The sequence below is a fragment of the Vibrio sp. 1288 genome (assembly GCF_033344475.1).
In genome coordinates this window covers 1-57,671 of the sequence record NZ_JAWPOX010000024.1, presented here as the reverse complement: position 1 = coordinate 57,671, position 57,671 = coordinate 1, and the positions used below count along the sequence as shown (strand labels likewise).

Genomic DNA, 57,671 nt, shown 5'->3' with positions numbered 1-57,671 from the left:
AACTTATTAAATGCGTTGGTGAATACCCACGCCATGGTGCCGTTTAGCCCAAGTGCGTTCCAAGGCATGCACGCCAGCTACGCGAAAGAGTGGATTCCGGCGGCATTGACTCAAAGTAGTCAATCGCAAGGCTATGTTCGTCGTGATTTTAATCGGGCATTAGACGACTATCTGTTAGGAGCGACGTTCCCACTTGAGCTCGACTTAGTAGAGTTGCAACGTTTCTGGCGCTTACCTGTGCAGTATTTTTTCAATCGTCGTTTAAAAGTAATCTTTGAACCGCCGCTACCGGTGATGGAAGACGACGAACCCTTTGTTTTAGGTGGTTTGGAAAGCTATCAAATGCGTGATGAGCTGTTAGAAACCTTGCTTGAAACGACATTGATGCAGCCAGAGAAAAAAACAGAGGTGCTTAAACACTTTATGAGTCAACAGCGCGCGCAAGGCAAACTGCCGGTGGGGGCGTTTGGTGATATCGAGTTTGAAACCAACCGAGTTCAGGCGGAAGAGCTGGTGGATAAACTGGCGTTTTTATCTGGTGCGCCTCAAGACGATTTGGAAATCGACCTGACGTTTGATTCCTTGTTTGAGCGAAATGAAGGCGAAGAGAAAAACGTTCGCCTAACAGGTTGGCTAACTCAATGCTACCAATCCGGTTTGATTCGCTATCGAAGCGGTAAGATTCGCTCGCAGGATTACCTTGCTGCGTGGATCGATCACCTTGCCATGTCGGCGTCGGGTCATGCTAAGAAAACCCACATCATTGGTTACGATCGTAAAGAAGGCGCGCTGCATTTGATCTACCCAGAAATTGCCGATGCTCAGTATGCCAAACAGCTACTGACTGAATTAGTTCGCTTACTCTTCGAAGGCATGACTAAGCCTTTGCCTTATTTCCCGAAAACGGCGTTGGCTTGTGTTGAAGCGGGCTTTAGTCGCGGTCAGTGGGTAGATGACGAAGAGAAATCTTTGAAGAAAATGGCTGACGCATTCAATGATGGCTTCATGAGCCCGGGCGAAGGCAATAATGCGTACATCTCTCGAATTTGGCCTGCTTGGAATGATGAGTTGGCCTCAGAAGTTCGTTTGCTGACAGCATTAGTTTTGCAAGGTGCGCGCTTAGCGGTTCAAGACGCTGATGACGTAAAAGCGTAATAAAGACAGTTGGATAAAGAGAAGGAAGAGTAGGGTGGCCGCCAGAAAATCATTATTTTTTGTAGGGCGTTCGCTGTACGGCCACAAGGTCAGAGGGACCATGATACTTTTGTTTAATTCACTTGAGTTGTGCCGCCAAAAGGTTTGGCTTATCTCGTGGGGCGCATACTAACGGTACGTCTTATGGATAACCGTGAGAAAGATCTCACAAAGCTCTAAATTATCCAACTTGTTAAACATATTAATAGAATTTTTAACTATAGATCACATTTATTAGGTGATACGTCCTAGTAAATAATCCGGAGAGATTCAGCGTTATGGATCAAATGTCAGGTGCAGAGTGTCCTCTACATACATTAGACCGCACAGAGCAACCTCAACCAACGCCACTAGAACCGATGACGTTTCCTCTGCATGGTGCGAGGTTAATCGAGGCATCAGCAGGTACAGGTAAAACCTTCACTATTGCAGGTTTATATCTGCGCCTTTTGCTTGGTCACGGCAGCGCGGAAACTCGACATCGCGTACCGCTTACGGTCGACCAAATTCTGGTCGTAACCTTTACCGAAGCGGCAACTGCGGAATTACGCGATCGTATCAGGGCAAGAATCCATGATGCGCGAATCGCGTTTGCGCGTGGACAGAGTTCCGATCCGGTGATCCAACCTTTGCTTAATGAGTTTGACGATCACAAGCAAGCCGCAGAAATTTTATTGCAGGCAGAGCGTCAGATGGACGAGGCGGCAGTCTACACCATTCACGGTTTTTGCCAACGTATGCTAACGCAAAATGCGTTTGAATCTGGCAGCCGATTTAATAACGAGTTTGTGACCGATGAAAGTCACCTAAAAGCGCAAGTTGTAGCCGATTACTGGCGCCGCAATTTCTACCCGTTGCCATTTACTTTGGCTGGAGAAATTCGCCAGCTATGGGGCTCTCCATCTGCGTTGTTGTCTGACATCAGCAATTACTTAACTGGTGCGCCGTTAAGCCTTTCTGTTCCGGCAATGAAAGGCAGTTTGGCTGATCTTCATACTGAAAATCTGAAAAAAATTGATGAATTAAAAGCACAGTGGCGAGAAAGCCAAGATGACTTCTTCACGCTGATTTCAGATTCAGATATTAACAAACGTAGCTATACCAAAAAGTCTCTGCCGACGTGGTTGGAGGCGGTAAACGCTTGGGCGGCAACGGAAACTACAGGTTACGATTATCCAGACAAGCTGGAGAAATTCGCGCAAAACGTCTTGTTGGAAAAAACACCGAAAGGCAGTGCGCCGCAGCATGCGGTATTTGAAGCCATTGAAACATTTCTTGCCAATCCAATCAGCTTAAAAGCGCCACTGCTTGCTCATGCGATTGAACATTGTCGTGTGATGCTGGCCAACGCGAAAAATCAAAAACAGTGGCTCTCTTTCGATGATTTGCTGACGCAACTTTCTGCTTCTATCGATACGGACGAAAGCGAGCTTTTAGCGGCGCGTATTCGTACTTTGTACCCTGTCGCAATGATTGACGAGTTCCAAGATACCGACCCGCTTCAATACAGTATTTTCAGCCGTATTTATCTGAACAACCCGGAATGTGGTTTGTTTATGATCGGTGACCCCAAGCAGGCGATTTATGGCTTTCGTGGCGCAGACATTTTCACCTATATCAAAGCGCGTAACCAAGTAAGTGCCCACTACACGTTAGGAACCAACTGGCGTTCTAGCGCAGATATGGTGCAGGCGGTAAACCAAGTATTTGCTTTGCCTGATAGTCCATTTATCTATGATTCGGACATTCCGTTTTTACCCGTCAACTACAGCCCGAACGCTGAAAAACGCATTTGGACTATGGGTGGCCAAAAGCAACCAGCGCTGACTTATTGGTTGCAAGAAGCGGACGATAAACCGCTCCCAAAAGGCGAGTATTTGACTCGAATGTCAGAGGCGACCGCAAGCCAAATCCAAACTATTTTGACGCAGGCTCAACAGGGGCAAGCGTGTCTGGTGAATGGCGAAAAACAGAAAGCGGTTCAAGCGGGCGATATCGCGGTATTGGTTCGAACAGGTAGCGAAGGTCGAATGATCAAACAAGCGTTGGCTGAACAAGGCATTGCCAGCGTGTACCTGTCTAACCGAGACAGTGTGTTTACCAGTTCAGTGGCGCAGGATTTACAGCGTTTGCTGCAAGCGGTGCTGACTCCAGAAAATGACCGTGCACTGCGTGCAAGTCTTGCCTCTGAGCTGTTTGCCCTCGACGCAGCAAGTTTGGATGCACTTAATAACGATGAAATTGTGTGGGAAAACGCCGTAAACGAATTCAAAGAATATCGCAAACTTTGGGTTCAACGTGGTGTGCTGCCGATGTTGCGCGCGGTGATCAGCAAACGTCATATTGTCGAGCGATTACTAGAAGAAGGTTCGAGTTCACAGGGTGAGAATGGTGAGCGAGTACTTACCGATTTAATGCACATCGGTGAACTGCTCCAACAAGCCAGTAATGAACTGGATAGCGATCACGGTCTGCTGCGTTGGCTCGCTCAGTCTATCAGTGATGCGGAAAACGGTTTGGGTGGCAGTGATGACCAAATCCAACGTTTAGAATCGGAACGTAACTTAGTGCAGATCGTGACTATTCACAAATCAAAAGGCTTGGAGTATGACCTCGTGTTTCTGCCGTTTGTGTTTAGCTATCGAGAAGCCAGTGAAGCCAAATATTACGATGCAGCTAATGACCGCACGGTACTGGATATCACTGGCAACGATGCGTCCATGAAGCAAGCGGATAAAGAGCGTTTGGCGGAAGACTTACGCTTGATATACGTGGCACTAACGCGAGCTGTGTATGCGTGTTTTATCGGTGCCTCACCTTTGCGCAATGGCCGTTCGACCAAAGAGCCAACTGGCGTACACCGCAGTGCGATTGGCTATTTGATTCAGAATGGTCAAGAAGGTGGCATTTACGATTTGCACCAAGGTTTAACAAAGCAACAAGACGAGCTTGATTGTGTCGTCGTGGCCGATCCGCCGCAGAAACTCGAAGAGAAGTACGTAGCGCCACAAGAAGAAGTACACGATCTTAGCGCGAAAGAGCTGCAAAACCCTATCGATAGAAACTGGCGCATCACCAGTTATTCTGGCTTGGTCAAGCAAGGCTCTCATCACGCCGAGCATGATGCCACGATTGAGATTACGGGTTTTGATATCGACTCATCTGAAGAGCAAGACGAAGCGGATTTGGTGGAGCCAGAGCGCTCTATTTTTACCTTCCCTCGTGGTGCGCGTCCGGGTACGTTCCTGCACAGCTTGTTTGAGGAAGTTGAATTTACTCAGCCAGCCACTACGGAAGAGAATACACAAATCATCCTTGGCTTGATGGAAAGCGAACAGCTCGATGAAGAGTGGCTACCTATTTTACAGCAATTGATTGATACCGTACTCGCAACGCCGTTGGATGGTAAGTCTTTGCTGCTGAATCAAAAAGCACCGTCGCAACGTTTGGTGGAGATGGAATTTTTGCTGCCGATTGAAGTTTTGTCTGCACCGGCGTTAAACCGAGTCATTCAACGTCACGATCCGTTGTCGGCGAAAGCGGGGGATTTAGGTTTCCAAACCGTGCAAGGCATGCTCAAAGGTTTTATCGACTTGGTGTTTGAACATCAAGGTAAATACTACGTGCTTGACTGGAAATCGAATCATCTTGGCGACGATGTGACGCACTATCATGGTGAGGCTCTGAAATCGGCGATGGCAGATCACCGCTACGATTTGCAGTACCAGATTTATGCGTTAGCCCTGCATCGTTTCCTACGCAGCCGATTGGCCAATTATGATTATGAACAGCACTTTGGTGGCGTGTATTACTTGTTCTTGCGCGGCATGGATGGGCAGAGTGACCACGGCATTTTTGCCGCGAAACCAACTTTCGAGTTCTTACAAGAGATGGATCGTTTGATTGATGGTCAAGTACTTGAAACGCGCTCAACTCAAGCCGGGCAGATGGAGCTACTTTAATGACGACAAATCACAATCTTCATTCTGGCCAAGATAGTCTATTGGTAGTGCTGGAACGCTTGGCGCACAAAGGCGCTATTCGTCAGCTCGACTACCAATTCGCCTGTTTTATTGATTCTCAAACGCATGATGAACAGTCGGATAGCCAAGCACTGGCGTTTATCGCTGGTGTTGTCAGTAGTGAGCTTGGCAAAGGACATATCTGCCTGTCTCTGTTCGATGCACAAGGGCAATCTACGGATTTAGCCAGTAAGCTAGGGCTGTTTGGTGAGTCGGCATTGGCGCTCAACACACAGCTACAAGTCATAGACTGGATAGAACTATTACAAAATTCCAGCTTGGTCGGCGCGCAAGGAGAAGCCTTGCCGTTGATGTTCGATGGCGAGCGTCTGTATCTGCACCGCTATTGGCATTATGAAGTGACTCTGGCGGAAAAGCTTAATCACTTGGGCGCCGCAGTTAACTTGCAACCACAAGAGTTTGCGCGATTATCCGAGTTGCTCAACCATTTATTTGCACGCCAATACCATTTTCTGTTTAACGCGTTAGGCAAAGCAGTAGAAGCGGGAAGCAGCAACCAAGTGTTGCGTCAACAATTGGTGTGTGACCACCTTGATGTGGTCGCAAGCGAATCGTTGGATTGGCACGCCATTGATTCCGTGCTTAGCAATGCGCGCAAGGTTCAGGATTTGCAGCAACTGGATGAGCTGGTGCCACTTTCTGCTTGTGTGAACTGGCAAAAAGTCGCGGCGGCGGTTGCGTTAACTCGTCGATTTGCTGTGATTTCTGGTGGTCCTGGTACGGGTAAAACGACGACAGTAACCAAATTGCTTGCTGCTTTAATTGAACAGGCGACGCACGAGAAAAATCTAACCATCAAGCTGGTGGCCCCAACGGGGAAAGCGGCGGCGCGATTAACCGAGTCCATTGGTAAAGCAGTGCAAGAACTGCCAGTTTCTCCGGAGCTAAAAGTCAAAATTCCGACTGAATCGAGTACCTTACATCGATTGCTTGGCGCGATTCCTAATAGCGCAGAATTTCGTCACAACAAGCAAAATCCACTGCATTTGGATATTTTAGTTATCGACGAAGCGTCGATGGTTGATTTACCAATGATGTACAAAGTGGTCGATGCCTTACCGAAGCATGCGCGGCTGATTTTGTTAGGTGATAAAGACCAACTTGCCTCAGTTGAAGCAGGGGCTGTGTTGGGTGATATCTGTTCGTTCCATGCATTGGGTTATGGCAAAGAGCAGGCGTCAGCCATCGCAAAACTGACAGGTTTCGATACTTTAGCCCATACGGGGAACAGTGCCTCCAGCATTGCCGATAGCTTATGTATGCTGCAAAAGAGCTACCGATTTGACGCTCGCTCAGGCATTGGTCAGTTGGCAAAAGCGGTTAACTCAGGTTCTGCTGCGAGCGTAGATAGCGTCTGGGCGCGTGACTTTTCCGATATCGAACATTTCGCACTAAGTAGTCAACATTACAACCAAATGATGCAGACGTTGGTGCAGGAATACGGTCGTTACCTCAAACGCATTGGACAACAGGAAACTGATCCTAAAACCGGAGAGCCAGAGTCGCTAACGCACAAAGCCAAAGCGGCGTTAGATACCTTCAACCAATGCCGACTGCTGTGCGCGATCCGTGAAGGTGACTTCGGTGTGGCTGGGCTAAACCAACGCATCGAGAAAGCGCTCGCGGCGCGCAAGTTCATTCAAGTTCAGGATGAAATTTGGTACCACGGCAGACCCGTCATGGTTACGCGTAATGATCACGGTTTAGGTTTGTATAACGGTGATATTGGTATTTGCATGCGAGATGACACTGAAGAAGAACCGCGTTTGAAAGTCTTTTTTGAGTTACCTGACGGCAGTGTGAAATCGGTCTTACCGAGCCGAGTACCTGAACATGAAACGGCTTACGCCATGACCATCCATAAATCGCAAGGCAGTGAATTTGATTACACCCTGATGATTTTGCCACCAGACTTTAGTCCGATATTAACCCGTGAGTTGATTTACACAGGCATTACCCGCGCGAAAAAGCGTTTAGCTCTTTACGCCGAACTCAACGTTCTGAAGCGAGGTATTAAGGTGAAAACGACTCGCGCGAGTGGGTTAGTACAGCGGCTTACTAACTGATTATGGACTTAGTTTACAGTCAGTTTTACCTTTGTTACATGTCAAACTTGGTGATGAGTTGTGTTTTAACAATTCTCTTTCTGAAAGAAAAGTCATTTCAATTGATGTTTTTGAATCTGAAACGTTAACATTATGCGCAATTGTGAGCATAAGGATTTGAATGGAATGAATACAACTTATTTTAACAGCGTTAATAGGTATAGCTACATATATAGTGTTAAGCCTGGTGATACTCTTACGAGAATTATATGGAAGTTTTATCATTTTAAGTTTGGAACAGATGGCTATAATTTTGCTGTTGCTCAAATAAAAAAAGACAACCCAAAAATTTCAGACCCTAATTCGATTAAATCTGGTCAATCTATTTACTTGAGAAAGTTGAACGTTTCAAACACCAAGCAATCTGAGTTTTCTTCTAAAATTGCCATTTCAGATCATGATCAAGCGCAATTTGAATCAACGATGAAATCTATGTCGCAAAACGAAAAGGAAGCATTTTGGGCTCTTTCTTGGCTTGATGACAATTGGGGGCCTGCGAGCGCAGGTATCGGTGCTACTTTTGCGTCCATGGGGGCTTTATTAGGAGATAGTGAAAAAGGAAATGTCGCAGAGCTAAAAAAGCTTGATGGTTTATATAGAGATTATAAATCAGGAAAGTTTTCGAAAGGGCAATATGATTACCGCAGGAAAAAACTATTAGAGAATGTAGCAAAAAACCTTGGACCAACTGAGAAGCTTCTCTTTAATGGTAAGAAAGCTCGAGAGGCTATGAGGATATCTCGAAACGGCGGGGTTATGACTACCGCGGCGCTTCAGAAGAATACTGATAGGTTAGCAAAGTTATCAAAAGTAGCAGCTAAAGGTGGCACTGTATTGACTGCAGTTAATATTGGTATTGCCTGCGATCAGATAGCTAGAGCAGACTCTAAGGCAAAGAAAAACGAAATATTGGTGGAAACTGCAGCAAGTACAGTTGTAGGTACTATGTCTGGTATTGCAATATCATTATTTGTTGTTGCTACACCCGTTGGTTGGGTGGGAGCTCTGGTATTGGGAGTTGCTTCATCTGTCGGAAGTTATTATTCAGGAAAACAAGCTGCAGCGGTATATAAAGAGCACTATTCTCACTTAGACGTAGTTGAATCGACAGGTGTAGGTAATATATGCAGTTATTAGATTGGTCCTTTCTAACCTTCTTTATCGCCGGAGGAGTCGCGTTTTTATGGTTCGTTATTATCGGAGCAATTTTTATATTTTTTATACCGCCAAAGGTGAAGCGGTTTGCTTTTAATCCGAAACATTATTCAGAAGTAGAGTTAGCCTTAGTCTCGGGTTTTCACTTTGGTGCTTTAGTACATGGTGTAGGCTTAGTTGCGGCGGTCGCTTTACCAACTTTAGCGAGGAGAAGGGGCTTTGCTGATATTCATCAAGTTTGCTCCGGTCTATTCATCGGAATTTGCCGTATTTATATAAGCGTTTTATTGCTTCTAGCTATGATCACTTTAGGCTCAATGGTGGTTTGGATGTCTATTACTTGAGAGCTGGAATAGAAGGTCGGTGAAGTTTGCAGTTATTAGAAGTTTCTTTTATTACATTTTTTGTTGCAGGTGCTTTGTTAGTTTTTTGGTACCTGATAGTAGGTATTTTGCTTATTGTTATCACGCCGCAAAAAGTAAAGCGCTATGCGTACACTAGTGAGCATTATACAGATATTGAGCTTGCTTTAGTTTCTGGATGTCACTTTGGGGCCTTAATACATGGATTAGCCCTTGTTGCCGCAGTTGCATTTCCTAAGTTGGCCAAAAAAAGAAAGCTAACAGATATTCGTAGAGTTTGCCCAAAGTGGTTCATAAGTATTGGGCTAGTGTACTGGACTATTTTAATCTTTATCGTAGTCACTATTTTTGCATCTTTGTTAGCTATGATTTTGTTTTGAATTGATTACGTACGTAAAAGAAGACCGAGCTTATGGCTCGGTCTTCTTTTATGCATGTTTTGCAAACGCATTGGTAAAAGACACGCTGCGTATTTTGTATTGCTGTTGATAAGCAAGAATAAAATCTCGGATAGCGTCATTTACAGGGAAAACACAGTGGACGTCTAGGCCTTCTAAAAACTGATTGTCAGCCATATCCCAGAAGCTTTGAAGCGAATTACAAATGATTGTTCTCATAACAGTGCTCGTCTCGGCTTATTTAAAGTCAGATTAACAACTGTCCTTGGTGTGCAATACGGAGCTAACTAGTTTTTCAATTGCCCAGTATTTTAGGGTGAAGGCTACATTACATCACCTAGATCCATTCGTATTGGTTAAAAACCAATCACTAGCGAGCAGAGTATAGCCAACCAAATGTATATTTAAAAGATAAAATTGGAACAAAAATCAAGCAATGGTTTGCGCATATCTAAGTTGGGTTTACATGATGACCCGCTAGTCCGGAGTAGGGGTTATGTGTGGCCTTACTCCTAAACAAACTCGTTCCTAAACAAGCTCGATGTGCAGGGTTGAGCGTTAATGAACTAAATCCTGCCCTTTGAGGTTAGTTGGTATAGTGGAACGTTAAGTTTCGCTCCCTGATTTAAGGTTAAGCTATAAATCTAACGCTAAGATTTTGGACTTACGCTGGAAGTTATATAACCCTTGTTTGGCTCCAGGCAAATAGTCGACACTGACTTCGTAAAAACCTTGCTCTCTAAACCAATGCAAACTGTGTGTCGTGAGGACAAAAATCTGATCAATGGTTTCGGATTTAGAACGATGTTTCATGTAGTTGAGCAGTAACAAACCTCGGTTTCCATCACGATAGTCAGGGTGAATCGCTACGCAAGCCATCTCAGCTTTACGCTCTTCTGGGTATGGGTAAAGGGCAGCACAGCCAATAATCAAGCCGTCTTTTTCGATGATGGTAAATTTTCCAATCTCTTGCTCTAGCTGCTCTCGAGAGCGCCTAACCAGTACACCTTGTTCTTCTAACGGGCGAATGAGGTCTAAGATACCGCCAATATCGTCAATATTAGCTTGCCTCACTTGTTCAGCACTCGCCATAACAACTTGGGTTCCGATGCCGTCGAAAGAGAACAACTCCTGAATTAAGGCGCCATCTACTTTATAACTGATCAAGTGGCTACGAGGTACTCCGGCACGGCAAGCGGCAATAGAGCCTTTAAGAAAGCGCAGTGTTCCTGTGTTGTAATCTAGATCAGGAGACGTATTTTCAGAGAGCGTTTTGATGACATGCTCCGCCTCAATTGGCAGTAATTCGGCGACAGCATTGCCGTTGTCATCAATGACACCTTGTTCGGAGCAAAAACCAATCAGCTTATCCGCACCCAGCTTTATCGCCAGTTGTGTCGCGACTTCTTCAGAAAGTAAGTTAAAACACTCGCCAGTCACAGAGCTAGCAATGGGGCCAAGTAGCACAATAGAGCCTTGGTCGAGCGTGCGATTAATCGCGTCGGTGTCAATGCGGCGAATGCGTCCACTATGGCAATAGTCCACACCATCATCAACGCCGAGTGGCTGAGCAATGATGTAGTTTCCGCTAACGACATTGAGCTGGGTGCCTGCCATCGGAGTGTTGTTGAGGCTCATTGATAGGCGCGCAGTAATCGCAAGTTGAAGTTGTCCGGCAGCTTGCATAACAACAGATAAAGCCGATTCATCCGTAATGCGGATATTTTTGTGGTAAGGCGTAGTGAGGTCTTGTTTTTCTAGCAGCTGATTAATTTGAGGACGTGCACCATACACCACCACGACTTTGATTCCGAGGCTGTGCATGAGTGCGATATCATTAATAATATTGCCAAAATTTTTGTGTGCGACGGCTTCTCCGCCCAGCATGATCACCATGGTTTTTCCGCGGTGAGCATTGACATAAGGTGTTGATTGACGGAATCCTTTTACGAGAGCAGTACTACGAATTTTCACTACAGCCATTCCTTTGTTTAATTATGTTAAAATAATGCCTTTTTATTCACTTGGTGGCAAGGTGAAATTTTGGAATAAAGCACAAACATATTGAGGTAGGTTCTTGGTCCCGTTAAGAGGGAAGGTTACAATGGTGGCGTCTTTCCTCAATACGTGAACCTCATGTCTTCTGCTGTTAATAAGAATGCTGCGATCACTGCTTCAAATCTGTCAAAAACGTCATCTAAATCAATGCTTCGTAAGTGGCTAGAGCGTTCTCTCATGCTTATAGCGATAGTTGGAACCGTTGTCGTGTGCATGCTGTATAGTGATTTGATTACTCGAACCATTAATCCGCCCATTCCCAAATCGACAATTTATGGTCGCTGGGTTGAGCAAGATGTTGCGCCTTATGCTCGTGAAGAATTTGTGTTGAGTGAGCGCGGTGTTACCGTAAATGGTTCTACAGTGGCGACCAGTTTTGAATTCGATGGGGATTCGTTTTCGTATCGAGTGGGTTCAAATGAGCGGCACTTCAATTTTGTGGGTAAGCAGCATGCAGAAATGAAGCTGGATGCCAATGCACATTATCTACCTGTATTCCGTTTAGAGGGGCGTGCAAGGATTGCGGTAAGATAGTCGTTTTTATTATTGTCTCTTAAGCTGACAGCTTTTTCGTCTGTGAGTCACATGGATGATCACAATTTCATCTCTCAATCAGTAAATCTTACTTTCAAACATAATCCGGACAATTCCGTAATTCTTCCGCTGCTATCATGTTGTATTAACTGAATGAATTCACAACGAGTAAACGGATTGGCTTAGCGTTGAAACATTTTGTCGTTGCTTTTCAATTGCACCGTATGCATTTGTTTGCCATCCTTTTGCTATTCTCTTTTACGGAAAAGACACGTGTTAAAAAAACTCCTTCCTATTATCTCTTTGAGCCTACTCTTTGGCTGTGCTCAACAAAATGATCGTGCTCAGCAGTATCTTGATGGTGAGTTTCCTCAGATCCTCAATCAAGTGGATGTGGTTGAGTCTAACAAACCACGCGATTTTACTGAATTTAACAAGCAAGCTGAGCAAGTGGTGATAAAGTCACCATCCATGGCGAAGATATACCAACCGCTATATCAACGATTAAGTGAGTGGGCGCAACAGAGTGGAGATACCAGTGCGTTGAGTGCGTTTGGCATTCAAGCCGCGCAATTGGGTGGTGGTGATAAAAAAGGTAATGTGCTGTTTACCGGATACTTTTCTCCCGTGATGGAGCTGCGTCATACACCAAACGACATTTTTAAGTACCCAGTTTATGGCAAGCCAAACTGCTCATCAGATTGTCCGACTCGTGCGGAGATCTACAACGGGGCATTAGATGGCCAAGGTTTAGTGCTAGGTTATGCGCCTAACCGTATTGACCCGTTTATGATGGAAGTGCAGGGCAGTGGCTATGTGCATTTTGAAGATGATGATACGTTGGAGTACTTCGCGTACGCAGGGAAAAATAATAAAGCTTACGTTAGTATTGGCCGCATTTTGATTGAACGTGGTGAAGTGCCGCGTGAAAAAATGTCTCTCAAAGCGATTAAAGAGTGGGTAATGGACAACGACGACGCAACAGTACGCGAGTTGTTGGAGCAAAACCCTTCTTACGTCTTCTTTGCGCCAAAAGCGGAAGCGCCAGTAACGGGATCGGCTGGTATTCCTTTGTTACCAATGGCCGCGGTCGCGGGTGACCGTTCTATCTTACCAATGGGCACACCAATCTTGGCGGAAGTACCATTGCTGAATGCGGATGGTACGTGGAGCGGTGCTCATCAACTGCGAATGCTGATCGTTTTAGACACTGGTGGTGCGGTAAAACAGAACCATTTGGATCTGTATCATGGCATTGGTGCGAGAGCAGGAACGGAAGCAGGGCACTACAAGCATTTTGGTCGAGTTTGGAAACTTGGGCTGGAAAACTCACCAACTCAAGCGCCTTGGGCTTTGCCGCCAGAAAAGCTACAATAGCGACCCAAGAAAGAGGAACCGCCTCTTATCTAGACATTTCATCAAAGAGTGCGTATAAATCGCACTCTTTGTTTTTCTATCGATCATCTGGACTTCAATATGCGTGAACTCGATACCCCAGCATCTGACAGCTACAATCAACGCTTTGGCGGCACTCGTCGTCTTTATGGCAACAGTGAAGTGGACATTCTTCGCGCTGCACACGTTTGTGTTATTGGTATTGGTGGCGTGGGTTCATGGGCGGTCGAAGCGCTGGCCCGTAGTGGGATCGGTGAGTTGACTCTGATTGATATGGATGATGTTTGTGTCACGAATATTAACCGCCAAATTCATGCGATGACGGGCACCGTTGGCCAAAGCAAAATTGAAGTTATGGCCGAGCGTGTCAAATTGATCAACCCAGAGTGTAAAGTCAATCTGATTGATGATTTCATCACGCCAGACAATCAACATGAGTACTTAAGCAAAGAGTTTGATTACGTGCTAGATGCGATTGACAGCGTAAAAGCGAAGGCGTCTTTGTTGGCGTATTGCCGCAGCAACAAGATCAAAGTGATCACCACGGGGGGCGCTGGTGGTCAGGTTGACCCAACGCAGATCATGGTCGCTGACTTAACGAAAACGATCCAAGATCCTCTAGCGAAGAAAATCAAAGACACCTTGCGTCGTCATCATAACTTCCCTAAGAATCCGGCTCGTAAGTTTGGTATTGATTGCGTGTTTTCAACCGAGCAGCTGAAGTACCCTCAAGCAGACGGTTCAGTGTGTGGTGTGAAGTCGACAGCGGAAGGTCCAAAACGTATGGATTGCGCTAGCGGTTTTGGTGCGGCGACTGTCGTAACTGCAACGTTTGGCTTTGTCGCGGTATCGCGAATCGTTGAGAAGTTGATTTCAAAATATAAGCAGTAAACTAGAAGAAGAGCGCATCATGACAGATTTTCCCGTTTCTCCATTTGGTACAGATATCACCAGCGAAGACATTGTAGCGACTATGCAGCAATTTAAAGGCTGGGAAGATCGTTACCGTCAGGTTATTCAGTGGGGTAAAAAGCTGCCAAAAATGCCAGAAGAGCTGAAATCAGAACAAGTTACCGTTTCGGGTTGTGAAAGCTTGGTGTGGTTAGTGAGCAAAGAGCAAGATGGCGTTTGGCATTTTTGTGCGGACTCCGATGCGCGTATCGTCCGTGGATTGATTGCCTTGGTAATGGCAGCTTATGACGGTAAAACGGCCGATCAAATTCAAGCGTTTGATATTGATGCTTATTTTGATCAACTGGGGCTTGTCTCCCATTTAAGCCCGTCACGTGGTAATGGCTTGAAAGCTATTGTAGAGCAGATTAAGCAAACCGCCGTGTAACGAGTCATTTTCCCAATTCTTAAAAAACGCCGAATAACCTAGCTGTTTGGCGTTTTTTGTTTCTGAGTTGAGACATTTTTTGCATATGGATAAAAAGTATGCAAATAGTCGACTATTTTAGTGTTAATTAACCTTTCTATTGATCCTGGTTCATTATATTGCCCACTTGGTTTTTATAAACTCAATTGTATTTAAAATTTGTCTATATTAGATAGTAGACATATGCCTCATTCGCTCCTGTTCCCCAATGCTGACACGCATTTGGAGGCGATTGGGATATTTAGGTACAAACGCTAGGAACCTCCCTATATGCAATTCACCTTGGAACATGCGCAAGACGTGTTATCCGGAATGCCAGACCCCACTTTTATTCTGAGTGAAGATGGTATCTATATTGATGTTTTTGGAGGAACAGATAAAAAAGCCTATCACGATGGAAGCAATTTGATAGGTAAGACACTTCACAGCGTACTTGAAAAAGATAAAGCCGACTGGTTTATCGAGCAGATCAGTCGATCACTGAAACAAGACAGTATTGTGACGATCGAGTACAAGATGTGCGCCGACAGCATTCAGGGAATAGATGCTAACAGTGGGCCAAGAGGCGACCTATACTACGAAGGCAAGATCTGCCCACTCGCTATAAAATACCGAGGTCGTCGCGTTGTCCTTATTCTTACACGCAATATCTCCAATCGCCACCGAGTTGAAACCCTTCTTCGCCATCAAAGCCAAATTGATGCTCTTACCAACATCTACAATCGACGTGTCTTTTTCGAAAAGCTCACAGAAGAGGTCATTAAAGCTCAAGAGCCGAACTATCACTCCGCGTTGTTATTGTTTGATTTGGACTTTTTTAAAGTCATCAATGATAAACGTGGTCATGATGCGGGGGATTATGTCTTAGAGACCTTAGCTGATTTGGTTTCTCACTTACTCGTCAAAGACGAAATTTTTGCAAGAGTCGGAGGGGAGGAGTTTGCGATTATTTTGCCAGAAACTTCTCTGTCGGCGGCGAAAGAGGTAGGAGAGGAAGTACGTTCCCACATTCAAAATTGTCAGTTCGAATTTGAAAAGATTGAAATTCCGGTCACGGTGAGTGTAGGCGTGGTGGAAATAGGCAGAAATGAAACCACCAAACGTTTGTATGCGCATGCAGATAAAGCGCTTTATGCTGCGAAAAGAAATGGCAGAAATTGCGTGGCGACTCTGGATAGGCAGATGGAGTAACCTTGTTGGTTACTCCAAATCAAACCGTTGGCGTTATAGCATGTCGACGGCTTTTTCTACGGCGGCGATGAGTCTTTCCACATCGTTCGTCGTGTTATAAATACCAAAAGAGACGCGTACCGTGCCTTTCACATTTAGCGCATCCATCAATGGGTGAGCGCAGTGGTGTCCTGCTCGTACCGCAATGCCTTGTTGATCGAGCAGCGTCGCAATATCTTGGTGATGAACGCCGTCCATGACGAACGTCAGTACCGAGGCATTCGGTTGATAGCCTAGAATATGGATGTCATCCAAAGCGCTTAGTGCTTGGTAGGCCTTATCCTGAAGCACATGGAGATGATCCTCTACTTCGTGATGGTTAAAACCTTGGTACCACTCAATGGCTTTCGCTAGAGCAATCGCGCCCGCAACGTTTGGTGTGCCCGCTTCAAATTTACCAGGAAGTGCAGAAAACGTCGTTTTTTCGAAAGAAACGCGTTCAACCATTTTACCGCCGCCGTGCCATGGTGGCATGGCTTCCAAAAGTTCAAGCTTGCCGTATAAAACCCCAATGCCTGCTGGTGCATAAAGTTTGTGACCTGAGAAAACGTAGAAATCGATATCTGATGCCGATAAATCAAGTTGCTCATGTACGATGCCTTGCGCGCCATCAACTACAACAACCGCGCCAACGTTGTGCGCCAGTTCAGTGATTTTTTCGATAGGTTGGCGTGTGCCTGTTACGTTGGTTATTTGTGCGCAAGCAACAATTTTACAGCGGTCAGACAGAAGCGCCTCAAATGCACTGATGTCGAACTGGCAATCTGATGTCATCGGAACTTTAATGACTTTAGCACCCGTTTGCTCTGCCACGATTTGCCAGGGCACGATGTTGGCGTGGTGCTCCATCTCGCTAATTAAGATCTCATCACCTGGTTGTAACGTGCTACTGGCGTAGGTTTGAGCAATTAAGTTCAGTGCTTCGGTTGCGCCCCGTGTCCAAATGATCTCTTTAGAGCTGTTTGCACCAATAAAGCTTGCCACTCGTTCTCGTGCCGCTTCAAATTGGCTGGTGGCATTAGCCGTTAAACTGTGGCTGCCACGGTGAACATTGGCATTTTGCGCACTGTAGTAATGACTGATGACATCAATCACACATTGCGGTTTTTGCGTTGTCGCTGCGCTATCTAGATACACTAAGGGCGTATCGTTGACGGATTGGTTTAGAGCAGGAAATTGCTCGCGTACAGCATTTACGTCAAACATTATTCTTCACCAAGCTTGTGGTAGTGCAGAGTAGGCAGAGGGATCATTGGTTCAGCAACTGACCATGCGTGTTTTTTACCTGAGAGTTGAATGATTACTTCCATCGCGAACTCTAAAGCTGTACCCGGACCTTGACTAGTGATCAGGTTGTGGTTGATATCAAAGGTCACGCGTTTGCTGCGCCACTTCTCTTCCGGGATATGTGACTGAAAGCTCGGGTGACAGGTCATCAGTGATTGTGAGAAAAGATCATGGTGTTGCAATACCAACGCCGGTGCTGCGCAGATAGCAGCGACCAATTTTCCCTCGTAGATGTGCTGCTTAAGGATTTCTATCATCACCGTGCTATCACGAAAAATTTCTGCACCACCAACACCACCAGAAAGCGCTATGGCGTCAAACTCATCATCAGCAATATCGACCAGTTTACAATCGGCTGTTAGTGTGACTCCGCGAGAAGCTTTCATCGTCAATGAGCCATCAAAAGCAGCACTCGCTACCGTAACGTCATAACCCGCGCGAACCATCATGTCGATAACGGTGACGGCTTCCATTTCTTCGGTGCCCGGAGCGATTGGCACTAAGATTTTCTTACTCATTGTTCTGTCCAGCTTTGTTCTATTTGTTTGATGCGTTGGTAAAGTTTTAAATTCTCAGGCGTATTGATGCGATGTTTCTCGGCAGCCTTTAACAAGTATCCGGTTATAAAATCAATTTCCGTTCGACGCTGATGGAATACGTCTTGTCTCATTGAAGAATAGTTCTCAGCTGTGGCGTTCACCACTTGCATTACCGTATCGAAAAGAGAGCGAAACTCGATAGCAATACCTTCTTTACTCATTACTTCAACCAGTTCTTGAGTGATGCTTTCGAGTTGTATCTTAAACTCGGGCTTCGCAAGTTCACCATTCTTACACTGGAGAATCGCAGTCAGTGGGTTAATCGCGCAGTTGATCGCTAACTTAGTCCATAACGCAGATTGGATGTGTGGATTCCAAATGGCCTCTGGAAGGGCATTATGCATAACATCTTTCAGAAAAGTGCACTGCATTCCTTTGTCATTATAACCACCCGCTTGCGTTGTTCCGTGACCGGTATGCAATACGTGTTGGTTATCTGGTTTGTATGCGCCGTGCGTTGTTGTTGCGAGCACTATCGGATTGTTTGGCACAACCTTCTCCAAGGCAGAGGCAGTACCCATACCATTGTGCATCAGCATGATAATCGTGTCTGTATTGATATGAGGGAGCAAAGGCTGAATGGCGTCTTCCACTTGCCAAGCTTTTACCGTGATCAAAATGAGATCCGCTTTATTTACGGAGGAAATATCTTGATTACTGAATACGGTTGCGGGTGTGTCATCCAACTGAAGTGATTGTTGTCTCTCTGAACTTCTTCCCCACAATGAAACATTGTGTCCGGCAAGCTGAAATTTTGTTGCCCAGAGTGAGCCCACCGCACCTGGACCGAGGATAAGGATATTCACCAAACGCTCTCATTAAAAAGGTTTGCTGCAAGGATAATGAGGGAAAAAAGGAAAGCAAATAAAAATGGCGCCGAAAGGCGCCATTTTTGAGCAAACTTAGTGGTTCAATTAGAACTTGTAAGTTACAGCTAGGTAGTGGCTTACACCAGTCGATTCTAGCTCAACACCTGGAGCGACTTGTAGACCGTCTTTTACGCCATATACTTCTTTGTATGCTTTCAGGCCGTAACCAACCGCGAAGCGATCTGAGTGCCAGTAAATGCCGTTGAACATTGCACCACCGTTTGACGCGGTAGTACCAAATTTGTTACCAGCATCATCATCCATACCGAATTGGTAATCAATGTAACCTTGGTAAGAAATGAATGAACCATTGTCGAAGAAGTAGAATGGTTTGAACCAGTTAGTCGAGATTTGGAAACCGTTCCAACCTTTGTTGTTGCCATCGTAAGTGCTGTACAGGTTTAGGCCGATTTTACCTAACCAAGGAACCATTACATCAGAACCTAAACCGATTTTCTGGTTGTTTACACCACCGTTGTTACCGCCCCATTCCATTAGAGATGCAATGTATAGCTCTTGAACTGGACCGAAAGATAGGTCTTTACCAGTTACGGCATCTAGAGACATACGTGGTGCAAATTTCATGAACATCTTGTCAGGAGCGCCGTTCTCAATTGACTTATCTTGGTTATCTTTAGTCGCTAGGTTAAATACGTCTACGTAACCGTATAGGTCGAAAATACCAGAGCGACCGCCAAATTCCATTTCTAGGTAATCGTGAGCGTTGTCGTCAGCGCCTTTAACTCGTGGCATTTCATCAATTGAGTACATGTAGTTGAACTGCATCCACTTGTAATCGTTTTTGTGGATATCGCCGTCAGAGTAATCTGCCGCCATAACTGGAGCTGAAGTAGCCGCTAGAAGGCTAAGAGCTAAAAGTGATTTACGCATAAGGGGACTCTCTATGTTTGTAATGATTCAGAACACGCAATCTATGCTGCGCTTTCCAATTGGCGGGAATAATAGCGATAAAAATCCCAAATGAAAGTGATAAAGGGTGCAAAATTGAACGTTTTTGGTGAGTTGTGTCACGAAATTATCTTTATTTACGGAACTTTTTGTTCGTTGCATTTGATTGCAATAAATATGTGACTTAGATCGTTTGCGTAAGCGATTTTATGACTTTTTAAGCCAGTCGATTAACCAACATAAATCGTTAGTGATCGGAGTGATAAGGGATTCGTATGTATCCGTGAATCAAAGAGGACGTTTGAATGAAAGAAGTCATGTTATTCCCACTCACTTCAGTTGTACTCCCTGAAGGTAAAATGAATCTGCGCATTTTTGAGCCACGATATAAGCGAATGGTAAAGGAATGCAGCCTACAAAATGTGGGTTTTGGAGTTTGCCTAGTAGGAAGTGAAGGTGACCCTAAAGACGTGGGTAACGTTTCATCTATCGGAACTTTGGTCAGGATCGTTGATTTTGAAACACTCAGTGATGGCCTTCTTGGTATTACAGTTGCTGGTGAGAAACGCTTTGTTGTTAAACGTGTTCGTGCAGATGCGGATGGCTTACGCCATGCAGAGGTTGAATGGTTAGATAATTGGCAACATCCAGACAACTCACCAGATTTCTTCTATTTAAGCCAGCAGTTATCCCATGTTTATGAAGAGTTTCCTCAACTTGGAAGCCTCTACCAGCATCGTTTTTACGATGACTCTGCTTGGGTTACTCAGCGTTGGCTTGAGTTACTACCCCTAGACTGCAATCTGTTCGAACAGCTAGTCGGCGCAGAGGACTGTATTCCTGCGTTGCAATTTCTGACAGAAGCCATAGAAGCCCCGACTAACAAAGAGGCAAGGATATGAAAGGATTTAACAAAGCTGCGCTAACTGTTGTTGCGGCGTTAGGACTGGCGGCGTGTGGCTCCGACAGTGACACTATCGAGTATTCCAATTTACAAGCAGTGCACGCGTCTTCTGATGCGCCGCTTGCAAATGTGTGGATCAACGATAAACCATCATTAACGAATGTTGATTATGGTGTGGGATCTGGCTACGTTAAATTGCGAGAGGGGATGAATTCGATTCAGGTCGATGTTCAGCTCCCAGGTAATGAAACCGCGACCGTAATACCTAAAACAGAACTAGATCTTGATTCCGACCTCAATTATAACGTGTTCGTTGTTGGCGATGCCGATGGTTCGCCAAACCCAGTTGAGCCTTTAGTTGTGACTCGCAGCGCCGATTCAATGGCTGATGCCAATAGTCTAGATGTTCAAGTTGTTCATGCAGCTTCAGGCGTTCCTGCTGTTGATCTTTATGTCACTGAGCCAGGTGTTGCTCTTGCTAGCGCGACTCCAATAACTAACCTTGCTTACAAAGCTTCTACCGACGTATTGAACATCCCAGCTGGTGAGTATCAAGTTCGACTTGCCGTAGGAGACAGCGTTGCTTTTGACTCCGGCACAGTACCTCTTGCGGCTAATTCCAACTTGACGATTGCCGCTATCGGCACAGGAGATTCGAATAGCACGTCACCTGTCAAACTCTTGGTGTTGGACGGTTCGGGCTCTTCTATAATTGAAGATATGGGCAGCCAAGCTGAAGTAAGAGTCGGACACCTTGTCGATGGAGCGCCAGTCGTCGATGTTAACGTTAACGGGGCGGCCTTCGCTCCTCTTGCCGACTTAGCGTTCAAAGAGATTCGTGGTTATTTGGATCTTGCTGCTGGCGCTTACGATATCGACGTTTACGTGGATGGCACAACAACCAATCCGATCATAGATGTTGACGGGTTAATGGTTGCAGGTGGAATGGATTACAGTGTTTATGCAGTCGGTGTTGTTAGCCCAGCGATTGATATCGAAGCTCTGGTTGTTGAAGATATGAGACGCGCTGTGGCGACTAGCGCGACATTGAATGTGACACACGCTGCGGCTAATCCTATAGCGGAAATGGTGGATATTTACCTCACTACGAGTGCAGGAATAGATGGAAGTGATCCAACTATTGCTAATTTTGCGTATAAAAATAGCGTACAAGGATTATATGTCGCTGAAGGTACATATTATGTAACGGTAACAGTGGCTGGTAACCCAAGTATTGTTGCGGTTGACTCAGCACCAGTCAATGTAATGAACGGTGTTGTGTACCAAGTCGTTGCCATTGATGATGGGATCAACGGTGGTTTCAACTTGTTGGTCGATGACGTGACCGATTAGGACGAATGGGAGGAGGAGACTCCTCCCACAAATTAAGGCCGATTATGATGAGTGATAGCCCGAAAAAACTGGGGCGCAGTGATTGGAACGATTACATGGATAAAGTGAAGGCTCGAGACAAAGACGCGTTCGCTTTTGTATTCCGTTTTTACGCACCCAAGCTGAAGCAATTCGCTTACAAACATGTTGGTAATGAGCAAGTTGCTATGGAGATGGTGCAAGAGACCATGGCGACAGTTTGGCAGAAAGCGCACCTCTATGATGGTGAAAAGAGCGCGTTATCGACTTGGATATATACCATAATCCGAAACCTTTGTTTTGATTTGCTGAGAAAACAGAAAGGTAAGGAATTACACATTCATTCTGATGACATTTGGCCGTCAGAGTATTATCCACCTGATCTTGTTGATCACTATTCACCAGAACAAGATATGTTGAAAGAACAGGTGGTTAAGTTTTTAGATATATTACCGAAAAACCAGAGAGATGTTTTACAAGCGGTATATCTTGAAGAGCTACCTCATCAACAGGTCGCGGAATTATTTGATATACCCCTCGGTACTGTAAAATCCAGGCTGAGGCTTGCAGTAGAAAAGCTAAGGCATTCAATGCATACGGAGCAACTATGAACAAACACCCAGATAACAGCTTGTTAGAAGCATACGCTTCGGGAAGCATTGATGCGGTTTCTGGTCTTGTGGTCGCAACCCATTTAGAAACATGCACCAAGTGCCGAGCTTATGTGAACCAAGTCGAAGCAAGTCAAGCGAACATCGTAAGTGACATACCTTCTGAGTATGTTTCTGAATTTGACGACATGTTTAATGACATCATCAATGCGGAGCCAGCGACTGATAATATCGTGATCCGCGACTCTGCTGCTGTTAATGTCGCAGGAAAAAGTTTCGCTCTTCCTAAAACTCTAGCGCGTTTCTCTGACCTCGTAGGGTCATGGAGAAGTTACGGAGGCAAGGTTTTTAGTGCTCAGATTGACCTAGGGGAAGACGCTCGTGTCAGCTTAATGTACATCGGGGAAGATGTGCAAATTCCTCAACATACGCACAAAGGCCTGGAGTCCACATTGATCCTGCATGGCGGATTTAGTGACGAGGATGGCCAATATGAAGAGGGCGATTTGATGATTAGAGACGCATCAGTGAAGCACAGCCCTTACACTAAGGCCGGAGAAGACTGCTTGTGTTTAACCGTATTGACTGAGCCGATGATCTTTACTCAAGGCGTGGCACGTATATTTAATATGTTTGGTAAAGGGTTATACCCATAGACCTCTTATCTTATATCTCGCAAAACAAAAACCACCGAATTCGGTGGTTTTTTATATGTTTCGTTAATTCTTGTGACGTGCTTTTTCCAATAGAGCATCAAAGTAATGTCGTAGCGAGTACAACATAATCAAGCTTGGCACGACCATGACAGCGGTAAGCACGAAGAATGTGCTCCAATCATTAAGATAATCCACTAGCTCGCCACTGAAAGAAGCAAGAGTCGTCCGTCCGAAGTTTCCTAGAGAAGCAAGCAACGCATACTGAGTTGCCGAAAATGCTTGTCCGGTTAGAATCGTCAAAAATGAAACAAAAGCGACAGTTGAGAAAGCAGTCGTAAAGTTATCGACAATAATCGTGGCTAAGTACAAGTGCTCGTTTGGGCCTACCGAAGCAATCCAAGCAAACATCAAGTTACTGGCAGACATAGCAATACCACCGATCATTAATCCACGTACAATACCAAACCTAACGTTGAACATGCTTCCGACAAAAGTAAAGAAGATGGTGGCTCCCCAACCAATCAGTTTGGAGTAATAGCCAATTTGTTCATTGCTAAAACCAATATCTTTGTAGAACGCGATCGACATCCTGCCCAAAAACGCTTCGCCAATTTTAAATAGGAAAACGAACAGCAACAGAGTAATCGCGACACGGACACCATTGCGATTAAAGAAATCAAGGAAAGGTTCCACAACAGTCACGGTAAACCAAGCTACGACTTTCGAACCAACCACTTCTTTGTGGCGTTGTTCAGCGGCAGACTGAAGTTGTTCGCGTTGAGTCTTAGGTTCACCGACTAAAATCGTAAAGACCATTAGAATGCCGACTATCACCGCCATCCCGTAATACACACCATTCCAACCGACACTGTCAGCATTAACAAACGCTAAATAACCCGGTAGTGAATAACCTGTCCACCAGCCAATGACCGCCATTGCAGAAGCTTGAGGCAGTTTAGACTCTTCTGACTTTGGGAAAGTATCAATACGAAAAGCATCAATTGCGATGTCTTGTGTTGCTGAAGCCGTTGCAATACACAAGGCGAGTAGTGACGCAAACACCAAGTTTTCCGCTGGATTAACACCGGCAATAAATAGGGTAGCGACGAGTACGATACTTTGACAAAAGAAAATCCAGCTACGTCTTTGCCCCAGCAGTCTAAAGAGGACTGGCAGCTTCACGCGGTCAACCAGAGGTGCCCACAGAAAGTTGATCGCATAGACCGCAAAAACGCTACCAAAATAGCCAATTGCGGAGAGGGTCAAGCCGGCATCTTTTAGCCAACCTGACATGTTTGAACCGATAAGAACCCACGGAAAGCCGCTAGAGCAGCCCAGCATGAAAACCCACATGAGTCGTTTATCGAGGTAACTTTTTACCGTTTCCAACCAAGTGATGGAAGGTAATGAAGACATAAATCAATCCAATAAAATGAAGCCGTTGAAAGAGAAAGCCCTTCGATTATTCAAAGGGCTTATCGTTTTGGCTATTTAAGTAGTGTAGCTTTGGTGATGACGATTTGCGTCTCTGGTACATCACGCATTCGGCCTACCGTCGTGGTCGGCTGCTGAGCCATTTTCTGGATAACGTCGAACCCCTCAGTAACCTCACCAAATACAGCATAACCTGGTGGTCGAGCGCCATAGTTGAGAAAGTCATTGTCGACTAAGTTGACGAAAAACTGACGAGTTGCAGAGTTTGGTGCATTGGTTCGTGCCATGGCGATGGTAGCACGGTCATTGTTTAGACCATTATTTCCTTCGTTTTTGATTGGCGCGTATGTTTTCACCATCTGCATATCTTGGTTAAAGCCGCCACCTTGTGCCATGAAGCCTGGGATAATACGATGAAAAATAGTACCCTCGTAGCTCCCATCTTCTACATATTTTAGAAAATTAGCGACAGTGATAGGTGCTTTCTCTTCGTTTAACTCAACCGTAAATGAACCAAGTGTCGTTTCAAACGCTACTTTTGGTCCAGCCCAAACGCTGCAGCTGAGTAGTGCTAAGGACAGAATCGCTTTGCGTAACATTAGAAACGCTCCTGCATGTATTGACGAAGCTCAGGGTCATTGGCAATCTCTTTAAGCGTCAATGTCACCACATCATTCAATGTCTCTTCAATATCGGCATCAGAAGCACTCAATGTGCCAGATCGCTTTGCTGTACCTGTATAAGTTTTGACTAGCTTGCCCTCAGGTGTCTCTGCTGTGATTTCCAGCACAACTTTAGCATCCATCTCATTTTCCATCACCGAATGCTTCACGTTGACCAACGCTTCTTGAACGCTCAATTCAATCGCGTTGTTGCTGTTTAGATCCGCATGGAAACCTTGAGATGAGAATTGCTTCTCTAATGCTTCTTCTAACGCAATACGTAAATTCTGTTTAGCATGAAGAGGAAGAATGTTCGAACGGCCGTTATCCACCAACGCCACGTACTGCGCTGCACGTACATCTTTGCTGGTCAAACTGTAAGTCTTGCCTTGAACAATTGGATTGGTGCTCAATGTGCTTTCTGGCATCAGGTTCAGCTGAGGTTGTTGAGGGGCTGAACACGCAGCAAGCAACGCAACCGAAGCCGCAAGTACCAATTTTCTCATTTTATTATTCCTTTTAACTATTTTGCTAAAGCTTATTTTGCGCTTAATTTAGCAGGATTTTTTGTAGCCTGTAAAATCACAAACTTATTGTTGGAAGCGATAAGTTTCACATTTTTATCGCCAAACAGACGTTTGAGTTTTGCGTCGTACCCGAGGTGACGATTTCCGATAACCAGTAAACGGCCATTTTCACTTAATACTTGTTTAGCATCGCAGAACATTTGCCAAGCAATATGATCGGTGATTGCCTGTTGTTGATGAAACGGTGGATTACACATAACCATAGAGCTGCTGCTGTGTTTAAAACCGTCCAAGCAATTGTTCGCTATGCACTGTATGTCTCTATTTTCACCAAGGTTGTCGCGTAGGTTCTGTTTTGCCGACTCAAGCGCCATAAAGCTTTCATCAACACATGTTAGCCGAGCATTTGGATTCAACTGACCAAATTTAACAGACAGAATACCATTGCCGCAGCCGAGGTCGATGACATTGTCTATCGAAGGGTCTTGAGGCAGGTGCTGCAGCATAAAGCGTGCACCTAAATCTAAACTTTCTCCTGAATAGACATTTGGCATGTTCTTGAGTTCGATATCTTCGCCATCAACGCGCCAAGTCGTGAAAGGCATTACTTCAATCGGAGGCTCAACTGTTGCTTGAGAAAACACCAATCTGTGTTTTTTCCAGGCCAAAGATGTTTTTGTTTCGCCTAAGTATTTTTCAAACAGTTTTAGCGTCGAAGTATGAATTTCTTTCGCTTTATTGACTGCAATGACGGGGCAGGAAGCCGGTAGTGCCTTTCTTAATTGGCTTAGTATCCACACTAGATGGCGGTTACTTTTGGGCAGTTGCAGCAAGACGAGATCAATATTGGCAGGAATGAGGTCCATCGTGGTGGCAAACGCTACTTTATTGCACTGGTTTTGCTCGAGATTTTGCTGTGCACCTTTATGTGAGATGAATGAATCACTCATTAGCGTTACATGGTGCTTTTCCGAAAACCAGCAGGAGAGGGCACCAAAGCTGTCATTAATCACGAGGATGTTTTGATTGTCTGGCAAAGCAAGCTCTTCAACATGATTAATAAGATACTCATCACCGGCATCCCACGCTTGTAGCGTTTCGTTACTACGTTTTGGGAAACGATGAAGTGTTAAGCTTCGCTCGTGAAGGTTCAGTTCGGTTTTCATAGCTAAATGTAAGTTGATTTAGAAATTAAGTGTTATTGTCGCAAATGATGACGTGTCGAGATACAAAAAGCTGTCAAATTTTACGAGTTCAGTGATGGCTGCTCTTTAGACATGTTCATGGAGTCAAGCGCTTTGAGACAATATGTCTACAAAGTGCGTCAATAGTGAGAGTGATGTTTGAGTGATGCATGTCTGCTTTACTTAGGTATATACTTATGGAATTCGCATCAATGAGGAACGAATATGATCCAAGAAATCATAGAGAAGAAACTACACAGTGAGCTGCAACCCAGCTATCTCAAAGTCATTAATGAGAGCTACATGCATAATGTGCCACCAGGCTCAGAGAGTCATTTCAAAGTGATTGTTGTGAGTGATTCGTTCGCGGGACAGCGTTTGATTGGGCGCCATCGTCAAGTTCATCAAATTTTGGCAGATGAACTGGACAACCACATTCATGCATTAGCTATTCATACATACACTGATGAAGAGTGGAAGCGTGAACAAGATGGCGCCCCTGATAGCCCGATGTGTATGGGTGGTGGTCACTAAAAACGCAAGATATAAAGGTGCAGAGAAAAGGTGGCTTAAGGCCATCTTTTTTCGTTTTACATTCTTTAGGGACGTTAACGTGGCACAAATTCTGGTTAAAAAATGTGTTAACAGTGTTTCAACAAATGAATGGAAATTGCAGAATATTTCAGGCGATGAATATCACTTTTCCATAAGATATGTATGGAATATGGCATTTGTGCGATGGGTCAAAGTTATGACTATTCTTTGACCTTTTAGACCTGATTCTACCGAAATAACCCCTCTATTCTAATGATTGATCATGGCATCAAGTTCCTAAAAAATGCTAGACTACGGCACCTGATAAATCTCGCGTATTCCTTGTGACGAGATTTTTAATAGGATGTTGCGATTTTGATGTTTAAAACAACATCAAAACCGGACACTGATGTCGTGTCTAAAAGTTACGCAATCAAAAGAATCTTTTTCCCGATAAAAGTAGTGCAAGTGCGTATGATTACAATAAAGAAGGGCTTGGATCTTCCTATCGCAGGAACTCCATCCCAGGTGATTAATGATGGTAAGACCATCAAAAAAGTCGCCTTGCTTGGCGAAGAGTACGTTGGCATGCGACCTACCATGCATGTCCGCGTTGGTGATGAAGTGAAAAAAGCGCAAGTTCTTTTTGAAGATAAAAAGAACCTAGGCGTGAAATTTACTGCACCAGCAGCCGGTAAAGTGATCGAAGTTAACCGTGGCGCTAAACGTGTCCTTCAATCTGTAGTGATTGAAGTGGCAGGTGAAGAGCAGGTGACATTTGATAAGTTCGAAGCCGCTCAACTTTCAGGTCTAGATCGTGAAGTGATCAAGACTCAGTTGGTTGACTCTGGCTTATGGACCGCTTTACGTACTCGTCCGTTTAGCAAGGTTCCTGCAATCGAGTCTTCTACTAAGGCTATTTTCGTAACTGCAATGGATACTAATCCACTAGCAGCTAAGCCTGAGTTGATCATTAATGAGCAACAAGAAGCATTCATTGCTGGTCTAGACATTCTTTCAGCCCTGACAGAAGGCAAGGTTTACGTATGTAAATCTGGCACTAGCTTGCCACGCTCTTCACAGTCTAACGTAGAAGAACACGTCTTCGATGGCCCTCACCCAGCAGGTCTTGCTGGCACCCACATGCATTTCCTATACCCAGTAAATGCAGAGAATGTGGCATGGAGCATCAACTACCAAGACGTTATCGCGTTCGGTAAGCTGTTCCTAACTGGTGAGCTATGCACAGATCGTGTTGTGTCTCTAGCTGGCCCAGTTGTGAATAACCCTCGTCTAGTTCGTACCGTAATGGGTGCAAGCTTAGATGACCTAACAGATAACGAGCTGATGCCTGGCGAAGTTCGTGTGATCTCTGGTTCAGTACTAACAGGTACACATGCAACTGGTCCACACGCATACCTTGGCCGTTACCATCAACAGGTTTCTGTATTACGTGAAGGCCGTGAAAAAGAACTATTTGGCTGGGCAATGCCTGGTAAGAATAAGTTCTCGGTAACTCGCTCTTTCCTTGGTCACGTATTCAAAGGTCAGTTGTTCAATATGACAACGACGACCAATGGTAGTGATCGTTCAATGGTTCCAATTGGCAACTACGAACGCGTAATGCCTCTAGATATGGAGCCTACTTTGCTGCTTCGTGATCTATGTGCCGGCGACACAGACAGTGCTCAAGCACTGGGTGCGCTTGAACTGGATGAAGAAGATCTAGCATTGTGTACCTTTGTATGTCCAGGTAAGTACGAGTACGGTACGTTACTCCGTGAATGCCTAGATACTATCGAGAAGGAAGGGTAATTTTCATGGCTCTTAAAAAGTTTCTTGAAGACATCGAGCATCATTTTGAGCCTGGTGGCAAACACGAAAAATGGTTTGCCCTGTACGAAGCTGTAGCAACAGTTTTTTACACGCCAGGTATCGTAACAAATAAAAGCTCGCACGTTCGTGATAGCGTTGACCTAAAACGTATCATGATCATGGTTTGGTTTGCGGTATTCCCAGCAATGTTCTGGGGTATGTACAACGCAGGTGGCCAAGCTATTGCAGCACTTAACCACATGTACGCTGGTGACCAACTAGCGACAGTTATCGCAGGTAACTGGCACTACTGGCTAACAGAAATGCTTGGCGGCACTATTGGTGCGGAAGCGGGTGTTGGCAGTAAGATGCTACTAGGTGCGACTTACTTCCTGCCAATCTACGCAACAGTATTTATTGTTGGTGGTTTCTGGGAAGTGTTGTTCTGTATGGTGCGTAAGCACGAAGTTAACGAAGGTTTCTTTGTAACTTCTATCTTATTCGCACTTATCGTTCCACCAACGCTACCTCTATGGCAAGCGGCGCTAGGTATCACATTTGGTGTTGTTGTAGCAAAAGAGATCTTCGGTGGTACAGGTCGTAACTTCCTTAACCCTGCACTTGCAGGTCGTGCATTTCTATTCTTCGCTTACCCAGCGCAAATTTCGGGTGACGTAGTATGGACTGCAGCTGACGGCTTCTCTGGTGCAACTGCTCTTAGCCAATGGGCTCAAGGTGGTAACGGTGCTCTAGTTAACACAGTAACTGGCGCTCCTATCACTTGGATGGATGCGTTCATCGGTAACATCCCTGGTTCAATTGGTGAAGTATCGACTCTAGCTCTAATGATCGGTGCAGCGATGATCGTTTACATGCGAATCGCTTCATGGCGCATCATTGCGGGTGTAATGATCGGTATGATCGCAGTATCGACTCTGTTTAACGTGATCGGTTCTGACACTAATCCAATGTTTAATATGCCATGGCACTGGCACCTAGTTCTAGGTGGTTTTGCATTCGGTATGTTCTTCATGGCAACGGACCCAGTATCAGCGTCATTTACTAGCAAAGGTAAATGGTGGTACGGCATCCTGATTGGTGCAATGTGTGTGATGATCCGTGTAGTTAACCCAGCGTACCCAGAAGGTATGATGCTGGCGATTCTATTCGCGAACCTATTCGCACCTCTGTTCGACCATGTAGTGATTGAGAAGAACATCAAGCGGAGACTAGCACGCTATGGCAAGTAATAACGACAGCATTAAAAAGACGCTGGGTGTTGTTATCGGGTTGAGCCTTGTTTGTTCAATCATCGTATCAACAGCAGCAGTAGGTCTGCGTGATAAGCAAAAAGCTAACGCTGTCCTAGATAAGCAATCAAAGATCGTTGAAGTTGCAGGCATTGACGCAAACGGTAAGAAAGTACCAGAGCTATTTGCTGAGTACATCGAACCTCGTCTAGTAGACCTTGAAACAGGTAACTTTACTGAGGGTAATGCATCTACGTACGATCAACGTGAAGCATCAAAAGATGCAGAACGTTCAATCGCATTGACACCAGAAGAAGACGTAGCTGATATCCGTCGTCGCGCGAATACAGCAGTGGTGTACCTTGTAAAAGATCAAGATGAAGTCCAAAAAGTTATCCTGCCTATGCACGGTAAAGGACTATGGTCGATGATGTATGCCTTTGTAGCCGTTGAAACTGATGGTAACACTGTGTCTGCTATTACTTACTACGAGCAAGGTGAAACTCCTGGACTTGGTGGTGAAGTAGAGAACCCTTCATGGCGCGATCAATTCATTGGCAAGAAATTGTACAATGAAGATCACCAGCCAGCGATTAAGGTCGTGAAAGGCGGCGCACCGCAAGGTTCTGAGCACGGTGTTGATGGCTTATCAGGAGCGACGCTCACTAGTAATGGTGTTCAACACACATTTGACTTCTGGTTAGGTGATATGGGCTTTGGTCCTTTCCTAGCAAAAGTTCGTGACGGAGAACTTAACTAATGTCTAGTGCACAAAACGTTAAAAAGAGCATTCTAGCGCCAGTATTGGATAACAACCCAATCGCGCTACAAGTTCTTGGTGTATGTTCTGCTCTTGCAGTAACAACTAAACTAGAAACAGCTTTTGTAATGACACTAGCGGTAACATTTGTAACTGCGTTGTCTAACTTCTCTGTTTCATTGATCCGTAACCACATTCCTAACAGTGTGCGTATCATCGTTCAGATGGCAATCATCGCATCGTTAGTAATCGTGGTAGACCAAGTGCTAAAAGCTTACCTATACGATATCTCTAAACAGCTATCTGTATTCGTTGGTCTGATTATCACTAACTGTATCGTAATGGGTCGTGCTGAAGCATTCGCAATGAAGTCTGCGCCAGTACCATCTCTTATTGACGGTATTGGTAATGGTCTAGGTTACGGCTTCGTTCTTATCACTGTAGGTTTCTTCCGTGAGCTATTTGGCTCAGGCAAACTATTTGGTCTAGAAGTTCTACCTCTAGTGAGCAACGGTGGTTGGTACCAGCCTAACGGCCTAATGCTACTAGCACCATCAGCATTCTTCCTAATCGGCTTCCTTATCTGGGTAATCCGTATTCTGAAACCAGAACAAGTAGAAGCGAAGGAGTAAGGACGTCATGGAACATTACATTAGTCTGTTAGTTAAATCGATTTTCATCGAAAACATGGCTCTGTCTTTCTTCCTAGGTATGTGTACTTTCCTTGCCGTATCTAAGAAGGTTAAGACCTCTTTCGGCCTAGGTGTTGCAGTTGTGGTAGTACTGACTATCGCTGTTCCTGTGAATAACCTGGTATACAACCTAGTTCTGAGAGAGAACGCGTTAGTTGAGGGCGTGGACCTTAGCTTCCTAAACTTCATCACCTTTATCGGTGTAATTGCAGCACTTGTACAGATTCTAGAGATGGTCCTAGACCGTTTCTTCCCACCTTTGTACAACGCGCTAGGCATCTTCCTACCGCTGATCACAGTAAACTGTGCAATCTTCGGTGGTGTATCTTTCATGGTACAACGTGACTACAACTTTGCTGAATCGATCGTTTACGGTTTCGGCTCTGGTGTGGGCTGGATGCTAGCAATCGTTGCTCTTGCAGGTATCCGTGAGAAGATGAAGTACTCTGACGTACCTCCAGGTCTACGTGGTCTTGGTATCACATTTATCACTGTAGGTCTTATGGCGTTAGGCTTTATGTCTTTCTCTGGTGTTCAACTGTAAGTCGGGTAAACCGCAACAATTAAGGAATAGTCAATGGACATTATTCTTGGTGTAGTGATGTTTACTCTGATCGTACTTGCACTAGTACTAGTGATTCTTTTCGCTAAGTCTAAGCTTGTACCAACAGGTGACATTACAATTTCTGTGAACGATGACCCTTCTCTGGCGATCGTTACACAACCAGGTGGTAAGCTACTGAGTGCTCTAGCAGGTGCTGGCGTATTCGTATCTTCTGCTTGTGGTGGCGGTGGCTCATGTGGTCAGTGTCGCGTAAAAGTTAAATCAGGTGGTGGCGACATCCTACCAACCGAGCTTGACCATATTACTAAAGGTGAAGCGCGTGAAGGTGAGCGTCTAGCGTGTCAGGTTGCAATGAAAACTGACATGGATATCGAGCTTCCTGAAGAAATCTTCGGCGTTAAGAAGTGGGAATGTACTGTTATCTCTAACGATAACAAAGCGACATTCATCAAAGAGCTTAAGCTACAAATTCCAGATGGCGAATCAGTACCTTTCCGTGCTGGTGGTTACATCCAGATTGAAGCTCCTGCTCACCACGTGAAATACGCAGACTACGATATTCCTGAGGAATACCGTGAAGACTGGGAGAAGTTCAACCTTTTCCGCTACGAGTCTAAAGTTAATGAAGAGACCATTCGTGCATACTCTATGGCTAACTACCCAGAAGAGCACGGTATCATCATGCTTAACGTTCGTATCGCAACTCCGCCGCCGAACAACCCAGACGTACCACCAGGCATCATGTCTTCGTACATCTGGTCTCTAAAAGAAGGCGACAAGTGTACTATTTCTGGTCCATTTGGTGAGTTCTTTGCGAAAGATACAGATGCAGAAATGGTATTCGTTGGTGGTGGTGCTGGTATGGCTCCAATGCGCTCACACATCTTCGACCAACTTAAGCGTCTGCACTCTAAGCGTAAGATGTCTTTCTGGTACGGCGCACGTTCTAAGCGTGAAATGTTCTACGTAGAAGACTTCGATATGCTACAAGCTGAGAATGACAACTTCGTATGGCACTGTGCACTGTCTGATCCACTTCCAGAAGATAACTGGGATGGTTACACTGGCTTTATTCACAACGTTCTTTACGAGAACTACCTACGTGATCACGAAGCGCCAGAAGACTGTGAATACTACATGTGTGGTCCACCTATGATGAACGCTGCTGTAATCGGCATGCTAAAAGATCTAGGTGTAGAGGATGAAAACATCCTACTAGATGACTTCGGTGGTTAATTCCTCCAAGTGATTGAATCTATGGCTAGCTCTCCAAGAGAGCTAGCCATTATTTTTTATAGACATAAAACTGATACTCAACAGTTGATATAGGTAATCGGATTGAAAGGATTGATCCTATTTCCCATATCAATTCAACAACATTGGGAGTTAACAAGTGAAAAAGTGGCTTGTTGCATTTGCTTCTCTATTGATTTTGGCTGGCTGTGAGCAGCCTGCCGATCAAATTCATTTAAGTGGCCCTACCATGGGGACTTCTTACAACATCAAGTATATCGAGCAAGATGGTATTCCAACGCCAAAAGCGATGCAGACAGAAATTGATCGCTTATTGGAAGAGGTTAATGACCAAATGTCGACCTATCGTGACGACTCAGAGTTAAGTCGTTTTAATCAGCATCAAACGAGCGAGCCATTTACAGTTTCGACACAAACTGCAACGGTAGTGAAAGAAGCAATTCGCCTTAACGGTCTTACTTTAGGTGCATTGGATGTGACGGTCGGCCCTCTAGTTAACCTGTGGGGGTTTGGTCCAGAAGCTCGTCCAGATGTAGTTCCAACCGATGAAGAACTCGCTGCTCGCAAAGCAAATACCGGTATTCACCACCTATCTGTTGATGGTAATACACTGTCCAAAGACCTTCCTAACTTGTACGTCGACCTATCGACGATTGCGAAAGGTTGGGGGGTTGACGTGGTTGCTGACTACCTTCAATCTGAAGGGGTACAGAACTTTATGGTCGAAGTTGGCGGTGAAATGCGTCTCAAAGGTGTCAATCGTGAAGGTGTGCCTTGGCGTATCGCAATTGAAAAACCGACCGTTGATGAACGTTCAATTCAAGAAATTATTGAACCAGGCGACATGGCAATTGCAACAAGTGGTGACTATCGTAATTACTTTGAGAGTAATGGTGTGAGATACTCTCATATTATTAATCCACGAACAGGCAAACCAATTCATCATAAAGTGGTGTCTGTAACGGTATTAGATAAATCGTCGATGACTGCTGATGGTCTTGCAACTGGTCTTATGGTGCTAGGTGAAGACAAAGGCATGGCAATTGCGAACGAAAATAATATTCCTGTTTTCATGATTGTGAAAACGGAAGATGGTTTTAAAGAGTTGGCTTCGGAAGCATACAAGCCATTCATGAAGAAATAACAACAGAAGTGAGCATGTTTTTATGAATACATTTCTAATTACCTTTGCTGTGTTTGTCGCGGTAATCACTGCAATGGCTGTCGGATACATTTTCCAAAAGAAAGTCGTGAAAGGTAGCTGTGGTGGCTTAGGGGCAGTTGGCATCGAAAAAGTGTGTAATTGTCCAGAACCCTGCGATGCGCGTAAAAAACGTGAAGCGCGCGAGGCTGCGCGTGCTGAGAAATTGGCGGCGTGGGAAAAAGATAGAATTGCTTAGTATTGGTTAATCGTACTAAGAAAGTGATAAAGCTCAGCGTTCTGCTGAGCTTTATTTTTAGGCAGCTAACCAAAGCTCAGATGTCCGAGAAAGAGCCCAATACCGTGTTTTGTTGTTTCTTTCTCTCATGTTACAGAGCAAGACCACACTGATAGTCATTAGGACGAAGAAATGATTTGGTTACGTCCGTTCTCTTTGGCCATGTAAAGTCGCTCATCCGCCACTTTTATTTGTTGTTCCAGCTCCCCCTCGATGTTGCTTACACCAATACTCGCGGTCACAAGAATGTTTTTGTCCAAATAAGTTATTGGCGTTTTTTCTATGCGCTGTCTCATTTGTTCTAAGCGTGTTAGAAAGCCGTCATAGTCGCCACTGGCTTGAATACAAAACTCCTCGCCACCAAGCCTAGCGACAATATCATTTGGAAAATAGATTTTTAGAATATTCGCTATCATGACTAACACTGCATCGCCGCCCTCATGTCCGTGTGTATCATTTACTTGCTTAAAGAAATCGATATCAAGCATCGCGATGTTTCTTTGAGCGTTTTCTACATGGGGTTGCTCAAACAGAAAGCGGCGGTTCCATAAGCCCGTTAGCGCATCTTGATTTGCCATTTTAAACAGTTCAGATGTTGCGTCTTTGATATCTAACAGTTGGTGAATACGGCAAAAAAATTCTTCTTGATTAAATGGCTTGTATAAAAAGTCATTGGCCCCTGCTTTTAGAAACCTAGCCGTCATAGTCTTAGAGTTACTACCCGACAAGCCGAGAATGGCTAATTGATTTTTATCCCACTTCCGACGTAATTCACGCACCATAGTAATGCCATCTTTAACGGGCATATCATGGTCGGTTAAAACGAGAGTGATATCTGGATTTTGCTCGACAAGCTCTAGGGCTTTTTGCCCATTGTCAGCTTCCAACGTCTGAATATATTGATGCTCCAAAAGTTGGGCAATGTGTCTTCTTACGGTGTGTGAATCATCAACGACTAAACATTTGTGTTGTTGATTGTTGGTTAGTCGCTTGAGGAGTGGTAATAGATAGGAAACGGACGCCATGCTGTCTTTCAAAATATAGTCGAGGACACCTTTTGCAAGCATCTTTTCGCGAGTGTCTTCTTGAAATCGAGCCGTTAAAACAATGACACGATGACCATGTTCCAAAACGAGGTCAATAATCTCGCCATCTTGAGCATCCGGTAAACAATAGTCTAAAACCGCACAGAAGAGGTCCTGTGCTGAAGATAACAAGTTCTTTGCCTCCGCGTAGCTTTCTGCTGCGATGACCTCATAACCAGCTTGGCTTATTGTTTGGCAAAGAAAGTTTTTAAACGCACGACTATCTTCAACAACCAGAATCTTATTACTCAAGCGCAGTCCCCAAAATTAATTGTTTAAAATCAATGATAACTAAAATTAAACTTATCGCCATCAAAAAACACATGTCAACCAAAAGTAGAACAACTACCCAAATGTTTGACACGCATCCGTTAACATCACATCATTATTCCTGTCTTAGTTATATAATTATGTTTAGCTAACGTAGGGAGAAAGTAGTATGGAAATGCATCAACATGGTATGGCTGAGCTATTTCAACAACTGGGCCTCGGTAGCTCTCCTCAAGAAATGAAAGATTTTATTAATCAACATCGACACAAAAGAGATTCTGCGCCTTTACATGAAGCTAGCTTTTGGACGATGTCACAGGCGAACTTTCTAAAACAAGCCATCGAAGAAGATGCAGATTGGGCCGAATTGGTCGATCAATTGGACGTAATGCTTCGAGATTGACGTTCGCTTAAACACGCCCATTTCTCTTCAGGTAGATTTGATTTATACTGTTTTTTTGAACAGTGCTTTGATGGCTATGTCAGATCGAATTAGAAAAATTATTCATGTCGATATGGATTGTTTTTATGCTGCCGTAGAGATGAGAGATAACCCCAGTTACCGTGGCATTGCACTCGCTGTTGGCGGACATGAAAAGCAGCGTGGAGTGATTAGCACCTGTAATTATGATGCGCGTAAATATGGTGTTCGCAGTGCAATGTCAACGGCGCGCGCGCTGCAACTCTGTCCTCATTTGTTGGTTGTGCCCGGTAGAATGCATGTATACAAGCAAGTCTCTCAGCAGATTCGTGCTATTTTTGAGCGTTATACGCCTATCATTGAACCTCTCTCATTGGATGAAGCATACCTCGATGTCACGGACTCGACAGCTTGCCGTGGCTCCGCAACGTTGATCGCAGAGTCAATTCGCCGTGATATCTGGAGTGAACTTGGGTTGACGGCATCGGCGGGCATTGCTCCGATTAAGTTTCTTGCCAAGGTCGCGTCAGACATGAACAAGCCCAATGGTCAGTTTGTGATTCCGCCAGAGAAAGTCCAAGAGGTTATCGATAGTCTTCCGTTAGAGAATATTCCTGGCGTGGGAAAAGTGAGTCTTGAGAAGCTCCACCAAGCCGGTTTTTATCGATGTGAGGACATTAAAAACAGTGACTATCGAGAGTTGTTGAGGCAGTTTGGTCGTCAGGGTGCCTCCTTATGGCAGCGAAGCCATGGAATTGATAATCGAGAAGTCGTTGTTGAGCGCGAGAGAAAGTCCGTCGGTGTGGAAAGGACATTCAGCCAGAACATCGCAACCTATGGTGAATGTTGGCAAGTGATTGAGGAGAAACTTTATCCTGAACTCGAGAAACGTTTAGAGCGTGCAAGCCCAGATAAGTCGATTATTAAACAAGGTATTAAAGTCAAATTTGCCGATTTTCAACTGACAACAATTGAGCACATCCATCCGCAATTAGAGCTTGAGGACTTCAAGATCTTGCTAAGAGATATTCTTAAACGCCAAAATGGACGGGAAATTCGCCTTTTAGGCTTGAACGTGATGCTCAAGCCCGAAGACCAAGCGCGTCAATTGAGCTTTTTTTAGGCCCTTACCGTTTCTACCTGCGTTAATACCTGCTCAAAACTTACGTTTGCCATTGCACCATAACCTGCTAGCTTTGAGGCTTTTAGCTGGCTAATCAAAGGAGTGCTGATTCCGCACAAGAAGCGAGCAACGGCATCATTACTGATGGCCGATGGGGAAAGCTGAATAAACTCCTGCGCCCATATCGATACTTGAGATTGTTCAATATCTTCAGGTTCTGGTGCTGTGAATGTGGCGACGTGACCACGACACACGGAGCAGTGACCACATTGCTTTGGTGCATCGTGATCCGCAAAGTAGTTCGCCAATTGTGAGCTCAAACAGTGCTCGGACTGGAACAAGTGCAGCATGGTGTGGATTCTTTCGATATCTTTGCTTTCTTTGGATTGGAACAGTTCAGACAGTTGTTGGATTAAAACATCCGAGCTCTGTTTGGTTGGCATAACTGAGTACACGTCCGTCAGTTGTTTGCTCTCTAGTTCTATCCAGCCGTTCTGGTGAAAATAGTCGAGCGCTGCGACAACTCGGCTGCGTTCCGATTGATAGTTCATCCATAGCGCTTCTAGATCAACTTGGCACCACACTTTGGCTTTTTGTGAGCAGGAAAAAATAGCCTCCACAAATTGACGTCGCTCGCCTTGAAATTGATTCACAATAAATTGCTGATCGTGCAAAAACTTAAACCGATATTCCGCAAAGTAACTGTACTTTGCTTCAATGACGTTATGTAGCTCCAAATAAACCAACAAGGTTTTGAGTGGCAATTGGCGGATATTACTTTCACGCGACAAACGCAGTGGCACTACCTCCCATTGTGGAGCATGTTCTTTCGCTTGCTCGACTACATAGTTAATTGACGTAAATTCTGGTGTGTCACCATAGACAAAATTCTCCAACACCGTTAAGCCGGACGTATTGCCTAGCAGAATGCACTCAGAGCGTTGCCCGTCCCTGCCTGCACGTCCAATCTCTTGTGCGTAGTTCTCGATTGATTTGGGTAAGTCGAAGTGAATGACGCGTCGAATATCAGATTTATCGACCCCCATACCAAATGCAATCGTTGCAACAATACAGTCAATTTGGCCATCCATGAACTGCTGTTGGATTTGTTCACGAACGTCGCTTTTCATGCCAGCGTGGTATGCGTGAGCGTTAATGCCAATATGGATTAATGACTTTGCTACTCGTTCTGCTGTTTGCTGCTGCGTCACGTATACGATGGTCGGAAGCTTAGGTGAAGAGGCGATGATCTCACTGAGCTGTTCTTGTTTCTTTGTTTCCTCACACGGGATCACCGAGATATCCAGATTAGAGCGGTAGAAGCCTGTAACGGTAATATGTTCACTGGCAATATCGAACTTTTTTTGCATGTCTTCAATAACTGCAGGCGTTGCCGTTGCGGTGAGAAGTAAAGACTGTGGGATGTTCAGTTCACGTTGATATTGCGGTAGTTTGAGATAATCTGGACGAAAGTTATGCCCCCATTCGGAAATACAGTGCGCTTCATCAATGACCATCAAAGAAATCGGTACTTGGCGAATGAATTCACGAAAACGCTCATTTTTTAGTCGCTCAACAGAAATCATCAAGATTTTGATTTGTCCATTCTTCACGCCAGCCATGACCTGTTGTGCTTCTTCTCTACTTTGACTGCTATCGATAGAAGCGGCCGCGATTCCTTTACTTTGTAAAAAGCTCAGTTGATCCTTCATTAACGCCAACAACGGAGAGATCACCAACGTAAGGTTGGGTAATATGGTTGCAGGTAGTTGATAACAGAGTGACTTCCCCGAGCCTGTAGGAAAGATTGCCGCAGCAGAGTAACCATTCATAACGGCTTCAATAACGGGTTGCTGACCTTGGCGTAATGAGTCAAAACCAAATACAGATTGAAGTGTTTGATGCAGCGAGTCACTTTGCATAATAGGGAAACCTTTCTTTGATGGTAAACTTGGCTACATTAACACACCCCGAATACTAAACGCGCGTCCTAAAAGTATGAACAAAGCTGACTTAGTCCAAATTATCATCCAACATCTGGAAGAAAAACTTCAAGTTGCCCATTCATCGGCTCAGCGAGCTATCGATGCCGCCACAGATGAAGAAACTGTTCCCGAGCACAAGTACGATACATTGGCACTTGAAGCCGCGTATCTTGCTCATGGACAAGCCATGCGAATTCAAGATAGTGAAGAGGAGTTGCGTCAATATCGTTCTTTAGTGACTCGTAACTTTAAGAATGCGCCTGTTGGTGTTGGTGCTTACGTTGTTCTCGCAGATGAGAATTTGATCGAAAAGCACTTCTTTGTAGGCCCTTGCTCTGGTGGTTTGACTGTTCAATATCAGACTCTGGAAGTCTTTGTCTTAACAGCCAAATCTCCTCTGGGTCGAGCGTTGTTCGGGAAAGAAGAGGGTGATGAGGTTGACGTGAAAATAGGAGATAAAACAACTTGTTACGAAGTCGTGACGATTTGCTGACATCTCATGTATCACTCAGTGTTATGTTTAACACGAGTAATGTTAAATAAAAGAGAATGACATGAAAAAGCTTTTTACACTCTCATTGCTGATGGTCAGTGCTACTGGTTATGCAGCGCAGTGTCGTGTGGACATCAATAATGAAGTCCGTATGGATGGGCAAAGCTTGGAAATTCGCCAAACGACAGGTGATAAAGCTGTCGTGGATGAGGATAACAACCTCTTCATCAAAGGTGAGCTAATTGAACTCAATGCCGACCAAAAAGCGGCAATTGAAGACTATCGCGAAAAAATGAACGCGTATATTCCACAAGCAAAGCAATTGGCGAGTGATGGTTTAGCGCTTGCGAATGATATTATTGATGATGTTGCGGAAAGCCTCGATGCACCTGGTGCGTTTGATAATGTAAAAGTCGCAGTAAAGGACTTTTTCGCTGATGTTGAATCACGTTACTACAAAGATGGTGATTTCATCCTGCCTGCGGAGAGTTTTGAGTCTATGACACAAGGGTGGACTGAAGACTTTGCAAAAGCACAAGAGATCTTCAATAAAGAGTTTTTAGCCAGTTCGTTGGATGCTTTATCGAAAAAAATGAAGGAAGAGGGAGGGATAAACCTCACTGCATTATCAGAGAGTATGGCTGAACTCAGCGCGAAAGTAGAAGAGCGTTTAGCCGAGCATTCGAAAGAGGTAGAACAACAAGCAGAAGACTTGTGCGATTCGCTGGATGACATGGCAGGGCAAGAAAACGATCTGTTGAAGAAAATCCCTGAGCTAAAAGATTACCGAGTATTTACGATTTAATTACTCATTAAAAAGCAAAAACTCGATGAGATAAAGAAAGAGAGCACTATTGTGCTCTCTTTGCGTTTTACTCGCTTATTCTTTGATAGCTTATTGCGCATTCATCTCGGTGAGTTTATCGCCGACAGGTTTTGAGAAGTTAAAGCCATCATGCTGATCCCAGTTGATAGACCATGTCATTACTCCTGCATAATTCGGGTAATGGTACGCTGGTTTAACGGTGCCACATGAAGTGCCTTTGGTTAAACAATCTAGTGCGTTGATAATATTCTGTGTTGGAGCCTGCCCTGAATTTGCCGAGCTAGGACCTGAAGGTAAACCGATTGCTACTTGATCATCGCGCAATGGTGCAAATTGAGTGCCGTCGGCCAACTCAAAACCTTCGATAAGCATTTTAGATTGCGCTACCATCATATCCACAGAGCCTTCTGGTGCACTGCCTGGCAGGTATGGGTTTGGCAAACCGCCGTTGTTATATAACTGGACGTGAAGCAAGTCGAGCGTGCTGCGTGTCTCGTTAATCACAGGGATGTACGCCCCCCAAATACCGCTGTAAGCCACATAACCACCTTGAACATAAGGGTGCTCAGGCGCCATGGTTAGGTACATATCTCCACCCATGTTTTGCTCTATTTGAAGCAAAGCACGACCAAGGCGAGCTTGAATTTGCGAGCCATGAACTAAGTTAGAACCACTCTCTAAATCCACATCTAGACCATCAAAGCCCCACTCAGCGATAAGACCTGTTAGGCTAGAGACAAAGTTGGCTTCATCTTGGTTGGTATTCAGCGTAATCGTGCCTTCTGCGCCGCCAAGAGAGAGAACAAACTTCTTACCTTTAGCTTGAAGCGCTGCCATGTCCTGCTTGAATTGTGTTGGATCGAGTGCTGGACAATCGCTGTAAATATCGCCTGAATATAGATTAAAGTGCACAGTGCCATCACTGTTGCGATCATTTTCAGCAAAGGCAATATCAATCACATCCCAAGCATCTGCCATATCTGCTAGACGAATTGGACAGCCCGCACCATTTACAAAATTGTGCCAGTAACCGATGAGTTTATGGCGTTTCTCTACTTGCTCAACCACCGTTATTGCTGCGGCGTCAGACAGTGCATTGCTTCCTGACAAATCCACAGCTTGGGCGCTAACTGTAAAGTTACCAAGTGCAGTTGGTGTCCAGTTGGCTGTGTAAGGTGCTGTGGTATCGGTTGCAACAATAGAGCCGTTGATCATGAAATCAACGTGTTTAATGCCTGAAGTTAAAGACGTTGCATCGGCGCTTAATGCGAGACTTTTGCCTAATCCGACGGTTTGACCGCTGCTTGGTGAAGTCAGAGAGACGACCAAATCTTTATCGCTGACTTCCACACCAACCAGGGACTCTGACGTGTTGTTATCATTATCGGTTGCGACGGCTTTAAGCTGGTTAGCGCCAATAAGTGTGGCGTTCCAAGTAACGGAATATGGCGCTTGAGTGGTGACCCCTAAGCTGGTGTTGTTCGCAAAAAACTCAACTTGCGTGACTGTGCCATCAGCATCGCTTGCGTTTGCCGTGATTTCGTTATTGCTGCCAGCGAGCACGACTTGTCCATCCGTTGGTGCCGTAATGGTAACTTGCGGTGGTGTCGAACAAGCACCTAGGCCACTCCAAGCATCTTGCCAGTATAGCCCTTCACCAGGCTCGTAAGCCCATGTCGCATCCGAGGAGCACCAACCAGCAACATCACAACGATATTTTTGGTTGAAGTGAGAAATCAGGTCGCCAGCTTGATAACTTGTGCCTGCCACATAAGGTACTGCATCTGCACATCCGCCCGTTCCGGTTTCTGAATTACTAATAACCAGCGCTACTTCTTGGCTCATCGTTGCGAGGTTTGTATCATCAGTCGCTTGTGCTTTGAACGAGTATGTACCTGGACTAGCGGTCCATTGATATTCGTAAGGTGCGCTAGTATCAATGGCGACAGATTGATTGTTTACGAAGAACTCAACTTGTGTGACCACACCATCAATATCGTCAGCTTGAGCGGCTACGGTTAGGTTATCGCCTACATTAAGCACTTCTGTGCCTACTGGGCTTGTCAATGAAATGCTTGGTGGCGGTAATTCGACTTGTGGTTGAACTTGGATAGAAATCGTCGTGGTGCTAACAGCTCCCTCATTATCTGTCGCAATTGCGGTCAATTGCGAGATCCCTTCAATAGCGGTCCAAGAAGCTTCGAATGGTGCTTGAGTTACCACAGCAACGGTTTGGTTGCCTGCAACAAACTCAATTTGTGTGATTTGGCCATCTTCGTCAGTTGCGTTGGCTAACAAAGTGATCGCACTGCCTTCGGGAATTTGTGCGTTGTTTATTGGAGAGGAGAACGACACCGTTGGTGATAAATTGTTGCTTCCACCATCACATTGCCCTAACGCTTTCCATGCTTCCCAAGATCCTGAGTTGGTCACGGGATCATTGCCTTGCGTCCAATATGCAGCCTCATAAGCGGCTCCTTGCGTTTTTACTAAAGCGCCCGATGTATAAGTCGCAGTGCTGTCCCAGTCGGGTAAACTTTGACAGTTATAGGCTTGAGCTTGGTAGCTGGCGCTGAGTGCTACAACCATCGCTCCGTGAAGTAGGGTGACCTTCATTTTCCTCTCCTTGAATCATGGGTATAAATGAGAACAGAGTAATAACTAGCTGATAAATAGACATTAGGGGGAAAAAGCGAAGCACAATATTCTGCTTTTCGACACAGTATCACGAGGAACAGTTCGTCCCTTACACCAGAGCTCATTATTTTTCGGCTCACTTCACGGCAGAAGGATTGGTAAAATTCAGCCACGTAAAACGAACAACAGTCGCGAGGCTTTTGAGCGATGAATATGAGATGTACGTTAAAATTTACAAGCTGAATGACTACAAATTGTTTCAACTGTCGAGGATTTAACCGAGGTGCTCTTGTTGAATAGTGAATATTGCTATAGTGTACTAGTTAGCTAGTTCAATGATATTTTTGTGTGAGTAGTATGACACAGCAAACCTCTTCTCAGCCTCGCGAGCATTTTGGCTCTCGTCTCGGGTTCATCTTAGCTGCCGCAGGTGCCGCAGTTGGCCTTGGCAATATTTGGGGCTTCCCAACTCAAGCAGCCAGTAATGGTGGCGGTGCTTTCCTGTTAGTTTATTTGGTGATGATTCTTATCGTCGCATTTCCGATGCTGGTGGTTGAAATGGCGATTGGTCGCCATGGTCAAGCCAACCCTGTAGACAGTATGCGTGCAATCACAGATAACCCTACCGGTAAAAAACTCGGCGGCATTGTGGGTTGGATTGGTTTAAGCGTACCAAGCGCTGTCTTAGCGTTTTATTCAATTGTTGGTGGTTGGTTGATCTGCTTTTTACTGGGTGCAATCACAGATCTAATAGGGTTAGAAGCTGCAACTCAATGGCTAAAGGGCTTTAGTGTTGAACGTAACTTGTTCGGAACCATTACTTTTTATGTACTGACGATTCTCATCGTACAAGGTGGCGTAAAACAAGGTATTGAGAAGTGGTCCACACGTTTGATGCCAGCATTGTTTGTTCTGTTTGCTCTGCTATTTGCTTACATCATGACGCAAAACGGTGCGATGGAAGGTCTGAAACATTACCTAGTGCCGGATTTTGAAAAGGTATGGGACCGCAAGTTGATTCTTGCTGCAATGGGACAGGGCTTCTTCTCGCTTACGATCGGTGGCTGTTCAATGCTGATTTATGGCTCTTACTTGAGTAAGAAAGAGAACCTACCAAAGATGGCGATGAACGTGACCATGGTAGATACTGCCGTTGCTTTCATTGCAGGATTAGTGGTGATGCCAGCGATGTTTGTGGCAATGCAAAAAGGCGTTCAGATCTATGCAGAAGATGGCTCTCTATTAAGCTCTGATACGTTGGTATTTACCGTATTGCCATTGATGTTTGATAGCTTAGGTTTGCTTGGTCAATTGTTCTCTATTGTGTTCTTCTTATTGCTGACGATTGCGGCGCTAACGTCCTCCATTTCAATGTTAGAGTGTCCAGTGGCTTTAGTGAGTGAGCGCTTCAATACTAAGCGCAGCGCAACGAGCTGGGTTTTAGGTGGTCTCATTGCCTTGTTCAGTGTGGTGATTGTTTATAACTTTGGCGCTCTGTTTGGTATGGTCGCGACGGTTGCTACTCAGTATCTACAACCAACCGCTGCGCTCTTATTCTGCTTATTTGGTGGTTGGGTATGGAATCGCAACTCAAAAATCAAAGAGCTTGAGCAAGGTTGCCCGGAGTTTACGCAAGGTTGGTTTGGTAAGTTATGGCCTGCGTATGTGAAGTTTGTATGTCCAATTCTTGTGGCGACAGTCATCTGGGCTTCATTTGGCTAACCGAGACGCCTATCGAATAAAAGAAAAGGGCTTGATGGTAACTCATCAAGCCCTTTTTCATATTGGTTATTCTCGTTTCGGTTATCCGCCAAGCATGGTGTGGATTAACGGAATTGTCCTGCTTCTGGAAGAAAGTCAAAACCAGCAGAAGCCAGTTTTGTCTCCAGTGCTGTGCGCTCGATATCGAAGAAAGCCACCAGTTTGTCCAGATCACCTCCGAAGTCATCGCGTAGCTTCATATTCACAATGCTCATCAGCATGACAGGGTCCATGGATTCAAAGTTCGTTAGATTCATGACTTATCCTCAAAATCTGAAATCAGTAGGTTTGCCGCAGCAAATGCCGCTTTTTCACGCACTTCTTTTGGTAGCGATTCATCCGCTGCAACATCGTTCAGTGCTTTAACTGCACATGAAATTGCTTGGGGAATATAAGCTTGATCGCCACTACCAATCTGAGCATAAAGCTCACGAACCAGTTCACAACAGCCGTATACTTGCATGTTTTCTTTCCACTAAATGATAACTTATCTCAATATACACACAGCGGATTTGAAACTCAAAGTACAGAGTTGTTTTGGCTCAAGTTGAAGGTTTGCTTGAGCGAGATTTAATCACTGCATTTGTGCTTCTAACTTCTGAGTGACTTCTGGTGAAAGTTGAAGTTGTTTTGCTAGTTCTTGCAGATACGCTTTTTCCATAAAGTTTTGTTCATCAGCGACGATCAAAGACGCTAGGTAAATTTCTGACGCTTGTTGAGGAGAGGTCGCCTGATTAGCAATTTCAGCAGGATCAAGCGGTTTGTTTAACTCTTGCTGAACGAGGTGACGAACGTGCTCATCTGCGCCCATATCCGCGAGAGCTTGTTCAATGCGCGCCATTTCCTCTTCATCAACGTGACCATCAGCTTTTGCAGATCCAATCATTGCTTTTAAAATTAAGACACTGTGTTTACTGTCATCGGGGTCAAAGGTTTCTTGAACACCTTGACCGGATTGCTTGGCTTGCCAGTCGTTATACACTTTGTAGGCCAAGGCTCCAAGCGCAGCTGCGCCACCGACTTTTAATGCGTTTGACCCTATTTTTTTAGTCATTTTTTTACTTTTCTTTGAGCCCATCAGCATACCGATGAGGCCTCCGCCTACAGCACCTGCTCCTAGCGTTTTTAGACTACTTGAATTTGATGAGGATTTGATGTTGTTGGTTTGTTTGCCCAATGCATCTGCACCTTGCTTAAGTAAGTCTGATTTGAGTGCTTGGTTTAGAAGACTTTTTAAATCCATAACTGACCTCCTTTAGATGATGAAATCAGTTTAATAGCAAGAAGCTGAACCAAAGATTAACAAAGTGAATAGTTCGAAAAAGGTGGAGGGAGGATGTTGAGCTGTAATAAAAAGGGCTGACCGAAGCCAACCCTTTTTAACTATTTGAAACTACTTCAAATGCGAACTCGTCTAGTGCTTACTTTAGTTGAGCTTTTACGTGCTCAACAATGTGAGTCATTGCGACTGCTGTTTTCTCACCAGTAGCACGGTTCTTGTATTCGAAGTTGCCTTCTTTCATTGAGCGGTCACCGATAATAATGGTATGCGGTACACCAATAAGCTCCATGTCAGAGAACATTACGCCTGGGCGTTCTTTACGGTCGTCAAATAGCACTTCGATGCCCATTGCCGTTAGCTCAGCGTACAATTTCTCAGCGGCTTCTTTCACTTCTTCTGACTTGTGCATGTTCATTGGAACGATCGCTACCTGGAATGGTGCGATTGCATCTGGCCAGATGATGCCGTATTTGTCGTGGTTTTGTTCAATAGCAGCCGCTACTACGCGAGTGATACCGATACCGTAACAACCCATTTCTAGGATGACGTTCTTACCATCAGGACCCAGTACACCACAGTTCATCGCTGCGGAGTAAGCGTTACCTAGTTGGAAGATATGGCCAACTTCGATACCACGCTTAAGCTGGATAATGCCCTTGCCACATGGGCTTGGGTCACCTTCCACAACGTTACGTAGGTCTTCAACTTGGCCAAGCTCTACATCACGACCCCAGTTAATACCGAAGTAGTGTTTGCCATCGATGTTCGCGCCCGCACCGAAGTCGCTCATTACCGCAACGCTGCGGTCAACAATGAACGGCAGTTTAAGGCCAACAGGGCCAAGTGAACCAGGGCCTGCACCGATAAGCTCACGAATTTCTTCTTCAGATGCCATTTCCAGTGGAGCTGCAACCTGAGGAAGGTTTTCTGCTTTCACTTCGTTCAGTTCATGATCACCACGAATAATAAGCGCGATGATTGGCGCATCAACTTCGTCAGATGCTTTCACAAACAGTGTTTTCACTGTTTTTTCAATTGGTAGTTCGAACTGCTCAACCAATTCAGCGATTGTTTTCGCGTTTGGCGTATCAACCAAAGTCATTTCTTGTGTTGGTGCCGCAGCCTCAGAGGCTGGAGCTAGTGCTTCTGCTTTTTCAATGTTTGCCGCGTAATCTGACTCGCTAGAAAATGCGATGATATCTTCGCCGCTTTCAGCCAGTACGTGGAACTCTTGAGAGCCGCTACCACCGATAGCACCGCTATCTGCAAGTACAGGACGGTAATCCAGACCCATGCGATCGAATGCTTTACAGTAAGCATCGTGCATTGCGTCGTATGACTTTTGTAGTCCGTCTTTATCAATGTCAAAGCTGTACGCGTCCATCATTGAGAATTCACGTGAACGCATTACGCCAAAACGTGGGCGTCGTTCGTCACGGAATTTAGTTTGGATTTGGTACAGGTTTAGCGGAAGCTGTTTGTAAGAGCTCACTTCATTGCGAACAAGGCTAGTGATCACTTCTTCAGCGGTTGGGCTAAGTACAAACGGACGAACATGACGGTCAGTAAAGCGAAGTAGCTCAGGGCCCATCTTTTCGCTGCGGCCTGTCTCTTCCCATAGTTCAAACGGCTGAACAACGGGCATCAAAGTTTCGACTGCGCCTGCATTGTCGATTTCTTGACGAACGATGTTTTCGACTTTACGCAGTACACGTAGACCAGTAGGTAGCCAGGTGTATAAACCTGAAGCCAGCTTACGGATCATACCTGCACGTAGCATGAGCTGGTGGCTCACTACTTCTGCGTCGTTTGGAGTCTCCTTCAGAGTAGAAAGAAGATAATTACTGGTACGCATTAAATTTATCCGTTTATTTAAGTTAGATACTCAAGCTTGAATAAGCAGGAGTATGGGAGTTCCCTAAAGGGAAATTTGTTAGCCGTCTATAATATCAGCCAATTGCGTTTGTCAAAAGCTTTCAATAGCGGTAACCGTTATTAAGTTGCTTGTTGCTGTGAACTTTACGTTCAAGTCGAACAAATTTACCGCATATTCTTTGTCGTCCGGCTTGTTTTTCTTATATGCAGGGCGAGGATCTTGTGCCAGAACTTGTTCAATGACTGATCTTACATAGTCAGTATCGGATCGATTTTCTATCGTTGCTAATGCTTGAGCAGAAAAGGTGACTTGTGACTTTTCTGGCTCTTGGTCTGCGTATCCGCCTTGTGCTTCCGAAATAGAATCCGAATAGGGGATGTAAGGCTTAATATCCACAATCGGTGTCCCATCCACGAGATCTACACTGCCTAAATTAAGATAGATTTGATCGCCTTGCTTAGTGACTCCTTTCACTTCAACGGCTGACATTCCGATTCCGTTTGGACGGAAAGTCGAGCGCGAGGCAAAGACACCAATTCGTTCATTGCCGCCTAATCGTGGCGGACGTACAGTTGGTTTCCAACCAGCTTCCAGATTCTGATCAAATAGAAACAACAACCAAACGTGAGAGAACTGTTCTAGCCCACGCATTGCTTCAGGGCTATTTGCTGCACCTAACAGTTTTACGCGTGCTTTAGCCTCTGGTACTAAGCGTGGTTGGCGCGGAACTGCAAACTTTTCTTTGTACGGTGTCTCAATGACGCCGATGGGTTCGATGGAATACATGGTGGACATCTCTAAGAATTCATTGAGATGAAAAGTATCACAAATTTCTCTTGCTTTTCTTTTTGATAATGATTATTAATTAAAATGTTATAACATAACAATTTAATTGAAAGGAAAAGTATTATGAAACCAGGAATCCACCCTGAATATCGTCCTGTGGTGTTCCACGACACCAGTGTAGATAAGTACTTTGTCGTTGGTTCTACGTTGAAAACGGAGAGAACCATCGAATGGAAAGATGGCAAAACTTACCCTTACTTTACGTTAGATGTGTCGTCAGTTTCTCACCCGTACTACACCGGTAAACAGCGCGTTGTACAAACCGAAGGTCGCATTGCGAACTTCAACCGTCGTTTTGGTCAATTTAAGAGCGAAAAGGAATAAATCATGAAGGTAGTAAAATCATTAAAAAGTGCAAAAAGTCGTCATCCGGATTGCCAGATTGTAAAACGGAGAGGGCGTCTTTATGTCATTTGTAAAACGAACCCGAGATTCAAAGCTGTGCAAAAGTAATCAACCTGCATATATCTAACTTATGGTTTTGTTTAATTGATAATGTTGAGTTAATTATCTTACATGGATGAAATATCTACATTTTTATTCAATGTTGGTTATAAATACCTCCGTTCGTCACAGTTTGTAACATTTAGGGCTTTTATTTGACCTTCTACTCAAGTACCCTTCGCACGCTTTTTGACATTTTTGTCACATTTGCATAGGAATAAAAACAAGGAGGGAACAGATGAGTTCATCTGATTCAATTAAACAAAACTCGCCTAAGAAGCCGCTGTTTACGCGCTTTTTGGATACTGTCGAATATTTGGGGAACTTATTACCCCACCCGATCACACTATTTGCCATTTTCTGTTTAGCCATTCTGGTGATGTCGGGTATTGCAGGATACTTCGAAGTTTCCGTAGTTGATCCTCGTCCTGAGGGTGCAAAAGGTCGTGCCGCGGATGGCATGATTCATGTCGTTAGCTTGCTTAACGCTGATGGCCTTGAACTAATCGTTACCAATCTAGTGAAAAACTTTGTCGGCTTTGCACCTTTGGGTACGGTATTGGTTGCGATGTTGGGTGTTGCTATTGCTGAATACTCAGGCTTGCTATCTGCAGCAATGCGTGGCTTAGTCATGGGTGCATCACAACGCATGGTAACAGTGACGGTCGTTTTCGCGGGTATCATTTCAAATACGGCATCAGAGCTTGGCTATGTGGTACTTATTCCACTGGCTGCAATGCTGTTCCATTCTTTAGGTCGTCACCCACTTGCCGGTCTTGCTGCGGCGTTCGCTGGTGTATCTGGTGGTTACTCAGCAAACCTACTTATTGGTACGGTTGACCCGCTGTTGTCAGGCATTACTGAAACGGCGGCGCAAATGATTGACCCAACTTACACTGTTGGTCCAGAAGTTAACTGGTACTTCATGTTTGTGTCGACATTCTTCATTGCAATCACAGGTGCGTTTGTTACTGAAAAAATTGTTGAGCCAAAGCTTGGCAAATACAGTGAAGAAGAAGCCTCAGAAGATTTGTCGAACGACAAAATGGGTGGCTTAACAGACATTGAGAAGAAAGGCCTAAAACTAGCAGGTGTTGCTGTACTGGTTGTTTCAGCGCTGCTTGCTTGGACGGTTGTTCCAGAAGACGGCATTCTACGTTCTGATGCAGGTACAATTGCAGGTTCACCATTCCTGAAAAGTATCGTGGCATTCATCTTTGTGTTCTTTGCTATTCCAGGCTTTGTGTTTGGTAAAGTTGTTGGCACGATGAAGACGGATCGCGATGTAATTGATGCAATGGCGAAATCTATGTCTTCTATGGGCATGTACATTGTATTAGTTTTCTTTGCGGCTCAGTTCGTTGCTTTCTTTAAATGGACTAACTTCGGTCAGGTATTCGCGGTTGCTGGCGCTAGCTTCCTGCAAGAAATTGGCTTAACTGGCCCAATGTTGTTCTTTGCCTTCATCCTGATGTGTGGCTTTATCAACCTAATGATTGGTTCGGCATCGGCACAGTGGGCAGTAACGGCTCCGATTTTTGTTCCTATGTTGATGCTTGTTGGTTATGCACCGGAAACGATTCAGGCTGCTTACCGAATTGGTGACTCGACGACAAACATCATTACTCCAATGATGAGCTACTTTGGTTTGATTCTTGCCGTAGCGACTCGTTACATGAAGAACTTAGGTATCGGTACGCTGATCGCGACCATGCTACCTTACTCAATCTGCTTCATTGTAGGTTGGAGTGTGCTGTTCTACCTATGGGTATTCGTATTTGGTTTACCAGTAGGCCCTGGCGCAGCAACATACTACACACCGTAGAAAACGGTTACCTCACACAGCTCCATTATAAAAAGCCTGCGAACGTCGCAGGCTTTTTTATCGATTGAGACTGTGTACGCAGGCTTACCTGATTATAGATGTCGGTTTATAGCTGAAAACGCATCAACAAAGGGCGATAAAAGTGCTGAGTGAGCCAGCACAAGCTTTTCCAAATTATGCGTTTGTACCAAGGTAAGTGCGCAATATAAACATAGCTAAATTCAATTTCTGGCCGGGCTTTTCTGTTGCGTTTAAAAGCCGGAGCGCCTGAGCTCATATTAAAGCGACGCTGGTATATCATTGCATGGCGGATGGTATAGGCCGATATTCGACGATACAATGCGAGGCGTTGTGGCTTATTGGTATCGTAGCCAAAAATTGGGCAAGTCATATCATTATCAATTTCTACAATGCCTAACGTAGCCAGCATCTCTTCTTGATAAAACAGTCCCACTAAATGTACTAATTTGTTCTGGCTCACCTGTTTTAAATATTGGGTTGAAAACTGGATGTTATTGAGGCTGTATTTATCAAGGTAAAGCATGTCATATAACTCTTTGGCACGCTGAAACTCTTCATCAGTGGTCAGTGGCCTAAACTGCCAATCTTTATCATTAAGCAGTTTGAAGTCTTTCGTTAAATCTCGGTTGAAGCTGAACGCTTGCCAATCATCAAGTAAATACACTTGTCGTGTTACCAAGCTTTGCCATTTTGGCTGCTTCAATCGCTGAATTAAGTGTGAATGCTGACGCTGGTTGAGGGAGCGAAGCACCAAGGGAAAGGTGGGGTATTGATCGAGTGCGACGCGACGCAGTTCATCGAGATTTAAGGCTGCCCATTGTTCGCTATACATATTGGTGGACAAGCACTGATTGTTGAGCGTTTGGACTTGATCCAATCCAGCCAGTGATAAGATTGGTTTAGTCATATTAATAAGTAACTTACATACCCATCGAACAGCCACATTTTTGACTTTGTGAAGCTCTTCTTCGGCGTAGCCACTAAGCAGTGTCATAGGGGACACGGCATAACAGTTGTTTGGTATTTTTGGTGTTACGGAGTAGGGAATGGCAACATCATCGATATAGTAGCAACCAAAGCTTGCTGTGCATTCATCAATGGGATTCGACTGCATAAGAGTGAAAAAAGTTTTATGCCATTCTTGAGAGGAAAGTGTCATGAGTTCAATGCCTCTCCATTCCACTCAATATCAACGGTAGAAGCGTCGCTCCACTTCGTCTTGTTCTGCCTAGCTAACCGGAGTAATTCAAACATACTCCGGATTTGGCTCCCGGCCGGTAAGTTATGCTGTTGCATCACATTCACTCCAGACCACCAATCTTGCCAAGTTCGAGCCTTGAACAGGGATAACCCACCTTCAGCGATGAGTGTTATTGGCCCTAAATGATGCAGTCGCTGTTTGGAAGGGGCAGTAAATGCCATATTAGGGAGCAGTTGACTGCATCTAGACGAGAGTAGGTGCAAACCACTGGTGGCTCTTGGGTTACATTCAATCACGTAGAGTTCATCTTGTGATTTGATGAAGTCAAACGACACTTGCCCATGATAAGTATGACGTTTACCAAAAGCGGCGATAAATGTATCTAGTCGTTCGCACGAGATCGGCTGAAAAGCACTGGCGGCCGAGCCGTTTACACAGTATTTCGGCACATAAGCTTGGTGTGCTTTAAGGTCACCATGTTCAAAAATGGCATAGTTACACACCGGAGTCCCATGGATTTTTTGTTGCTGAACCCAAGGGTAAAGGGGCGATATCGTGGCGGCAGAAATAGACTGAGTTGTCACATCTCTTATTACTTGCCCGCCAAACCGAGAGTAAACGGGCTTTAGAACGGTTCTCTTATTAATTTCAATCTCACTTTTATCAGCGACCAAACGAGTTTTTGGAAGTGTGATTTCTGGCAAACTTTGAAGCTGTTCAAAGACGGTCAACTTGTTGTGCAGGGCATTGAGTAGTCCCACATTGGGCAGAAAAAAATCTACTTCTGGGCATTGTTTGGCAACATGAGCCAAGTAATACACTTCTTCACAAGTGGGTATCACCATATCAATACGCATCTGAGTAATGATTTTTAGGATCTGCTGTTGATAGGTGGGAAACGCAAATCGAGGCGAAGCGGTGGGGATATAAGACTCGATGCCTCGCAAAAACGATCCTAGAGGTTTTTTTAGCGAATCGGTGAGAGTTACGTCATGTCCATGATGCATACACATGGTTGCCCACTCTAGTGCAACTGGTGATCGGGCTCCGGTGATTAAGACCCGCATATGTTCACCACACGTCGTTGTTTATTCATTGGCGTCCAAATAGGCGCAGGGCGGTAACTAAATCTGACAGGATCAAGCCGCAATTGGTCAAACAACTTTATCAAGGCTTGATGTATAACCCGATGGTGGTGAACATCCGCTTCAATTTGAATGGCTTGTGACCCTGTTTGGGTGATTCGGTAATCCACGCGACTTTGGGCGGATAGTGTTATAGCGCGGTAGATGAGATCTGGTAACACCGTCACTGGGACGTGGTTTGCGTTTAGCGTGAGGCGATCACCACATCGTCCGGCAATTGCGCCAAGAGGTTCAAATACGCCATTATCCTGTTTATTCTCAATAATATCGTCGAGCTGATAACGAATAATTGGCTGAGTTTTACGACGAAAGTCGGTAATGATTGGGCTGTAATGAGTACGTTCGGTATTCAGCCAATGTTTTTCGATGTAAACAACATCTTGATTCCAGCGCATTTGTCCATGCTGATCCGTACATGCAAGAAAACCTTCAGTACATTGATAGACTTCATGGAGTTCGCTGTCGAACCGTTGAGAAATAAAGTGACGGTCACTCTCGGTTAGGACTTCTGCACCAGAAATGATCCGCTGTGGTTGAATTGCGGGTTGACCAAATTGACCGCTGAACTGGGCGCAGAGCTGAAGAGCTTGCGCACTACCAACCAAAAGCGTGGGTTGGAACTCATCCAGCTCTTTTATCCATTCTTGGTAAGGTTTGGTTAAATCGGCATAAAAAAATGTTACAGGCCCTTTCGCGACGGATTTATACAGTGGGCTGTTGGCGCGCAAGGCTAGAGCAATTCGGTGTTTTTGCCATAGGTTGGGCAACAGGCGAGCCAATATATTGCCAGCCCATAGTTGTGTTTCCTGTTTGTCAGCAAGAAACAACCCGCGCATGCCTGATGTGCCCGAAGAAAGCCCAACAGTAACATCGCCAACTTTCGAAGCGGCGAAGTTGCGTGACTGTTCTGCGTCGAGTGCTTGTTGCATTAGCTGTTCAGCATCTAAGCCTTTCGTATTCAACTCCGAGAGGTTCTCCATCATGGTTTGCTTATTCATGATAGGGAAATCACTGAGTGGTGCACCTTGAAGTGAGCGGTAATACGGTGAATGACGGCATACCCAATCCAAGTGTTGCGTTAAGTGTTGTTGCTGCCATGTTTCGACTTGTTCCCTTGAGCCGAAGGGGCGGTAGCGGGTTCGCCAGAATTCTGAGATAAGCGTTCTCACTTCATCCATCCTTCTTTGATTAGCTGCTGGATAGTTTCCTGACAATGTGAAGGCACGAAGCGAACAAAGTGGTGGGTTTGTTGGTAGCAACTTCTCAACTCGGAGAGGGTGTTTTTATAGGCTTTTGTATCATCGCAAAGCATGTTCGCCAGCCAATGTTGATCGATATTTTCACTCAAGCTCTCGATTAACCAGCATGCATCGGCGAGTAAGAATAGCCAACCTTGGTCTCTTTTAACCAGCAAGCCCACTTGGCCAGCTGCATGGCCTGGCAAGCTAACCATATAAATGAATCCGTCGTCGAACATGTCTTTACAGAGCAAATTAACCCCTTGGCACTGAGGAAGAATTTGGCTGATTGGTACAGAAAAGTCACTATGAATGAATAAGTTAGATTCAAGTTGTGGAGGAAGTAGAGCTTTTAGGTATCCTTTTCTTACGCCTCCAATTCGACCACTTTTAGTAATTGCATCCACCCCTTTTTGTTGGCAATGCAATTGAGAGTGGGAAAACTCAGACACGGCAGCAATGTGATCAGCATGGAAGTGGGAGAGTACTAAGTGTTCAATATCATGAGGTTTGAGACTTTCTTTTGCTAACTGCGCAACAATTCCGTGTTCTTTTTTATAGCGACAAGGTGTTGTCCAAGCATAAAAACGTTCAGGGAAGGGGCGAGTCGCGCTAAAAAAATGCTCGTGATATCCCGTGTCAAACAGGATGTTGCCTTGTGTTGGGTGCTGAATTAACGCAACGGCTGCCGGAAATGCTCTAGGCTTGATACCAGAACCTGGTTTGACAACAAAGCCTGGGTGTACGCAGTGTCCAGCCTCAAAGATTTTTATTTTTAGACCAGTTTGCATACTGCTGTATTCCTTCTTGAATTGAAAAAAGCGGTTGGTAATTCAGTGTTTGTTTCGCCTTGCTGATATCCAGAGTTTGATGATAGTTAAACAATCCTGCGCTGTATGAGGTGAGCCTTGGTTCTGGCTGATGTGGTAAGTGCCTTCGTATTTGCTCACTGAGCTTTAATAATGGTGATACCACACCGTATGGTAATGATTGTAACGTTACTTTTAGGTTTAACCCCTCACATAAAGCTTGCAGAACAGTCTCAATTGGCATTGGTTCGTTGTTGGAAATGTTGAACACATCACCATGCTGAAGTCGGTCTGCCTGAGTGCAAGCGAGCATCGCTGCATGGGCAACGTTGTCGACATAGGTCAGATCAACCACAGGATTTCTACCCGATGGCAGAAGCAGAGTGTTGTTTTTTATCGCCTTAAGCACTCTTGGGATAATCGCGCGATCATTGGGTCCAAAAATGCCACGCGGTCTTAAAATGATCGCTTTACTTCGACCTTTTACGGCTTCAATTTCTGATAGATATTTTGTGTGTGCGTAATCATTACACCAGTATGAAGCTATGGCGTCGGTTTCTCTAATATTCCAACGGTCTTGATGGTCAAAGTAGACGCTGGTGGACGAAATATGGATAAAACGCGAGATTTGATGCGTATTAGCCGCATTGACGAGGTTTTTGGTGGCATCTACATTGGCTTGATAAAACGCCTGCCACTTTCCCCATGGGCTTGAGAGAGCGGCACAATGGATGACTGCATCCATACCTTGGCATACCGCATGAACTGCTGAGTGGTCTCTTAAATCGACTATATGGGGGATAACATCGAATTGCTCGGCGAGTTGTTTAGCGATGACTGTATTTCGTGCTATAAAATGCAGTTCATGCTGCTGGTGAAACATTCTCAGAATTGCGCTACCCAACATCCCGCTGCCACCAGTGACCAATATCTTCATAGTTTTAGCACTCCCATCCCTAGCGACAACCCTGCGGCGGTGCCAGCTAATAACACATGTTTTCCTGCGGTTTCTGGCTGATTACGCAGCCAGTGTAAGTTAATTGGGAGTGAGGCGGCGACTTGGTTTCCCAAAGTCGAAAAGTGATTAACGGTTTTCTCTGTTGGTAGCCCGGTGAGTGAAGGCAGTTTTTTTAAGGCTATGTTCCCTTTAACTGTTGTTATACTTAAAGTAGGCAACGATTGGAGGGAACTCCTATGCTTCAGTCACAG

At 44.9% G+C, this 57,671-nt stretch carries 55 protein-coding genes and 1 pseudogene (1 of these 56 running past the window's edge); 32 read left to right on the top strand and 24 right to left on the bottom strand.

What is annotated here, in order from left to right:
• From recC to R8O11_RS17215, 6 genes are all read left to right on the top strand, one after another.
• On the top strand, positions 1-1,155 hold the 3' end of the coding sequence (gene recC, locus R8O11_RS17240) for an exodeoxyribonuclease V subunit gamma (RefSeq protein ID WP_318194293.1). It extends 2,337 nt beyond the left edge of the window; only the last 1,155 of its 3,492 coding nucleotides appear in the window; its start codon lies off the left edge, out of view; it ends in the stop codon at positions 1,153-1,155.
• Positions 1,156-1,481: 326 nt separating this feature from the next.
• Complete coding sequence (gene recB, locus R8O11_RS17235) at positions 1,482-5,156, top strand: exodeoxyribonuclease V subunit beta (protein ID WP_318194297.1); 3,675 nt, start codon at positions 1,482-1,484, stop codon at positions 5,154-5,156.
• Positions 5,156-7,303, top strand: a complete 2,148-nt coding sequence (recD, locus tag R8O11_RS17230; RefSeq protein WP_318194292.1) for an exodeoxyribonuclease V subunit alpha — start codon at positions 5,156-5,158, stop codon at positions 7,301-7,303. Before recB ends, recD begins: the two co-directional genes overlap by 1 nt.
• A gap of 165 nt (positions 7,304-7,468) precedes the next feature.
• A complete protein-coding gene (locus R8O11_RS17225; RefSeq protein WP_033905549.1) occupies positions 7,469-8,479 on the top strand; it encodes a LysM peptidoglycan-binding domain-containing protein in 1,011 nt (336 codons plus the stop codon).
• Positions 8,467-8,841, top strand: coding sequence for a hypothetical protein (locus R8O11_RS17220; RefSeq protein ID WP_033905548.1), 375 nt, complete (start codon positions 8,467-8,469; stop codon positions 8,839-8,841). Before R8O11_RS17225 ends, R8O11_RS17220 begins: the two co-directional genes overlap by 13 nt.
• 26 nt (positions 8,842-8,867) lie before the next feature.
• Positions 8,868-9,239 carry a hypothetical protein gene (locus R8O11_RS17215; RefSeq protein ID WP_213903871.1) on the top strand — a complete coding sequence of 124 codons (372 nt, stop codon included), beginning with the start codon at positions 8,868-8,870 and terminating at the stop codon, positions 9,237-9,239.
• 48 nt (positions 9,240-9,287) lie between these two features.
• Here the strand turns inward: R8O11_RS17215 and R8O11_RS17210 are convergent, their stop codons facing one another.
• Together R8O11_RS17210 and argA are read right to left on the bottom strand one after the other, a co-directional pair.
• The gene (locus tag R8O11_RS17210; RefSeq protein WP_005380230.1) at positions 9,288-9,476 is read right to left on the bottom strand and encodes a hypothetical protein; all 189 of its coding nucleotides are present in this window, start codon (positions 9,474-9,476) and stop codon (positions 9,288-9,290) included.
• 417 nt (positions 9,477-9,893) lie between these two features.
• On the bottom strand, positions 9,894-11,231 hold the full coding sequence (gene argA / locus R8O11_RS17205; protein ID WP_012841478.1) for an amino-acid N-acetyltransferase: 1,338 nt from the start codon (positions 11,229-11,231) through the stop codon (positions 9,894-9,896).
• Between the two features lie 162 nt (positions 11,232-11,393).
• On the opposite strand from argA, the gene R8O11_RS17200 reads away from it, so the two are divergent.
• The 5 genes from R8O11_RS17200 to R8O11_RS17180 all read left to right on the top strand — a co-directional run bounded on the left by R8O11_RS17200 (position 11,394) and on the right by R8O11_RS17180 (position 15,813).
• On the top strand, positions 11,394-11,849 hold the full coding sequence (locus R8O11_RS17200; RefSeq protein WP_005380234.1) for a DUF2850 domain-containing protein: 456 nt from the start codon (positions 11,394-11,396) through the stop codon (positions 11,847-11,849).
• Positions 11,850-12,122: 273 nt separating this feature from the next.
• Complete coding sequence (gene mltA, locus R8O11_RS17195; protein WP_005391723.1) at positions 12,123-13,226, top strand: murein transglycosylase A; 1,104 nt, start codon at positions 12,123-12,125, stop codon at positions 13,224-13,226.
• A 99-nt stretch (positions 13,227-13,325) separates the two neighbouring features.
• A complete protein-coding gene (tcdA, locus tag R8O11_RS17190; protein WP_042521374.1) occupies positions 13,326-14,135 on the top strand; it encodes a tRNA cyclic N6-threonylcarbamoyladenosine(37) synthase TcdA in 810 nt (269 codons plus the stop codon).
• A gap of 19 nt (positions 14,136-14,154) precedes the next feature.
• A complete protein-coding gene (gene csdE / locus R8O11_RS17185) occupies positions 14,155-14,583 on the top strand; it encodes a cysteine desulfurase sulfur acceptor subunit CsdE (protein WP_005385278.1) in 429 nt (142 codons plus the stop codon).
• 309 nt (positions 14,584-14,892) lie between these two features.
• Positions 14,893-15,813, top strand: a complete 921-nt coding sequence (locus R8O11_RS17180) for a sensor domain-containing diguanylate cyclase (protein WP_104975544.1) — start codon at positions 14,893-14,895, stop codon at positions 15,811-15,813.
• A gap of 33 nt (positions 15,814-15,846) precedes the next feature.
• Here the strand turns inward: R8O11_RS17180 and csdA are convergent, their stop codons facing one another.
• From csdA to R8O11_RS17160, 4 genes are all read right to left on the bottom strand, one after another.
• Positions 15,847-17,058: a cysteine desulfurase CsdA gene (csdA, locus tag R8O11_RS17175; protein WP_318194291.1), complete on the bottom strand. Its 1,212-nt coding sequence runs from the start codon at positions 17,056-17,058 to the stop codon at positions 15,847-15,849.
• Entirely contained in the window at positions 17,058-17,657 is a 600-nt protein-coding gene (locus tag R8O11_RS17170) for a DJ-1 family glyoxalase III (RefSeq protein ID WP_213867032.1), read from the bottom strand. The genes csdA and R8O11_RS17170 overlap by 1 nt, the downstream gene beginning before the upstream one ends.
• A complete protein-coding gene (gene panE, locus R8O11_RS17165) occupies positions 17,654-18,544 on the bottom strand; it encodes a 2-dehydropantoate 2-reductase (protein ID WP_318194290.1) in 891 nt (296 codons plus the stop codon). Before panE ends, R8O11_RS17170 begins: the two co-directional genes overlap by 4 nt.
• A 108-nt stretch (positions 18,545-18,652) precedes the next feature.
• On the bottom strand, positions 18,653-19,498 hold the full coding sequence (locus R8O11_RS17160) for an outer membrane protein OmpK (RefSeq protein ID WP_005391741.1): 846 nt from the start codon (positions 19,496-19,498) through the stop codon (positions 18,653-18,655).
• 323 nt (positions 19,499-19,821) lie between these two features.
• Here R8O11_RS17160 and R8O11_RS17155 point away from each other — a divergent pair, with 323 nt between their 5' ends.
• Genes R8O11_RS17155 through R8O11_RS17140 form a run of 4 tightly spaced genes read left to right on the top strand, consistent with a single transcriptional unit; the run spans position 19,822 to position 23,058 of the window.
• A complete protein-coding gene (locus R8O11_RS17155; protein WP_025768231.1) occupies positions 19,822-20,418 on the top strand; it encodes an LON peptidase substrate-binding domain-containing protein in 597 nt (198 codons plus the stop codon).
• Positions 20,415-21,773 carry a DUF4397 domain-containing protein gene (locus tag R8O11_RS17150; protein ID WP_318194289.1) on the top strand — a complete coding sequence of 453 codons (1,359 nt, stop codon included), beginning with the start codon at positions 20,415-20,417 and terminating at the stop codon, positions 21,771-21,773. Before R8O11_RS17155 ends, R8O11_RS17150 begins: the two co-directional genes overlap by 4 nt.
• A gap of 44 nt (positions 21,774-21,817) precedes the next feature.
• Complete coding sequence (locus R8O11_RS17145) at positions 21,818-22,402, top strand: RNA polymerase sigma factor (RefSeq protein WP_005380255.1); 585 nt, start codon at positions 21,818-21,820, stop codon at positions 22,400-22,402.
• On the top strand, positions 22,399-23,058 hold the full coding sequence (locus tag R8O11_RS17140) for a ChrR family anti-sigma-E factor (protein ID WP_005380256.1): 660 nt from the start codon (positions 22,399-22,401) through the stop codon (positions 23,056-23,058). The genes R8O11_RS17145 and R8O11_RS17140 overlap by 4 nt, the downstream gene beginning before the upstream one ends.
• 63 nt (positions 23,059-23,121) lie before the next feature.
• Here the strand turns inward: R8O11_RS17140 and R8O11_RS17135 are convergent, their stop codons facing one another.
• The 4 genes from R8O11_RS17135 to R8O11_RS17120 form a co-directional block, all read right to left on the bottom strand.
• Positions 23,122-24,474, bottom strand: a complete 1,353-nt coding sequence (locus R8O11_RS17135; protein WP_225491513.1) for an AmpG family muropeptide MFS transporter — start codon at positions 24,472-24,474, stop codon at positions 23,122-23,124.
• A 71-nt stretch (positions 24,475-24,545) separates the two neighbouring features.
• Entirely contained in the window at positions 24,546-25,091 is a 546-nt protein-coding gene (locus R8O11_RS17130) for a peptidylprolyl isomerase (RefSeq protein WP_005380258.1), read from the bottom strand.
• Positions 25,091-25,660 carry a YajG family lipoprotein gene (locus R8O11_RS17125; protein ID WP_005380259.1) on the bottom strand — a complete coding sequence of 190 codons (570 nt, stop codon included), beginning with the start codon at positions 25,658-25,660 and terminating at the stop codon, positions 25,091-25,093. Before R8O11_RS17125 ends, R8O11_RS17130 begins: the two co-directional genes overlap by 1 nt.
• Positions 25,661-25,692: 32 nt before the next feature.
• Positions 25,693-26,847, bottom strand: a complete 1,155-nt coding sequence (locus R8O11_RS17120; RefSeq protein ID WP_213906525.1) for a methyltransferase — start codon at positions 26,845-26,847, stop codon at positions 25,693-25,695.
• A gap of 243 nt (positions 26,848-27,090) precedes the next feature.
• Between R8O11_RS17120 and bolA the strand changes: the two genes are divergently transcribed.
• The 9 genes from bolA (at position 27,091) to nqrM (ending at position 35,135) form a co-directional block, all read left to right on the top strand.
• Positions 27,091-27,399, top strand: a complete 309-nt coding sequence (gene bolA / locus R8O11_RS17115; protein ID WP_005380262.1) for a transcriptional regulator BolA — start codon at positions 27,091-27,093, stop codon at positions 27,397-27,399.
• 474 nt (positions 27,400-27,873) lie between these two features.
• Complete coding sequence (locus tag R8O11_RS17110) at positions 27,874-29,214, top strand: Na(+)-translocating NADH-quinone reductase subunit A (protein WP_225491512.1); 1,341 nt, start codon at positions 27,874-27,876, stop codon at positions 29,212-29,214.
• A gap of 5 nt (positions 29,215-29,219) precedes the next feature.
• Positions 29,220-30,464 carry an NADH:ubiquinone reductase (Na(+)-transporting) subunit B gene (locus R8O11_RS17105; protein ID WP_005380265.1) on the top strand — a complete coding sequence of 415 codons (1,245 nt, stop codon included), beginning with the start codon at positions 29,220-29,222 and terminating at the stop codon, positions 30,462-30,464.
• The gene (locus R8O11_RS17100; RefSeq protein WP_005380267.1) at positions 30,454-31,224 is read left to right on the top strand and encodes a Na(+)-translocating NADH-quinone reductase subunit C; all 771 of its coding nucleotides are present in this window, start codon (positions 30,454-30,456) and stop codon (positions 31,222-31,224) included. Before R8O11_RS17105 ends, R8O11_RS17100 begins: the two co-directional genes overlap by 11 nt.
• The gene (locus R8O11_RS17095; protein ID WP_005380269.1) at positions 31,224-31,856 is read left to right on the top strand and encodes an NADH:ubiquinone reductase (Na(+)-transporting) subunit D; all 633 of its coding nucleotides are present in this window, start codon (positions 31,224-31,226) and stop codon (positions 31,854-31,856) included. The genes R8O11_RS17100 and R8O11_RS17095 overlap by 1 nt, the downstream gene beginning before the upstream one ends.
• Positions 31,857-31,863: 7 nt before the next feature.
• Positions 31,864-32,460: an NADH:ubiquinone reductase (Na(+)-transporting) subunit E gene (gene nqrE / locus R8O11_RS17090; protein ID WP_005380270.1), complete on the top strand. Its 597-nt coding sequence runs from the start codon at positions 31,864-31,866 to the stop codon at positions 32,458-32,460.
• 33 nt (positions 32,461-32,493) lie between these two features.
• Positions 32,494-33,717 (top strand): NADH:ubiquinone reductase (Na(+)-transporting) subunit F, encoded by a 1,224-nt coding sequence (gene nqrF / locus R8O11_RS17085; RefSeq protein ID WP_005380271.1) that lies wholly within the window; start codon positions 32,494-32,496, stop codon positions 33,715-33,717.
• 157 nt (positions 33,718-33,874) lie between these two features.
• Positions 33,875-34,879: an FAD:protein FMN transferase gene (locus R8O11_RS17080; RefSeq protein WP_005380272.1), complete on the top strand. Its 1,005-nt coding sequence runs from the start codon at positions 33,875-33,877 to the stop codon at positions 34,877-34,879.
• A 22-nt stretch (positions 34,880-34,901) separates the two neighbouring features.
• Positions 34,902-35,135: a (Na+)-NQR maturation NqrM gene (gene nqrM / locus R8O11_RS17075; protein WP_005380273.1), complete on the top strand. Its 234-nt coding sequence runs from the start codon at positions 34,902-34,904 to the stop codon at positions 35,133-35,135.
• A 158-nt stretch (positions 35,136-35,293) separates the two neighbouring features.
• Here the strand turns inward: nqrM and R8O11_RS17070 are convergent, their stop codons facing one another.
• Positions 35,294-36,511 (bottom strand): response regulator, encoded by a 1,218-nt coding sequence (locus R8O11_RS17070; protein WP_005380276.1) that lies wholly within the window; start codon positions 36,509-36,511, stop codon positions 35,294-35,296.
• Positions 36,512-36,698: 187 nt separating this feature from the next.
• Between R8O11_RS17070 and R8O11_RS17065 the strand changes: the two genes are divergently transcribed.
• Both R8O11_RS17065 and dinB read left to right on the top strand, forming a co-directional pair.
• On the top strand, positions 36,699-36,932 hold the full coding sequence (locus R8O11_RS17065) for a DUF2789 domain-containing protein (RefSeq protein ID WP_005380277.1): 234 nt from the start codon (positions 36,699-36,701) through the stop codon (positions 36,930-36,932).
• A 76-nt stretch (positions 36,933-37,008) separates the two neighbouring features.
• Positions 37,009-38,073 (top strand): DNA polymerase IV, encoded by a 1,065-nt coding sequence (gene dinB / locus R8O11_RS17060; RefSeq protein WP_025998728.1) that lies wholly within the window; start codon positions 37,009-37,011, stop codon positions 38,071-38,073.
• On the opposite strand, the gene R8O11_RS17055 is transcribed toward dinB, so the two are convergent.
• Positions 38,070-39,995, bottom strand: coding sequence for an ATP-dependent DNA helicase RecQ (locus tag R8O11_RS17055; RefSeq protein WP_182038629.1), 1,926 nt, complete (start codon positions 39,993-39,995; stop codon positions 38,070-38,072). The genes dinB and R8O11_RS17055 overlap by 4 nt on opposite strands.
• Positions 39,996-40,071: 76 nt before the next feature.
• Here R8O11_RS17055 and R8O11_RS17050 point away from each other — a divergent pair, with 76 nt between their 5' ends.
• Together R8O11_RS17050 and R8O11_RS17045 are read left to right on the top strand one after the other, a co-directional pair.
• A complete protein-coding gene (locus R8O11_RS17050) occupies positions 40,072-40,551 on the top strand; it encodes a GreA/GreB family elongation factor (protein WP_005380280.1) in 480 nt (159 codons plus the stop codon).
• 61 nt (positions 40,552-40,612) lie between these two features.
• Positions 40,613-41,356 (top strand): YggN family protein, encoded by a 744-nt coding sequence (locus R8O11_RS17045; RefSeq protein ID WP_005380283.1) that lies wholly within the window; start codon positions 40,613-40,615, stop codon positions 41,354-41,356.
• Between the two features lie 90 nt (positions 41,357-41,446).
• Here the strand turns inward: R8O11_RS17045 and R8O11_RS17040 are convergent, their stop codons facing one another.
• Positions 41,447-43,993 carry an Ig-like domain-containing protein gene (locus tag R8O11_RS17040; RefSeq protein ID WP_225491511.1) on the bottom strand — a complete coding sequence of 849 codons (2,547 nt, stop codon included), beginning with the start codon at positions 43,991-43,993 and terminating at the stop codon, positions 41,447-41,449.
• Between the two features lie 378 nt (positions 43,994-44,371).
• Here R8O11_RS17040 and R8O11_RS17035 point away from each other — a divergent pair, with 378 nt between their 5' ends.
• Positions 44,372-45,736 (top strand): sodium-dependent transporter, encoded by a 1,365-nt coding sequence (locus tag R8O11_RS17035; protein WP_318194288.1) that lies wholly within the window; start codon positions 44,372-44,374, stop codon positions 45,734-45,736.
• Between the two features lie 104 nt (positions 45,737-45,840).
• Here R8O11_RS17035 and R8O11_RS17030 read toward each other — a convergent pair whose 3' ends face one another.
• The 5 genes from R8O11_RS17030 to tsaA all read right to left on the bottom strand — a co-directional run bounded on the left by R8O11_RS17030 (position 45,841) and on the right by tsaA (position 49,719).
• Complete coding sequence (locus tag R8O11_RS17030; RefSeq protein WP_033905530.1) at positions 45,841-46,032, bottom strand: DUF4250 domain-containing protein; 192 nt, start codon at positions 46,030-46,032, stop codon at positions 45,841-45,843.
• A complete protein-coding gene (locus tag R8O11_RS17025; RefSeq protein ID WP_033905529.1) occupies positions 46,029-46,238 on the bottom strand; it encodes a YaeP family protein in 210 nt (69 codons plus the stop codon). The genes R8O11_RS17030 and R8O11_RS17025 overlap by 4 nt, the downstream gene beginning before the upstream one ends.
• Positions 46,239-46,349: 111 nt before the next feature.
• Entirely contained in the window at positions 46,350-47,018 is a 669-nt protein-coding gene (locus tag R8O11_RS17020; protein WP_033905528.1) for a tellurite resistance TerB family protein, read from the bottom strand.
• Positions 47,019-47,196: 178 nt separating this feature from the next.
• On the bottom strand, positions 47,197-48,912 hold the full coding sequence (locus R8O11_RS17015) for a proline--tRNA ligase (protein ID WP_182038627.1): 1,716 nt from the start codon (positions 48,910-48,912) through the stop codon (positions 47,197-47,199).
• A 111-nt stretch (positions 48,913-49,023) separates the two neighbouring features.
• Entirely contained in the window at positions 49,024-49,719 is a 696-nt protein-coding gene (gene tsaA, locus R8O11_RS17010) for a tRNA (N6-threonylcarbamoyladenosine(37)-N6)-methyltransferase TrmO (protein ID WP_182038656.1), read from the bottom strand.
• 123 nt (positions 49,720-49,842) lie between these two features.
• Between tsaA and R8O11_RS17005 the strand changes: the two genes are divergently transcribed.
• From R8O11_RS17005 to R8O11_RS16995, 3 genes are all read left to right on the top strand, one after another.
• Positions 49,843-50,103 carry a type B 50S ribosomal protein L31 gene (locus R8O11_RS17005; RefSeq protein ID WP_182038625.1) on the top strand — a complete coding sequence of 87 codons (261 nt, stop codon included), beginning with the start codon at positions 49,843-49,845 and terminating at the stop codon, positions 50,101-50,103.
• A gap of 3 nt (positions 50,104-50,106) precedes the next feature.
• Complete coding sequence (gene ykgO, locus R8O11_RS17000) at positions 50,107-50,232, top strand: type B 50S ribosomal protein L36 (RefSeq protein WP_005380299.1); 126 nt, start codon at positions 50,107-50,109, stop codon at positions 50,230-50,232.
• 229 nt (positions 50,233-50,461) lie between these two features.
• Positions 50,462-52,048 (top strand): AbgT family transporter, encoded by a 1,587-nt coding sequence (locus R8O11_RS16995; RefSeq protein WP_005380301.1) that lies wholly within the window; start codon positions 50,462-50,464, stop codon positions 52,046-52,048.
• Positions 52,049-52,154: 106 nt separating this feature from the next.
• Here the strand turns inward: R8O11_RS16995 and R8O11_RS16990 are convergent, their stop codons facing one another.
• The 6 genes and pseudogenes from R8O11_RS16990 to R8O11_RS16965 form a co-directional block, all read right to left on the bottom strand.
• On the bottom strand, positions 52,155-53,228 hold the full coding sequence (locus tag R8O11_RS16990; RefSeq protein ID WP_238762483.1) for a hypothetical protein: 1,074 nt from the start codon (positions 53,226-53,228) through the stop codon (positions 52,155-52,157).
• The gene (locus R8O11_RS16985; protein WP_238762484.1) at positions 53,225-54,337 is read right to left on the bottom strand and encodes an ATP-grasp domain-containing protein; all 1,113 of its coding nucleotides are present in this window, start codon (positions 54,335-54,337) and stop codon (positions 53,225-53,227) included. Before R8O11_RS16985 ends, R8O11_RS16990 begins: the two co-directional genes overlap by 4 nt.
• Positions 54,325-55,593 carry a F390 synthetase-related protein gene (locus tag R8O11_RS16980; protein ID WP_175413466.1) on the bottom strand — a complete coding sequence of 423 codons (1,269 nt, stop codon included), beginning with the start codon at positions 55,591-55,593 and terminating at the stop codon, positions 54,325-54,327. Before R8O11_RS16980 ends, R8O11_RS16985 begins: the two co-directional genes overlap by 13 nt.
• Positions 55,581-56,444 (bottom strand): MBL fold metallo-hydrolase, encoded by an 864-nt coding sequence (locus R8O11_RS16975; RefSeq protein WP_053306723.1) that lies wholly within the window; start codon positions 56,442-56,444, stop codon positions 55,581-55,583. Before R8O11_RS16975 ends, R8O11_RS16980 begins: the two co-directional genes overlap by 13 nt.
• Positions 56,413-57,399, bottom strand: a complete 987-nt coding sequence (locus R8O11_RS16970) for an NAD-dependent epimerase/dehydratase family protein (RefSeq protein ID WP_005380308.1) — start codon at positions 57,397-57,399, stop codon at positions 56,413-56,415. Before R8O11_RS16970 ends, R8O11_RS16975 begins: the two co-directional genes overlap by 32 nt.
• Positions 57,396-57,596 (bottom strand): annotated as a pseudogene (locus R8O11_RS16965) (3-oxoacyl-[acyl-carrier-protein] synthase III C-terminal domain-containing protein); the annotation flags it as partial. The gene R8O11_RS16970 and the pseudogene R8O11_RS16965, both read right to left, overlap by 4 nt.
• Positions 57,597-57,671 lie beyond the last annotated feature (75 nt).

Coding starts and splice junctions, on each gene's coding strand:
- R8O11_RS17045 (WP_005380283.1), top strand. CDS start 40,613: ATGAAAAAGCTTTTTACACTCTCATTGCTGATGGTCAGTGCTACTGGT.
- R8O11_RS17040 (WP_225491511.1), bottom strand. CDS start 43,993: ATGAAGGTCACCCTACTTCACGGAGCGATGGTTGTAGCACTCAGCGCC.
- R8O11_RS17030 (WP_033905530.1), bottom strand. CDS start 46,032: ATGAATCTAACGAACTTTGAATCCATGGACCCTGTCATGCTGATGAGC.
- R8O11_RS17220 (WP_033905548.1), top strand. CDS start 8,467: ATGCAGTTATTAGATTGGTCCTTTCTAACCTTCTTTATCGCCGGAGGA.
- R8O11_RS16970 (WP_005380308.1), bottom strand. CDS start 57,399: ATGAAGATATTGGTCACTGGTGGCAGCGGGATGTTGGGTAGCGCAATT.
- R8O11_RS17050 (WP_005380280.1), top strand. CDS start 40,072: ATGAACAAAGCTGACTTAGTCCAAATTATCATCCAACATCTGGAAGAA.
- R8O11_RS17110 (WP_225491512.1), top strand. CDS start 27,874: ATGATTACAATAAAGAAGGGCTTGGATCTTCCTATCGCAGGAACTCCA.
- R8O11_RS17025 (WP_033905529.1), bottom strand. CDS start 46,238: ATGCAAGTATACGGCTGTTGTGAACTGGTTCGTGAGCTTTATGCTCAG.
- nqrF (WP_005380271.1), top strand. CDS start 32,494: ATGGACATTATTCTTGGTGTAGTGATGTTTACTCTGATCGTACTTGCA.
- R8O11_RS17210 (WP_005380230.1), bottom strand. CDS start 9,476: ATGAGAACAATCATTTGTAATTCGCTTCAAAGCTTCTGGGATATGGCT.
- R8O11_RS17150 (WP_318194289.1), top strand. CDS start 20,415: ATGAAAGGATTTAACAAAGCTGCGCTAACTGTTGTTGCGGCGTTAGGA.
- R8O11_RS17035 (WP_318194288.1), top strand. CDS start 44,372: ATGACACAGCAAACCTCTTCTCAGCCTCGCGAGCATTTTGGCTCTCGT.
- R8O11_RS17105 (WP_005380265.1), top strand. CDS start 29,220: ATGGCTCTTAAAAAGTTTCTTGAAGACATCGAGCATCATTTTGAGCCT.
- R8O11_RS17125 (WP_005380259.1), bottom strand. CDS start 25,660: ATGAGAAAATTGGTACTTGCGGCTTCGGTTGCGTTGCTTGCTGCGTGT.
- nqrM (WP_005380273.1), top strand. CDS start 34,902: ATGAATACATTTCTAATTACCTTTGCTGTGTTTGTCGCGGTAATCACT.
- csdA (WP_318194291.1), bottom strand. CDS start 17,058: ATGTTTGACGTAAATGCTGTACGCGAGCAATTTCCTGCTCTAAACCAA.
- R8O11_RS17100 (WP_005380267.1), top strand. CDS start 30,454: ATGGCAAGTAATAACGACAGCATTAAAAAGACGCTGGGTGTTGTTATC.
- R8O11_RS17135 (WP_225491513.1), bottom strand. CDS start 24,474: ATGTCTTCATTACCTTCCATCACTTGGTTGGAAACGGTAAAAAGTTAC.
- R8O11_RS17180 (WP_104975544.1), top strand. CDS start 14,893: ATGCAATTCACCTTGGAACATGCGCAAGACGTGTTATCCGGAATGCCA.
- nqrE (WP_005380270.1), top strand. CDS start 31,864: ATGGAACATTACATTAGTCTGTTAGTTAAATCGATTTTCATCGAAAAC.
- R8O11_RS17015 (WP_182038627.1), bottom strand. CDS start 48,912: ATGCGTACCAGTAATTATCTTCTTTCTACTCTGAAGGAGACTCCAAAC.
- csdE (WP_005385278.1), top strand. CDS start 14,155: ATGACAGATTTTCCCGTTTCTCCATTTGGTACAGATATCACCAGCGAA.
- R8O11_RS16995 (WP_005380301.1), top strand. CDS start 50,462: ATGAGTTCATCTGATTCAATTAAACAAAACTCGCCTAAGAAGCCGCTG.
- R8O11_RS16980 (WP_175413466.1), bottom strand. CDS start 55,593: ATGGATGAAGTGAGAACGCTTATCTCAGAATTCTGGCGAACCCGCTAC.
- R8O11_RS17120 (WP_213906525.1), bottom strand. CDS start 26,847: ATGAAAACCGAACTGAACCTTCACGAGCGAAGCTTAACACTTCATCGT.
- R8O11_RS16990 (WP_238762483.1), bottom strand. CDS start 53,228: ATGACACTTTCCTCTCAAGAATGGCATAAAACTTTTTTCACTCTTATG.
- ykgO (WP_005380299.1), top strand. CDS start 50,107: ATGAAGGTAGTAAAATCATTAAAAAGTGCAAAAAGTCGTCATCCGGAT.
- recB (WP_318194297.1), top strand. CDS start 1,482: ATGTCAGGTGCAGAGTGTCCTCTACATACATTAGACCGCACAGAGCAA.
- R8O11_RS16985 (WP_238762484.1), bottom strand. CDS start 54,337: ATGCGGGTCTTAATCACCGGAGCCCGATCACCAGTTGCACTAGAGTGG.
- R8O11_RS17005 (WP_182038625.1), top strand. CDS start 49,843: ATGAAACCAGGAATCCACCCTGAATATCGTCCTGTGGTGTTCCACGAC.
- R8O11_RS17145 (WP_005380255.1), top strand. CDS start 21,818: ATGATGAGTGATAGCCCGAAAAAACTGGGGCGCAGTGATTGGAACGAT.
- R8O11_RS17130 (WP_005380258.1), bottom strand. CDS start 25,091: ATGTTACGCAAAGCGATTCTGTCCTTAGCACTACTCAGCTGCAGCGTT.
- R8O11_RS17065 (WP_005380277.1), top strand. CDS start 36,699: ATGGAAATGCATCAACATGGTATGGCTGAGCTATTTCAACAACTGGGC.
- tsaA (WP_182038656.1), bottom strand. CDS start 49,719: ATGTATTCCATCGAACCCATCGGCGTCATTGAGACACCGTACAAAGAA.
- recD (WP_318194292.1), top strand. CDS start 5,156: ATGACGACAAATCACAATCTTCATTCTGGCCAAGATAGTCTATTGGTA.
- R8O11_RS17200 (WP_005380234.1), top strand. CDS start 11,394: ATGTCTTCTGCTGTTAATAAGAATGCTGCGATCACTGCTTCAAATCTG.
- bolA (WP_005380262.1), top strand. CDS start 27,091: ATGATCCAAGAAATCATAGAGAAGAAACTACACAGTGAGCTGCAACCC.
- R8O11_RS17155 (WP_025768231.1), top strand. CDS start 19,822: ATGAAAGAAGTCATGTTATTCCCACTCACTTCAGTTGTACTCCCTGAA.
- dinB (WP_025998728.1), top strand. CDS start 37,009: ATGTCAGATCGAATTAGAAAAATTATTCATGTCGATATGGATTGTTTT.
- R8O11_RS17020 (WP_033905528.1), bottom strand. CDS start 47,018: ATGGATTTAAAAAGTCTTCTAAACCAAGCACTCAAATCAGACTTACTT.
- tcdA (WP_042521374.1), top strand. CDS start 13,326: ATGCGTGAACTCGATACCCCAGCATCTGACAGCTACAATCAACGCTTT.
- R8O11_RS17225 (WP_033905549.1), top strand. CDS start 7,469: ATGAATACAACTTATTTTAACAGCGTTAATAGGTATAGCTACATATAT.
- R8O11_RS17140 (WP_005380256.1), top strand. CDS start 22,399: ATGAACAAACACCCAGATAACAGCTTGTTAGAAGCATACGCTTCGGGA.
- R8O11_RS17095 (WP_005380269.1), top strand. CDS start 31,224: ATGTCTAGTGCACAAAACGTTAAAAAGAGCATTCTAGCGCCAGTATTG.
- R8O11_RS17055 (WP_182038629.1), bottom strand. CDS start 39,995: ATGCAAAGTGACTCGCTGCATCAAACACTTCAATCTGTATTTGGTTTT.
- R8O11_RS17160 (WP_005391741.1), bottom strand. CDS start 19,498: ATGCGTAAATCACTTTTAGCTCTTAGCCTTCTAGCGGCTACTTCAGCT.
- R8O11_RS17170 (WP_213867032.1), bottom strand. CDS start 17,657: ATGAGTAAGAAAATCTTAGTGCCAATCGCTCCGGGCACCGAAGAAATG.
- R8O11_RS16975 (WP_053306723.1), bottom strand. CDS start 56,444: ATGCAAACTGGTCTAAAAATAAAAATCTTTGAGGCTGGACACTGCGTA.